43 protein-coding genes and 2 tRNA genes are annotated in these 44311 nt (G+C 64.5%); 21 read left to right on the top strand and 24 right to left on the bottom strand.

Annotated features, from left to right (window positions below):
• Positions 1-883: cyclopropane-fatty-acyl-phospholipid synthase family protein (locus VGD10_RS11330; RefSeq protein WP_331040929.1), on the top strand; the 883-nt coding region annotated here is incomplete at its 5' end.
• Between the two features lie 53 nt (positions 884-936).
• Here the strand turns inward: VGD10_RS11330 and rplT are convergent.
• The 3 genes from rplT to VGD10_RS11315 all read right to left on the bottom strand — a co-directional run bounded on the left by rplT (position 937) and on the right by VGD10_RS11315 (position 2597).
• Positions 937-1308 (bottom strand): 50S ribosomal protein L20, encoded by a 372-nt coding sequence (rplT, locus tag VGD10_RS11325; protein ID WP_331040928.1) that lies wholly within the window; start codon positions 1306-1308, stop codon positions 937-939.
• 14 nt (positions 1309-1322) lie between these two features.
• Positions 1323-1526, bottom strand: a complete 204-nt coding sequence (gene rpmI, locus VGD10_RS11320; protein ID WP_315726525.1) for a 50S ribosomal protein L35 — start codon at positions 1524-1526, stop codon at positions 1323-1325.
• A 132-nt stretch (positions 1527-1658) separates the two neighbouring features.
• On the bottom strand, positions 1659-2597 hold the full coding sequence (locus VGD10_RS11315) for a ribose-phosphate pyrophosphokinase (protein ID WP_331040927.1): 939 nt from the start codon (positions 2595-2597) through the stop codon (positions 1659-1661).
• Positions 2598-2701: 104 nt separating this feature from the next.
• On the opposite strand from VGD10_RS11315, the gene gltX reads away from it, so the two are divergent.
• The 8 genes from gltX to ribH all read left to right on the top strand — a co-directional run bounded on the left by gltX (position 2702) and on the right by ribH (position 10025).
• A complete protein-coding gene (gene gltX, locus VGD10_RS11310) occupies positions 2702-4027 on the top strand; it encodes a glutamate--tRNA ligase (protein ID WP_331040926.1) in 1326 nt (441 codons plus the stop codon).
• 62 nt (positions 4028-4089) lie between these two features.
• Entirely contained in the window at positions 4090-5730 is a 1641-nt protein-coding gene (locus VGD10_RS11305; RefSeq protein WP_331040925.1) for a M28 family metallopeptidase, read from the top strand.
• Between the two features lie 125 nt (positions 5731-5855).
• The gene (locus VGD10_RS11300) at positions 5856-6527 is read left to right on the top strand and encodes a TonB family protein (protein WP_331040924.1); all 672 of its coding nucleotides are present in this window, start codon (positions 5856-5858) and stop codon (positions 6525-6527) included.
• 47 nt (positions 6528-6574) lie between these two features.
• A complete protein-coding gene (locus VGD10_RS11295; RefSeq protein WP_331040923.1) occupies positions 6575-6895 on the top strand; it encodes a hypothetical protein in 321 nt (106 codons plus the stop codon).
• The gene (gene ribD, locus VGD10_RS11290) at positions 6892-7860 is read left to right on the top strand and encodes a bifunctional diaminohydroxyphosphoribosylaminopyrimidine deaminase/5-amino-6-(5-phosphoribosylamino)uracil reductase RibD (RefSeq protein ID WP_331040922.1); all 969 of its coding nucleotides are present in this window, start codon (positions 6892-6894) and stop codon (positions 7858-7860) included. Before VGD10_RS11295 ends, ribD begins: the two co-directional genes overlap by 4 nt.
• An 8-nt stretch (positions 7861-7868) precedes the next feature.
• A complete protein-coding gene (locus tag VGD10_RS11285; protein WP_331040921.1) occupies positions 7869-8471 on the top strand; it encodes a riboflavin synthase in 603 nt (200 codons plus the stop codon).
• Complete coding sequence (gene ribB / locus VGD10_RS11280) at positions 8468-9601, top strand: 3,4-dihydroxy-2-butanone-4-phosphate synthase (RefSeq protein WP_331040920.1); 1134 nt, start codon at positions 8468-8470, stop codon at positions 9599-9601. The genes VGD10_RS11285 and ribB overlap by 4 nt, the downstream gene beginning before the upstream one ends.
• A gap of 1 nt (position 9602) precedes the next feature.
• The gene (gene ribH, locus VGD10_RS11275; protein ID WP_331040919.1) at positions 9603-10025 is read left to right on the top strand and encodes a 6,7-dimethyl-8-ribityllumazine synthase; all 423 of its coding nucleotides are present in this window, start codon (positions 9603-9605) and stop codon (positions 10023-10025) included.
• A 1-nt stretch (position 10026) separates the two neighbouring features.
• On the opposite strand, the gene VGD10_RS11270 is transcribed toward ribH, so the two are convergent.
• The 3 genes from VGD10_RS11270 to VGD10_RS11260 all read right to left on the bottom strand — a co-directional run bounded on the left by VGD10_RS11270 (position 10027) and on the right by VGD10_RS11260 (position 12178).
• Positions 10027-10968 carry a DMT family transporter gene (locus tag VGD10_RS11270; protein ID WP_331040918.1) on the bottom strand — a complete coding sequence of 314 codons (942 nt, stop codon included), beginning with the start codon at positions 10966-10968 and terminating at the stop codon, positions 10027-10029.
• A gap of 74 nt (positions 10969-11042) precedes the next feature.
• Positions 11043-12047, bottom strand: coding sequence for a threonine aldolase family protein (locus tag VGD10_RS11265; protein ID WP_331040917.1), 1005 nt, complete (start codon positions 12045-12047; stop codon positions 11043-11045).
• A 56-nt stretch (positions 12048-12103) separates the two neighbouring features.
• Positions 12104-12178 (bottom strand) — tRNA-Thr (locus tag VGD10_RS11260).
• A gap of 92 nt (positions 12179-12270) precedes the next feature.
• On the opposite strand from VGD10_RS11260, the gene VGD10_RS11255 reads away from it, so the two are divergent.
• Complete coding sequence (locus VGD10_RS11255; RefSeq protein WP_331040916.1) at positions 12271-12405, top strand: hypothetical protein; 135 nt, start codon at positions 12271-12273, stop codon at positions 12403-12405.
• Here VGD10_RS11255 and VGD10_RS11250 read toward each other — a convergent pair.
• The 3 genes from VGD10_RS11250 to VGD10_RS11240 all read right to left on the bottom strand — a co-directional run bounded on the left by VGD10_RS11250 (position 12402) and on the right by VGD10_RS11240 (position 15853).
• Entirely contained in the window at positions 12402-13616 is a 1215-nt protein-coding gene (locus tag VGD10_RS11250; RefSeq protein WP_331040915.1) for an RNA polymerase sigma factor, read from the bottom strand. The genes VGD10_RS11255 and VGD10_RS11250 overlap by 4 nt on opposite strands.
• Positions 13600-13959, bottom strand: coding sequence for a YciI family protein (locus VGD10_RS11245; protein ID WP_331040914.1), 360 nt, complete (start codon positions 13957-13959; stop codon positions 13600-13602). The genes VGD10_RS11250 and VGD10_RS11245 overlap by 17 nt, the downstream gene beginning before the upstream one ends.
• A 100-nt stretch (positions 13960-14059) precedes the next feature.
• Positions 14060-15853, bottom strand: a complete 1794-nt coding sequence (locus tag VGD10_RS11240; RefSeq protein ID WP_331040913.1) for an aminopeptidase P family protein — start codon at positions 15851-15853, stop codon at positions 14060-14062.
• Positions 15854-16014: 161 nt separating this feature from the next.
• On the opposite strand from VGD10_RS11240, the gene VGD10_RS11235 reads away from it, so the two are divergent.
• Positions 16015-18075, top strand: a complete 2061-nt coding sequence (locus VGD10_RS11235; RefSeq protein ID WP_331040930.1) for a S9 family peptidase — start codon at positions 16015-16017, stop codon at positions 18073-18075.
• Complete coding sequence (locus VGD10_RS11230) at positions 18072-18464, top strand: acyl-CoA thioesterase (protein WP_331040912.1); 393 nt, start codon at positions 18072-18074, stop codon at positions 18462-18464. The genes VGD10_RS11235 and VGD10_RS11230 overlap by 4 nt, the downstream gene beginning before the upstream one ends.
• Here VGD10_RS11230 and VGD10_RS11225 read toward each other — a convergent pair.
• The 4 genes from VGD10_RS11225 to VGD10_RS11210 all read right to left on the bottom strand — a co-directional run bounded on the left by VGD10_RS11225 (position 18461) and on the right by VGD10_RS11210 (position 21793).
• On the bottom strand, positions 18461-19138 hold the full coding sequence (locus VGD10_RS11225) for an alpha/beta hydrolase (protein WP_331040911.1): 678 nt from the start codon (positions 19136-19138) through the stop codon (positions 18461-18463). The two genes, VGD10_RS11230 and VGD10_RS11225, sit on opposite strands and share 4 nt — an antisense overlap.
• A 26-nt stretch (positions 19139-19164) precedes the next feature.
• Positions 19165-20460, bottom strand: a complete 1296-nt coding sequence (serS, locus tag VGD10_RS11220) for a serine--tRNA ligase (RefSeq protein ID WP_331040910.1) — start codon at positions 20458-20460, stop codon at positions 19165-19167.
• Between the two features lie 178 nt (positions 20461-20638).
• Positions 20639-21499, bottom strand: coding sequence for a hypothetical protein (locus VGD10_RS11215; RefSeq protein ID WP_331040909.1), 861 nt, complete (start codon positions 21497-21499; stop codon positions 20639-20641).
• Between the two features lie 204 nt (positions 21500-21703).
• Positions 21704-21793: transfer RNA gene (locus VGD10_RS11210), tRNA-Ser, on the bottom strand.
• A 171-nt stretch (positions 21794-21964) separates the two neighbouring features.
• Here VGD10_RS11210 and VGD10_RS11205 point away from each other — a divergent pair.
• Positions 21965-22756: a DUF1134 domain-containing protein gene (locus VGD10_RS11205; protein WP_331040908.1), complete on the top strand. Its 792-nt coding sequence runs from the start codon at positions 21965-21967 to the stop codon at positions 22754-22756.
• Positions 22757-22812: 56 nt separating this feature from the next.
• Here the strand turns inward: VGD10_RS11205 and pyrC are convergent, their stop codons facing one another.
• The gene (gene pyrC / locus VGD10_RS11200) at positions 22813-23853 is read right to left on the bottom strand and encodes a dihydroorotase (RefSeq protein WP_331040907.1); all 1041 of its coding nucleotides are present in this window, start codon (positions 23851-23853) and stop codon (positions 22813-22815) included.
• Positions 23854-23888: 35 nt separating this feature from the next.
• Between pyrC and VGD10_RS11195 the strand changes: the two genes are divergently transcribed.
• On the top strand, positions 23889-24602 hold the full coding sequence (locus tag VGD10_RS11195; RefSeq protein ID WP_331040906.1) for a folate-binding protein: 714 nt from the start codon (positions 23889-23891) through the stop codon (positions 24600-24602).
• Here VGD10_RS11195 and VGD10_RS11190 read toward each other — a convergent pair.
• From VGD10_RS11190 to acnA, 3 genes are all read right to left on the bottom strand, one after another.
• Positions 24599-25000, bottom strand: a complete 402-nt coding sequence (locus tag VGD10_RS11190; RefSeq protein WP_331040905.1) for a hypothetical protein — start codon at positions 24998-25000, stop codon at positions 24599-24601. The genes VGD10_RS11195 and VGD10_RS11190 overlap by 4 nt on opposite strands.
• Positions 25001-25066: 66 nt before the next feature.
• Positions 25067-25303, bottom strand: coding sequence for a CBU_0592 family membrane protein (locus VGD10_RS11185; RefSeq protein WP_414639526.1), 237 nt, complete (start codon positions 25301-25303; stop codon positions 25067-25069).
• A gap of 23 nt (positions 25304-25326) precedes the next feature.
• Positions 25327-28011, bottom strand: coding sequence for an aconitate hydratase AcnA (gene acnA, locus VGD10_RS11180; RefSeq protein ID WP_331040903.1), 2685 nt, complete (start codon positions 28009-28011; stop codon positions 25327-25329).
• Between the two features lie 356 nt (positions 28012-28367).
• Between acnA and VGD10_RS11175 the strand changes: the two genes are divergently transcribed.
• Positions 28368-28823: an NUDIX domain-containing protein gene (locus VGD10_RS11175; protein ID WP_331040902.1), complete on the top strand. Its 456-nt coding sequence runs from the start codon at positions 28368-28370 to the stop codon at positions 28821-28823.
• Between the two features lie 10 nt (positions 28824-28833).
• Here VGD10_RS11175 and VGD10_RS11170 read toward each other — a convergent pair whose 3' ends face one another.
• Positions 28834-29028, bottom strand: a complete 195-nt coding sequence (locus tag VGD10_RS11170) for a zinc-finger domain-containing protein (protein WP_331040901.1) — start codon at positions 29026-29028, stop codon at positions 28834-28836.
• 87 nt (positions 29029-29115) lie between these two features.
• On the opposite strand from VGD10_RS11170, the gene VGD10_RS11165 reads away from it, so the two are divergent.
• Genes VGD10_RS11165 through nadB form a run of 3 tightly spaced genes read left to right on the top strand, consistent with a single transcriptional unit; the run spans position 29116 to position 32394 of the window.
• Entirely contained in the window at positions 29116-29832 is a 717-nt protein-coding gene (locus VGD10_RS11165) for a hypothetical protein (RefSeq protein ID WP_331040900.1), read from the top strand.
• A gap of 47 nt (positions 29833-29879) precedes the next feature.
• Positions 29880-30803 (top strand): ABC transporter ATP-binding protein, encoded by a 924-nt coding sequence (locus VGD10_RS11160; protein ID WP_331040899.1) that lies wholly within the window; start codon positions 29880-29882, stop codon positions 30801-30803.
• Positions 30796-32394, top strand: a complete 1599-nt coding sequence (gene nadB / locus VGD10_RS11155; RefSeq protein WP_331040898.1) for an L-aspartate oxidase — start codon at positions 30796-30798, stop codon at positions 32392-32394. The genes VGD10_RS11160 and nadB overlap by 8 nt, the downstream gene beginning before the upstream one ends.
• Here nadB and VGD10_RS11150 read toward each other — a convergent pair.
• Complete coding sequence (locus VGD10_RS11150) at positions 32391-33260, bottom strand: alpha/beta hydrolase (RefSeq protein WP_331040897.1); 870 nt, start codon at positions 33258-33260, stop codon at positions 32391-32393. The genes nadB and VGD10_RS11150 overlap by 4 nt on opposite strands.
• A gap of 86 nt (positions 33261-33346) precedes the next feature.
• Here VGD10_RS11150 and polA point away from each other — a divergent pair, with 86 nt between their 5' ends.
• Positions 33347-36118, top strand: a complete 2772-nt coding sequence (polA, locus tag VGD10_RS11145; protein WP_331040896.1) for a DNA polymerase I — start codon at positions 33347-33349, stop codon at positions 36116-36118.
• A complete protein-coding gene (locus tag VGD10_RS11140) occupies positions 36115-37704 on the top strand; it encodes a lipopolysaccharide biosynthesis protein (RefSeq protein ID WP_331040895.1) in 1590 nt (529 codons plus the stop codon). Before polA ends, VGD10_RS11140 begins: the two co-directional genes overlap by 4 nt.
• Here VGD10_RS11140 and VGD10_RS11135 read toward each other — a convergent pair.
• Genes VGD10_RS11135 through rpe form a run of 4 tightly spaced genes read right to left on the bottom strand, consistent with a single transcriptional unit; the run spans position 37661 to position 43264 of the window.
• On the bottom strand, positions 37661-39193 hold the full coding sequence (locus VGD10_RS11135; protein ID WP_331040894.1) for an FAD-dependent oxidoreductase: 1533 nt from the start codon (positions 39191-39193) through the stop codon (positions 37661-37663). The genes VGD10_RS11140 and VGD10_RS11135 overlap by 44 nt on opposite strands.
• A gap of 60 nt (positions 39194-39253) precedes the next feature.
• Positions 39254-40843 (bottom strand): bifunctional phosphoribosylaminoimidazolecarboxamide formyltransferase/IMP cyclohydrolase, encoded by a 1590-nt coding sequence (gene purH, locus VGD10_RS11130; RefSeq protein ID WP_331040893.1) that lies wholly within the window; start codon positions 40841-40843, stop codon positions 39254-39256.
• A gap of 22 nt (positions 40844-40865) precedes the next feature.
• Positions 40866-42605, bottom strand: a complete 1740-nt coding sequence (locus tag VGD10_RS11125) for a heparinase II/III family protein (protein WP_331040892.1) — start codon at positions 42603-42605, stop codon at positions 40866-40868.
• Positions 42602-43264, bottom strand: a complete 663-nt coding sequence (gene rpe, locus VGD10_RS11120; protein ID WP_331040891.1) for a ribulose-phosphate 3-epimerase — start codon at positions 43262-43264, stop codon at positions 42602-42604. Before rpe ends, VGD10_RS11125 begins: the two co-directional genes overlap by 4 nt.
• A 138-nt stretch (positions 43265-43402) precedes the next feature.
• Here rpe and VGD10_RS11115 point away from each other — a divergent pair, with 138 nt between their 5' ends.
• Positions 43403-43549 (top strand): hypothetical protein, encoded by a 147-nt coding sequence (locus tag VGD10_RS11115; protein WP_331040890.1) that lies wholly within the window; start codon positions 43403-43405, stop codon positions 43547-43549.
• A 3-nt stretch (positions 43550-43552) separates the two neighbouring features.
• On the opposite strand, the gene VGD10_RS11110 is transcribed toward VGD10_RS11115, so the two are convergent.
• Positions 43553-44311 (bottom strand): RsmB/NOP family class I SAM-dependent RNA methyltransferase (locus VGD10_RS11110; RefSeq protein ID WP_331040889.1); only part of this gene is annotated, 759 nt, incomplete at its 5' end.

Raw genomic sequence — 44311 nt, 5'->3', positions numbered from 1 at the left:
CTGGGAACGTCGCTCGAAGCGGAACGTCGCCCATCATTACGACGTGGGGAACGCGCTCTACGACCTCGTCCTCGACGAGGACCGACAATATAGTTGCGCTTATTATACCGACCCGTCGAATAGTCTCGATCAGGCGCAGTTGGACAAAAAGGCGCACATCGCTGCCAAGCTACACCTGAAGCCGGGGCAGAAGGTTCTAGACATAGGCTGCGGCTGGGGCGGAATGGCGCTGTACCTGAACCGCGTCGCCGACGTGGACGTGCTTGGCATCACGCTGTCGGACGAGCAGCTGAAGGTCGCGCGGGCGCGGGCGGAAGAGGCTGGCGTCGCCGACCGCGTGAAGTTCCAGCTGATGGATTATCGCAACGTTCGCGGCCCGTTCGACCGCATCGTGTCGGTCGGCATGTTCGAGCATGTCGGGCCGCCGCACTATCTGACCTTCTTCAGGAAGTGCCGCGAGCTTCTGGTCGAGGACGGCGTGATGCTGCTCCACACGATCGGCCGCATGGGCGGGCCGGGATCGACCGACGCCTTCACCGCCAAATATATCTTCCCGGGCGGCTACATTCCGGCGCTCTGCGAAGTGGTGAAGGCGAGCGAGCGGGCGAAGCTGATCGCATCGGACGTCGAAACGCTGCGGCTCCATTACGGCTACACGACCGCAGAATGGTATCGCCGCGTGACGGAGCGCAGGCAGGAGATCGTCGCCATGTATGACGAGCGCTTCTTCCGCATGTGGCAATTCTATCTGGCGGGCGCGACCGTCACCTTCCGCCACGGCGGCATGTTGAATTACCAGATCCAATATATCCGCGACCGCCACGCGCTCCCCATCACGCGCGACTATATGCATCAGGCGGAGGCCGCGCTCCGGGCGCAATAAAAAAGGCGGAGAGTTGCCCCTCCGCCCTTCTTACTGGTCGATCGTAAGCTAGTTCAGGCCTGCGGCTGCTGCGGCAGGGCCTGGCGCGCCTGGGCAATGATGCCCTTGAACGCTTCGCCTTCGTGCATGGCGATGTCGGCCAGGACCTTCCGGTCCAAATCGACGCCCGCGAGCTTCAGGCCGTGCATGAACTGGCCGTAGGTGAGGCCTTCCGCCCGGACCGCCGCGTTGATGCGCTGGATCCAGAGGGCGCGGAAGCTCCGCTTCTTAACCTTGCGATCGCGATAGGCGTACTGGCCGGCCTTTTCGACGGCCTGGCGCGCGATGCGGATCGTGTTCTTGCGGCGGCCGTAATAGCCCTTCGCCTGATCCAGAATCCGCTTATGCTTCGCCTTCGTGGTGGTACCACGCTTGATACGTGCCATGGCTCAAATACTCCTTAACGAAGGCCGTAGGGGGCCCAGAGCTTCACGCGCGCCGTATCGGCGTCGGCGAGCACGTCGGTGCCGCGGTTCTGGCGGATGTACTTGGCGTTGTGGCTGATGAGGCGGTGACGCTTGCCGGCGACGCCGTGCTTCACCTTCCCCGTCGCGGTGAGCTTGAAGCGCTTCTTCACACCGCTCTTGGTCTTCAACTTGGGCATTTTCGTCTCCTTGCCGCAACTGAGGCGGACGTTTGAGAACAGCCACGGCAGCCCTTACTGGCCGGGCGGTTCAGTTCTTCCAAAGATGGAAAGAAGCGGCGCCTATAATGCGGAGGCGCCGCGAAGGCAAGTTCAGTCGAATAGGCTCGAGACGGAGGTCTCGTCGGCTATGCGGCGGACGGCTTCGGCAAGCAGAGGCGCAATGGTGAGGATGCGAATCTTGCCCGCGGACGCCTCCACCGCGTCATAAGCGGCGATGGAGTCGGTGATCACCAATTCGGTAAGCTCCGATTTCTCGACGCGTGGGACCGCGCCGCCGGACAGGACACCGTGGGTACAATAAGCGACGACTTCTTCAGCGCCCGCTTCCTTGAGTGCCGCGGCGGCGTTGCAGAGCGTACCAGCCGAATCGACGATGTCGTCGACGAGGATGCAGAAGCGGCCGGCAACGTCGCCGATGATGTTCATGACTTCGGATTCGCCCGGCTTCTCGCGCCGCTTATCGACGATGGCCAGCGGCGCGTTGTCGAGGCGCTTGGCAAGGGCGCGGGCGCGGACGACGCCGCCGACGTCGGGCGAGACGACGGTGATCTGGCGGCCGGCGAAACGCGCCTGGATGTCCGCCGACATGACCGGCGCCGCATAGAGGTTGTCAGTGGGGATGTCGAAGAAGCCCTGGATCTGTCCGGCATGAAGGTCGATCGACAGCACGCGGTTGGCGCCGGCCACGGTGAGAAGGTTCGCGACCAGCTTGGCCGAGATCGGTGTCCGCGGCCCCGGCTTCCGGTCCTGACGGGCATAGCCGAAATAGGGGATGACGGCCGTGATCCGCCGCGCCGACGAGCGCTTCAGCGCGTCGATGCAGATCAGCAGCTCCATCAGATTATCGTTGGCGGGATACGCCGTGGACTGGACGACGAACACGTCCTCGCCGCGCACATTTTCGTGGATTTCCACGAAGACTTCCTCATCGGCAAATCGGCGGACGCTGGCGTCGGTGACGGGGATTTCGAGATAACCCGCAATCGCCTTCACGAGCGGAAGGTTCGAATTTCCCGACATCAGCTTCATATGAAGAATCCCCGAAGAGCCCCGCTTTTCGCCCTCTTAAGGCGGGCGGGCATGAAGGCAAGGGGCGTTGCCGGGAGCGCCTCGCTTCAATAGGGCGGGCGGCCATGAACGTCGTCACCCGCTTCGCCCCCTCGCCCACCGGCCGCCTCCATGTCGGCAATATCCGGACGGCGCTGCACAACTGGCTGTGGGCGCGGAAGAATGGGGGCACGTTCCTGCTTCGGCTCGACGATACGGATAGGGAGCGTTCGACTGAAGAGTTCGCGGAAAGGATCGGGGAGGACCTCGCCTGGCTCGGGTCCGCGCCCGACGCCGTCTATCGCCAATCGGAGCGTTTCGGCCTCTACGAAGCGGCGCTTGAGCGGCTGCGCGCCGATGGTCGCGTCTACCCGGCCTACGAGACGGCGCAGGAACTGGACCTCAAGCGCAAGATCCAGCTGTCGCGAGGGAAGCCGCCCGTCTACGACCGCGCCGCCCTCGATCTGACCGACGAAGATCATGCCCGCCTTCAGGCGGAGGGGCGACGGCCGCATTGGCGGTTCAAACTCGACCACGACAAGCCCATCCACTGGTATGACGGCATTAGGGGCGAGCAGGATTTCGATCCGCATCTGCTGTCGGACCCGGTGATCCGGCGCGAGGACGGAAGCTGGCTCTACATGCTTCCGAGCGCCGTTGACGACGTGGACATGGGCGTCACGCATGTGGTGCGCGGCGAGGATCATGTCACCAACACCGCGATCCAGATCCAGATGTTCGAGGCGATGGGCGCCGTGCCGCCGGCATTCGCCCACAGCGCCTTACTTGTAAGTTCGGAAGGCAAGCTCTCGAAGCGCCTAGGCTCGCTCGGCGTCGATGCGCTCAAGGAGGAAGGGATCGAGCCGATCGCGCTCGTCGCCAAGCTGGCGCGGATCGGCACCAGCCAACCGGTGGAGCCGGTAGCGAGCGCGGAGCCGCTAATCGAAGGCTTCCACTTCGAATGTTTCGGTCGGGCGCCGGCACGTTTCGACCTTGAGGAGCTGGCCGCGCTCAACGCCCAGATCGTCCACCGCCTCCCCTACAGCCAAGTGGCGGACCGGCTGCCGGACGGAATGGGCGAGGAAGCCTGGGAGGCAATCAGGCCGAACCTTCGGACTGTCACTGAAGCTGCCGACTGGTGGCACATCGTTGAAGGGCCAGTGACGCATCAGGCATCGCCTGAGGATTCCGATTTCCTAACCGCTGCGGCCGAGGTCGCGGAAGAGCTGGATTGGAGCGCCAATCCCTGGGGCGCGCTTACGGCGGCGCTGAAAGAGCAGACCGGCCGCGCGGGGAAGCAGCTTTTTCTGCCGCTACGGCAAGCGCTTACCGGCCGCGACAGCGGCCCGGAAATGGCGGCGCTGCTGCCGCTGATCGGCAAGGCGGAAGCGGTGAGGCGGCTCCGCGGCTAATTTCTTGCCAGCCTAGCGGCTTTGCGCATAGGCTTCGGCAAAACATATTCGGGATGCCTTTCATGCAGATCAGAACCGCAGCGGCCGCGCTTGCCGTCCTTTCGCTCACCACCGCCGCGCCGGCCCAGGCGCCAGCCACGCCGGAATTCACGCCGGAAGCGTTCAAGGCGCACGTCACCTTCCTGGCCGATGATCTGCTTGAGGGCCGCGACGCCGGAACACGCGGTTACGACATCGCCGCCCGCTATGTGGCGACGCAGTTCGAAGGGCTCGGCCTCAAGCCCGGCGCGAACGGTAGCTGGTATCAGCCGGTGCCGCTCGTCGAATTCAAGCTCGCCGAAGCACCTGCGACTGTCACGATCGGCGGCAAAGTCTTTCGCCAGGGGCAGGACGCGTTCGTCAGCGCAACGCCATTGGACACGCCGAACAGCGTAGAAGGTGAGGCGGTGTTCGTAGGCTACGGCCTCGAGGCTCCATCGCTCGGCCTCAACGACTATACCGGCCTTGATGTCAGGGGCAAGATCGTCGTTACGATAGGCGGACGGCCAAGCGGCCTGAGGAGCGATGTGGGCGCCCACCTGACGAGCTCGCTTAGCCATCACAAGCGGCTTGTTGCTGCGAAGCACGGCGCGATCGGGCTAATTTCCATCGATACGCTCGCCTCGCTGCAGCGGACGCCGTGGGAACAGAGGCGAAAAGCCACTCTCTCTCCGGATATGAGCTGGACCGCGCCGACGGGTCAGGCCTTCACCGCTGCGCCCGCGCTCACGCACGCCGCCTCGGTCAGCCCCGAAGCAGCGGCGGCGTTGTTCCAGAACGCTCCCCGGGCGTTGAGGGATGTCCTTGCGGAAGCCGCGCGCGACGGCGCTAAGCCGAAGGGCTTTCCCCTCGTACAGCGCGCTAAGATAGAGCGACAGAGCCAGCGGAGGACCATCCCCAGCTCCAACGTGCTGGCAGTGCTTCCCGGCTCCGACCCGACGCTCGCCAACGAATATGTGCTCATGATGGCGCATCTCGACCATGAGGGCGTAAAGCCCGGCAAGGGCGGCGACACGATCTACAATGGCGCGATGGACAATGCGACGGGCATCGCCACCCTCATTGAAACGGCGCGGGCCATGGCGAAATCCGATAAGCGCCCGCGCCGCCCCATCCTGTTCGCGGCCGTGACGGCGGAAGAGGACGGCCTTCTTGGCGCCCAATATCTGGCAAAGAACCCGGTGGTAGGAAACGGCCGCATCGTCAGCGTGGTCAATCTCGACATGCCGGTGCTGACCTACGACTTCGTCGACGTCATCGCGTTCGGTGCCGAACATTCGACGCTCGGCCCGGTCGTAGAGCGCGCCGGTGCGCAAATGAACGTGAAGCTGATCGCAGATCCGCTTCCGCAGGAGGGGCTCTTCGCCCGCTCAGACCATTACCGCTTCGTGCAGGAGGGCATTCCAGCCGTATTCCTGATGACCGGCTTCGGCAATGGCGGACAGGAGAAGTTCACGAACTTCCTTGCCACCCATTACCACCAGCCATCCGACGAGGTCGACCTGCCGTTCAACTGGGCAGCCGGCGCCAAGTTCGTGAGACTCAACTACCTGATTGCGCGCGAGATTGCGGACGCCAATGAGGCGCCGCGCTGGTATTCGAACAGCTTCTTCGGGAGCAGCTTCGCGCCGTCGGCGCCAAAGGCTCCCGCGCCTTCAAAGTAACCGTATTGAAGGCCTCCGCCACAGCCTCAGCTAAAACGTCCATATTTTTAGGTATAGTATATCATTACGATACATTGTAACACGCTCCTGCAGCCGAAGAATCGGCGCCTGTTAGGAGAGAGTCGATGCCTGAAGCAGGTTTTCTCGAGAAGAAGCCCATCAGCCCCACGGGGGTTGTTCTGGTCGTCGGCATGCATGCGGCGCTTATCACCGCCCTTGCCATGTCGAAGATGGACATGCCGGCCATGCCGGAGTTCATCCCGCTGCCGACGACGAACATCCCCATTCCGCCGGATCCGCAGCCCATCCCAGACCCGCCCAAGCAGACGGAAGAGGTCAGACCCAAGACGCAGATCGACTATGTGAAGCCGATCGTGCCGCCGCTTCCGAGCCCGACGCCGACCGTCATTCCGACCCCGCAGCCGAACGTCCAATATTTCGATCCGCGGCCGGCTGGCGACGCGAAATCAGACGCGAAACCGGCCATCGACCCGCCCAAGCCCGCGCCACCAGCCGTGCGCGTGGATGCCGAAATGCTCCGATCTAGCGAGCTGCAACCGCCTTATCCGGCGTCCGAAGAGCGGGCGGGGAATGAAGGTCGCGTTTCAATCCGCGTGACTATCGGCGCCAACGGCCGCGTGACCGCCGCCGAGAAGGTTTCCGCGACAAGCGACGCCTTCTATCGCGCGACCGAGCGGCACGCGCTCCGCGCCTGGCGCTTCAAGCCGGCGACGGTCGACGGAAAGCCAGTCGAGAGCAGGAAGGTGCTCACCGTCCACTTCCGCTTGCAGGACTGATAGTTGGAGGGCTGGCGCTGCGGCGGCGCCGGCCCTATCTTTCACCCATGCCGCTTCCCCGTCCCGCATCGCCGCGCGTCCTCCTGGCGGACCTTCGCGCTTTCACTAAGCAGCGCAGCCGCCACCAGTGGATCGCCGCCTTCTTCGCCGTCGCCATGCCGGTCGTGATCATCGTCGGCTTCTATCTGGACGGGCAGACCAACATCCTGCCGGGCGAGCAGATCGTCTATGTCGAGAATTGGCCCGCCAACCGCACGGATGCGGAGATCGTCGCCCAGCAGAAGATCGACCAGGCGAAGAAGGAAGCGGCGCTGAAGGAGCGGCAGGAACAGTTCAAGCGTCTGGAAAAGCGTCTCGGGATGGAATGACCGACTTGCGCTGGATGGGGGCGGCGATTGCGCTGGGCGAACGTGCCCGCGGGCAGACCGCGCCCAACCCGAATGTCGGCTGCGTCATCGTCAAGAATGGCCAAGTCGTCGGCTGCGGCTGGACCCAGCCTGGGGGGCGCCCCCATGCCGAAGCCATGGCGCTCGATGAGGCGGGCGCGGAGGCGCGGGGCGCCACCGTCTACGTCACCCTCGAGCCCTGCGCGCATCAGAGCGAACGCGGTCCCGCCTGCGCAGACCTGCTCGCGAGGGCCGGCGTGGCGCGCGTTGTGGCGGCGCTGCAGGATCCCGACCCGCGCACCAACGGCTCCGGCTTCAAACGGCTCAAGGCGGCAGGCGTCGAGGTTGTCACCGGCATCGAAGCCGACGCCGCCGAGCACTCGCTAGATGGCTTCCTCACCCGCTCTCGACTTGGCCGTCCGTACATTACTCTGAAGCTCGCCATGTCGATCGACGGCAAGATCGCACTCCCGTCCGGCGAGAGCAGATGGATCACGGGTGAGGATGCGCGGGCGCACGTTCATCACGAGCGGGCGCGAAGCGACATGATCCTGGTCGGGCGCGGCACTTACGAGGCCGACGCGCCGAAGCTGGACGTGCGGCTTCCGGGGCTGGAGGAACGCTCGCCGCGCCGGGCCCTGCTGACGCGGGGCGAGCCGGTGGAAGGCTGGACGCGGCTCGGCAGCCCGGAGGAGGTTTACGGGCTCGAAGGCGTGAACGATCTGCTCGTCGAAGGCGGATCGGAGGCCGCTACCGCCTTCTTGGCCGCCGATCTCGTTGACCGGATGCTGATCTACCGCGCCCCGATCATCATCGGTGAGGGGAAGCAGGCGCTCGGCTATATCGGCCTCACCGCGCTCGCCGACGCCCACCAGCGCTGGATGCTGACCGAGACGCGGATGCTTGGCATCGACCGGCTTGAGGTCTACGAGCGCCTGCGGAGCTGAAGGCGAACATGTTCACGGGGATCATCACCGATATCGGCCGGATCGAGGCCGTTGAGCAGCGCGGCGACATGCGCTGCCGAATCGCCTGCGCCTATGACATGGCGACAGTCGATCTCGGCGCCTCCATCGCCTGCTCCGGCGTCTGCCTGACCGTGGTCGACAAGGGCGACGACTGGTTCGACGTGGACGTCTCGGCCGAGACGCACAGCCGCACCGCATCCGACATGTGGGAAGCGGGCCGCCGCCTCAACCTCGAACGCGCGCTGAAGGTCGGCGACGAGCTTGGCGGGCACATCGTCACGGGCCATGTAGACGGCTTCGGCACGGTGGAGGGGGTGACGGAAGTCGGCGGATCGACCCGCATCGCAATCGTTGCGGACGACGCCATCGCGCCGTTCATCGCCGCCAAGGGTTCGGTCGCGCTCGACGGCGTATCGCTCACTGTCAATGAAGTGGAGCCTCTGTCGGAGGGCGTCCGCTTCGGCATCAACGTCATTCCGCATACCGCCGAGCAGACCACCTTCTCCGAAATGGTGCCGGGCCGGCAGGTCAATATCGAGATCGACATCCTGGCCCGCTATCTGGGCCGGATGATGGAGCTCCGCCGGTGAAGCACGACCTGCGCCTGGAGCGCGGCTTCCTCTCATCGCCGGAAGAGATCATCGACGAGGCGCGGAACGGCCGCATGTTCATCCTGGTCGATGACGAGGACCGGGAGAATGAGGGCGATCTCGTCATCCCCGCGCAAATGGCGACGCCGGATGCGATCAATTTCATGGCGAAGCATGGCCGCGGCCTCATCTGCCTGGCAATGTCCAAGGCGCGGGTGGACCAACTCGGCCTCGGCCTTATGTCACGGCACAACGGCACCCGGCATGAGACGGCGTTCACCACCTCAATCGAGGCGAAGGACGGCGTCACCACCGGTATTTCCGCTGCCGACCGCGCGCGTACCATTGCCGTCGCCATCGACGCCTCCAAAGGCCCTGAGCATATCGTCACCCCGGGCCATGTTTTTCCGCTAGTCGCCAAGGACGGCGGCGTCCTGATCCGCGCCGGGCATACCGAGGCGGCGGTGGACGTCTCCCGCCTCGCCGGCCTCAATCCGTCCGGCGTGATCTGCGAGATCATGCGCGAGGACGGGACGATGGCGCGGATGGACGACCTCGTCGCTTTCGCGCAGCTTCACGGCCTCAAGATCGGCACCATCCGCGATCTCATCGCCTATCGCCTGCAGAAGGACCGGCTGGTCGAGCAGACCGCCGAGGCGCAGTTCGAAAGCCGCTGGGGCGGCACCTGGACGGCGCGGACCTTCCTCAACAAGGCGCTCGGCAACGAACAGATCGCGCTCGTCAAAGGTGAGGTCGATCCGTCGAAACCCACTCTGGTCCGCATGCATGCGCTCAGCTTCTTTTCGGACGCCTTTGCGGAAGCGGGGCAGCGCGGCGGCCTCCTCGAAGGCGCGATGAAGGCGATTGCCGAGGAAGGCTCTGGCGTAATCGTCGTCATCAACCGCCCGACGCCGGACGCGCTCAGCCAAGCCCTCAACGTGCGGGCTGGCAAGGCCGAGCAGAAGGATATGGAGGCGCTCCGCGATTATGGCGTAGGCGCCCAGATACTGGCGGCGCTTGGCATTCACGAAATGGTGCTCCTCACCAACACCCATCACACACCGGTCGCGCTTGGCGGCTATGGTCTCAAGATCGTGGGCGAGCGGCCGATCCCGCCGGTGGAGAAGTAGGATGGCGAAGCTGCTCATTGTTGAAGCCCGCTTCTACGATCATCTGAACGACCTGCTGCTCGAAGGCGCCCGCGCTGCCCTCGAGGAAGAGGGGCATAGCCACGAGACGGTCACCGTCCCCGGCGCGCTCGAGGTGCCGGGCGCGATCGCGCTTGCGGCGGAAACCGGCCGCTATGACGGCTTCGTCGCGCTCGGGGTGGTGATCCGCGGCGAGACCTATCATTTCGAGATTGTTTCTAACGAAAGCGCGCGCGGCATCATGGCGCTGACGATGGACGGCATCGCCATCGGCAATGGCATCCTCACGGTCGAGAATGAGGCGCAGGCGCTTACGCGGGCGAAGCCTGATGAGAAGAATAAGGGCGGCGAAGCGGCCAAGGCGGCGCTCGCTATGATGAAGCTGCAGCAGCGCTTTCGCCGGTGACCTAAGCGACGGCGCGCGCCCGGAGTGCCATGATCATTCCCGCCATCGCCAACACGCCCCCGGCGACGGCGAGCGAAGACCAGCGATACCCTTCGAATAGAGTTGAGAGCGCCATGGCGATGATCGGGATGAGGACGCTCGTATAGGCCGCCTTTCCGGGCCCGATCGCGCGCACAACTCCGTAGTAGAGCGGGAAGGTCACCGCCGATCCGAGCAGGCCCAAATAGACGACACCCAGTATATAGCCCGTGCGCCACTCGATGACTGGAGGGCCGGAGGTGAGCAGAGCCCAGAGCGCATCGACGATCAAGCCGTAGAGCATGCCCCAGGCAAGCATCGGAAACATCGGCATCGCCTTCGCCCGCGCGCTCCCCTGCATCACGTTGGCGAAGGAAACGGCGAGCACCCCGCCTAACGTCAGCGCAACCCCGAGCAGCACCGCATCGGGATCCGTGTCGGCGGCGCGATATTCGTTGATCAGCAGCAGGGCGACGCCGGACACGGCTATCCCGGAGCCGATCAGGAAGGCACGGCTGAGCCGCTGCTTCAGCAGGATCCGGGCAAGGATGCTGTTGGGGATGATCAGCAGCGAAAAGATCAACGCCACGAGCCCCGACGTCACATATTGCTCGGCCGGGTAAACGGTGTTGAAGTTGAAAACGAACTGCAGCACGCCGAACGTGAAGGCGAAGCCGTGCTCGCGCCGCGTGAAGCGAAGCCGTTGCCCCATCAGCACCGAAATCAGGAACATCGCTCCCGACGCAAGGATGAAGCGGTAAACGACCGACCAGGCCGGCGGAACAACGCCAAGCTGGTCGCGGATGACCAGCCAGGTCGATCCCCAGATCAGGGTAACGGTCAGGAAGGGGATAAGGACCCGGGGCGTGGCGATGGTCGATGCCGCCCGCAGTTGTTCGGCGGACTTGAACGGTTGATGCAGCATTGCACCACCCTGAGCAGCGGCGGAGGCATTCGCATCCCGTTCCTTGCGGCTAAAGGGCTCCTGCGACGCCTCCGTCATAATGTTCTGATCGCGGCGGCTAATGCTTCGACATGAGCGGCGTCCGTATCCCAGCTCGTGACGAGACGGGCTTCGCCCGGACCCCAGTCGTAAAAGTCGAAGCCTTGTTCGCGAAGGCGCTGCGCTTCGTCCGCCGTCACCTTTATAAAGACTTCGTTCGCCTCCACCGGCAGCACAAGCCGCTCCGGGCCGGCTGCTACAGCGAGACGTGCAGCGGCATCGTTCGCAGCGCGGGCGTTCCGAAGCCACACGTCATCCTTCAGCATCGCTAAAATCTGCGCGGCGAGATAGCGGCCCTTGGAGAGAAGGTGGCCGGCGCGCTTGCGGCGATAATATGTCGCCTTGGCAAGCTCCGGATCGAAGAAGATCAGAACCTCAGCGGACATGCCGCCATTCTTCACGAAGCCGAAGGAGAGCGCATCGACACCGGCTTTCCAGGTGAGATCGGTGGGCGAGCAGCCGGCGCGCGCGACCGCATTGGCGAAGCGCGCTCCATCCATATGGAAGCCGAGGCCGCGCTCCTTCGCCAAGCGGCCGAGCGCTGCCACTTCGTCCGGATTATAGACGAGGCCATATTCGGTCGCGTTTGTGAGCGACAGCGCATGCGGCTGCACCTGGTGAACGTCATTGCGGATCGTCGCCAGCGCCGCCTCGACCGCTTCGGGCGTCAGCTTCGCCCCTTCGCCCTCGGCAAGCACCAGCTTCGCGCCATGCGTGTAGAATTCTGGCGCGCCGCATTCGTCATTCTGAATATGCGCGTCGCGGTGGCAGACGATGCTGCCATGTGGCGGGCAGAGCGCGGCTAGCGCAAGGCTGTTGGCCGCCGTGCCGGTCGCGACCCAGAGCGCCTCCACCTCCTTGCCGAACAGCTCCGAGAAAGCGGCGTTCAGTCGCTTGCTGTAGCTATCGCCATCATAGGCGGTATCCAGCCGGTTCGCCTCGGCGATCGCTGCCATCACTTCAGGGCAGGCGGCGGCGGCGTTGTCGGAGAAGAAGCGCATGCGGGCCGCATAAGCTGGCCCTCAAGAACGTCAATGTGAGATATTGACGGAAAGCGTGGTGCTGCCGGTGAGGATTGAACTCACGACCTCAGCCTTACCAAGGATGCGCTCTACCACTGAGCTACGGCAGCATCGCTTTCGGAGGAAGCGGGCCTATGGCCGGATGGCCTAGCCGATGTCAAGGCGGCTTGCGGCAAGGGGAGGCAAAGGCTTAGGTCGCCTTATGGGTAAAGCGGACGAGGAACGGGCGAAGCGGCTTGCCGAGGCGCTCAGGCAAAATCTGCGCCGGCGAAAGGCGCAGGCGCGCGGAGAAGCGACCCCGCCGGAGCTGGATCGAAAAGACGAGCAGCCGAACTAAGCGTCGCGCCGCTCCCGGAGCCAGGCAGCCTCCGCGGGTCCAGGCTCGAGTGCGAGCGCCACATCGTAAGCGGCGCGGGCTTCGACTGGCCGGCCGGTGCGCTTGAGGAGGTCCGCCCGAACGGCGTGATAAGGGAGAAACGCGGCCAGCGCAGCCGCATCCAGTGCCTCGATCTCCTCAAGCGCCGCCTCGGCTCCTTCCACTTCAGCGAGGGCAACGGCCCGGTTGATCCGCACGATCGGATCGTCGCGCCGGGTGAGAAGAGCATCATAAAGTGCGAGCACCCGCGGCCAGGGCGCCGGCTCCTCCAGGCTTCTGCGCGCGCACCAGGCGCCGTGGATCGCTGCCTGAAAAGCGCGGGAGCCGTACGCATCGGACGCCGCTACGCGCCTTAGATAAGTGTTGCCCTCGTCGATGAGGCGGCGGTTCCAGAGCGTTGGATCCTGCTCGGAAAGCGGGATCATCTCCCCCCTTTGTCCCATACGGGCCGGCCGCCGGGCTTCGGCGAAACGAACGATCGCCGCCAGAGCGAGGACCTCCGGCTCGTCCGGCAGAAGCTCAGCGAGCGTGCGGGTGAGGTCCAGCATCTCGCCTGCGTAACCGGCATGAGGTCCCGCTGCGGCGGCGTCCTCATGCGCCTTGGAATAAGCGACCTCCAGCGTCGACAGCACCGCATCGAGCCGCTCGGCCCATAATTGCGGCCCCGGTATTTCGAACGGCACTCCGGCCTCGGCAATCTTGCGTTTGGCGCGAACCAGACGCTGCGCCAGCGTCGGCTCTGCCAGCAGGAAGGATCGGGCGATCTCGGCGGTGGAAAGGCCGCAGATGAGCCGCAGCGTCAGCGCTGCGCGGCTCTCCGGCGCCACGGCCGGATGGCAGCAGACGAAGATGAGCCGCAGCCGCTCGTCAGGGATGAGACTGGCATCGTCCATCATCACCTCTTCTGCATTGGGCTCGGGCTCCGGCGGCTCCGGGGCGAGCCGCTCCCGCACCCGGCGCTTTCGAAGCAAATCGAGCGCACATCGCTCGGCAGCGCGGTAAAGCCATGCGTCAGGCCGCTCCGGCGGCTCCTTCTCCCATTTCTCGGCGGCCCTCGCGCAGGCTTCGGCGAAGGCCTCTTCGGCCAAATCCAGGTCACGATAGCGGGCGGCGAGCGCGGCGACGATCCGCGCCCCCGCCTCGCGAACGGCTTTGCTAAGCGGCGCCGTCATCCGCGCCGAGGAGCGGCCGGATCTCGATCGAGCCGTCCTTCGCAAGGGGGATCTTCCTCGCGATTTCCATGGCCGCATCGAGATTGGGCACGTCCACCAGATAATAGCCGCCGAGCTGCTCCTTCGTCTCGGCGAAGGGTCCGTCATGAATTGTCTGCGCGCCGCCGCTGGTCCGGACGGTCGTCGCCATGGCAGTCGGCTTGAGGCCGGCGCCGCCTTTCAGCGTGTCGCCGAGGCTTTGCGCGAACGCCATGTGCTTGCCGACGATTTCCTGCAGCGCCGGATTGTCCTTGTTGTCGCCGAAGATCGCCTCATCCTCGTAGATCAAGAGCATATATTGCATCGTCATCACTCCTCAGGCTCGGCGCCGCTCCCTTGAGCAGCGCTTCCACCCCAAAGACGCGCGGCAATCCGCCGGATCGACAGGCCGCTTAGAAAAAGTTTCAGACGGGGCGGCACTGCTCCTCAAGCCACGCCAGAACCTCCGGTTCGAGCTGCGGCCCGACCACCTCAACCACTCGTGCATGATAGGCGTTGAGCCACTCCCGCTCCTCCGGCGAAAGAAGGTTCGGCTCGATCAGGCTAGGATCGATGGGCGCGAAGGTGAGCGTTTCGAAGCCCAGCATCTTCTTCTCGGCCCCCTCGATCTGCCGCGGCTCAACCAGCACTAGGTTCTCGACGCGGATGCCATATTCGCCGGTTTTGTAATAACCGGGCTCGTTCGACAGGAACATGCCGGCGCGAAGAGGCTCGTCGCCGCCAGACTGGCTGCTGCCCACCGGCGAGATGCGTTGCGGCCCTTCATGCACCGACAGATAAGAGCCGACGCCGTGGCCGGTGCCGTGAGCGTAATCGAGGCCCGCCTGCCACAGATATTGCCGGGCGAGCGTGTCGAGTTGGCTGCCGCGCGTTCCCTCCGGAAACACCGCGCGCGCGATGGCGATATGGCCTTTCAGCACGCGGGTGAAATGGTCGCGCATCTCCGCGGTCGGCGTGCCGATCGCGACTGTGCGGGTGACGTCGGTGGTGCCGTCCGGATACTGACCGCCGGAATCGACAAGATAGAGCGAGTTTATCTCAAGAGGGCGGTTCGTCTCTTCTGTCACCCGGTAATGGACGATGGCGCCGTTCAGCCCCGCGCCCGAAATCGTGTCGAAGCTGGTGTCGCGGAGGTCACCCGACTGCTGCCGGAACTCCTGCAGTTTCGCGACAGCGAGCAGTTCATCAACATTGCCCTTGGGTGCCTCGATGGAAATCCACTGCAGAAAGCGGGTCAGTGCCGCCCCGTCGCGCGCCTGTGCCGAACGGTGACCGCCAATCTCCGCCTCGTTCTTAACAGCGCGCGGAAGCACCGAAGGATCGCGCTTCTGCACAACCTTGGCGCCGGCACCTTCCAGCGCCTCGAAGATCGCGGCTACGGCGCGCTCCGGATCGGCGATCACCGTCTTGCCCGAAAGGGAGCCGAGATAGCGTTCGAACTCGCTCCGCTCATGGACGCGGACACCGTTACCGAGATGCTGACGCACATCGTCTCCAATCTTTTCGGATTCCACGAAAAGGTCGGCGGTGCCGTCCTCATTCACCAGCGCGAAGGAAAGCGCGACCGGCGTATGTTCGACATCCTGCCCGCGCACATTGAAGGTCCAGGCTATGCTATCGAGCGCGGAAAGCACCGCCGCATCCGCCTTCTGCTCGCGGAGCCAATCGGCCATTTCCTGCCGCTTCGCCGCTGACGACTTGCCTGCATATTTGTCGGGGTGAACGATGAGCTTTGCCTTGGAAGGCTCCGGCCGCTCCGCCCAGACGGCGTCGATGGGGTTCCGCCGCACCGCCACCAGTTCCGTGCCCTTTTCGGCAAGCGCCTCGCGCGCGCGCTTCACCCAATCCTTCGTGTGAAGCCAGGGATCGTAGCCGATCCGCCCCCCTTCCGGCGCATGGTCCTTCAGCCAGTCGGCGATGCTGGTTTCCGGCACCGACTGATAGCTCCAATGCCTGCCGTCCACTTGCTCGCGCACCTGCAAAGTATACCGGCCGTCGGTGAAGATCGCCGCCTCCTCCGGAAGCACCACCGCCGAACCTGCCGAACCCTGAAACCCGGTCAGCCAGGCGAGCCGCTGCGCATAGCTTCCGACATATTCCGACATATGCTCGTCGGTGAGCGGCACGACGAAGCCGTCGAGCCTGTCGGCCTTCAGTTGCTCGCGAAGGGCGGCAAGGCGGGCTTCATGGGTGGACATCGGCAATTTCCTGCAAGAAAGTGTCGGGAGCACGTTTAGGCGAGCCGCCCCGCTTCGCCAATGCTTGAACGAAAGGCATGACCCACCACATGCGCCACGCTGTTCTTGCCGCCCTCCTCGTCACTGCCGCGCCCGCCATCGCCCAGACACAGAAAGAGCCGATGACCGACACCGCCAAGACCTTGAAGCCGCCCGTCGCCGAAAAGCGCCCCCACAGCTACAGCCGCCACGGCTACACGGTCGAAGACCCCTATTTCTGGCTGAAGGACCAGGGCTATCCCAAGGTCGATGACGCGGACGTGCTCGCTTATCTCAAGGCGGAGAACGCCTATTTCGAGCAGGAGATGAAGCCGCACGCGGCGCTCGTCGAAACGCTGTTCCAGGAGATGAAGGGCCGCATCAAAGAGGACGATGCGAGCGTTCCGGTGAAAGAGGGCGATTGGCTCTATTGGTGGGCGTTCAAGCCCGGCGCCCAGTACCGCACCTGGTATCGGAAGCCCGCGTCGGGCGGCGCGGACCAGATCGTCCTCGACGAAGTCGCCGAAGCCGAGGGCAAGGAATATTACCGCCTCGGCGCAATGCAGGTCAGCCCCGACGGCAGGCTTGCCGCGATCCTCGTCGACGACAATGGTTCCGAACGCTTCAAGCTGCGCATCCGCGACCTCGCCACCGGCAAGGACCTTGAGACGGTTACGGAAGTCGGCATCGGCTCCCCGGTCTGGACCAGCGACAGCAAGGCGGTCGTCTTCACCGAGGTGAACGACAATTGGCGGAGCTACCGCGCAAGGCTGCACCGGCTCGGCACGCCCGTTTCCTCGGACAAGACGCTCTACGAGGAAAAGGAGGATAAAGGCTTCTCCGTCGGCATCGGCAAGTCGCAGGACGAAAGCCTGATCTTCATCTCGACCGGCGACAATGCGACGAGCGAGGTGCGCTTCGTTCCGGCCGACAATCCGGAGGCGCCGCTCACCCTTGTCTCGCCGCGCAAGAAAGACCGGCAATATTCGGTCGATGCGGCGCACGGGAAGCTCTGGATCCTCACCAACGACGATCATGTGAACTTCCGCATCGCCGAAGCCGCGCCCGTCCGCCCCGGCGACTGGAAGACGGTGATCGAAGGGTCGGACCGCGTCTATCTACGCGGCATCAGCGCGTTCCGCGACCATCTTGCCATCACGCAGCGCGTCGACGGCCTCGATCAGCTGATCCTCCGCACCTATGACGGGAAGGAGGAGCGGATCCCGTTCAAGGAGGCGAGCTACAGCGCCTCGTTCGGCAGCAATCCCGAATTCGCGCCCGCCGCCTACCGGGTCAGCTATTCCTCGATGGTGACCCCCTCGACCGTCTACGACTATCACGCGGCGGACGACCGGCTGGAAGTACGGAAGGTGCAGGAAATTCCCTCCGGCTACGACCCGTCCCAATATGTGACGGAGCGGCTGATGCTGCCGACCCGCGATGGCAAGAAGGTGCCCGTGTCGGTGGTATACAAGAAGGGCTTCGAAAAGAACGGCAACGGCAAGCTCTTCCTCTACGCCTATGGCGCCTATGGCTATGCCATCCCGCCGAGTTTCGCGGCCGGCCGCCTCAGTCTCCTCGACCGCGGCTATGCCTATGCCATCGCCCACATCCGCGGCGGCGACGACCTTGGTTATCAGTGGTTCCTGGACGGCAAGCTGACCAAGCGCACCAACACCTTCAACGACTTTGTCGACGCGGCAACGGGCATGATCGCCGAAGGTTTCGCCAAGCCCGGCAACATCGCCATCCAGGGCGGCTCCGCCGGCGGCGAGCTGATGGGCGCGGTCGTCAACACCGATCCCGAGCTGTGGGGCGCGGTGGTCGCGGACGTCCCCTTCGTGGACGTGCTCAATACGATGCAGGACGAAAGCCTGCCGCTGACGCCGGGCGAATGGCCGGAATGGGGCAATCCCATCACCGACAAGGCCGCCTTCGAATATATCCGCTCCTATTCGCCCTACGATCAGGTGAAGCGGCAGGCCTATCCGCCGATGCTGATCACCGGCGGTCTCAACGATCCGCGCGTCACCTATTGGGAGCCCGCCAAATGGGCGGCCAAGCTCCGCGATATGAAGACGGACAGCAACCCGCTCTTCCTCAAGATCAACATGGGCGCGGGCCATGGCGGCAAATCCGGTCGCTGGGACAGCCTCCGCGAAGTGGCGGAAGCCTATGCCTTCGTCCTGACGCAGAACCGGTGAAGGCGTTCGAGCAGCAGATTACCGCCGCGGCCGAGGACATTGACGAGCTCGGCCACGTCAACAATGCGGCATGGGTGCGCTGGATCCAGGATGTTGCGACCGCGCACTGGTATGCGCTCGCTGATCCGGCGCATTCCGACGCCTATATCTGGGTCGTGATCCGGCACGAGATCGACTATTTGCGCTTCGTTCTTCCTGGCGAGACGGTGACGGCGCGTACCTGGGTGGGCGAAGCGCCGAAAGGTGCGCGCTTCGATCGTCACATGGAGTTCACCGGCGCGGACGGAAAGGTGCGGGTGAAGGCGAAGACTACCTGGGCGATCATCGACAAGGCAAGCGGCAGGCCAATCCGCGTGCCGCCGGATGTGGTGGCGCCCTTCCTCGCCTAGAAGTCGCGGAGCGCGGCGATGATCTTGGGGTAGGCGCGCTTGCTGACCGCGAAGCCCATATGGCTGCAGTCGATCTCCACCTGCCGGTCGCTCTGCCCGTCGCAGCCGCGCGCGCAGGCTGGCGCCACGATGCCGTCCCGGCGCGACCAGATGGCGAGCGTCGGCACAGGCGGTTTGCTTTGGAGATCGAGGTCGAGCGGCGGATTGTCTACGGGATGTCCTGCAATCATCTCATAGAGCCGCCACACGTTATTCGCCCGCGGGTCGCCGGCAAAGGGCGAGCCAAGCGTCACCACCTTGTTGACCAGCTCGGGCCGCGCCTTGGCGACCTCGCGTGCATAGAGGCCGCCGAGGCTCCAGCCGACGAGGGTGACCGGCCGCTCGCCGCAGAAGCTTTCGACCCGCTCCACCAGCCGGTCGATAGTATCAGGCCGGGCACCCTTGTTGAGGCCCATGCCCCAGCCGGTGACGCGGTAGCCCTCCGCTCCCAACGCCCGCTGAAGGCCGAGCGTGGTATGGTCGCTGGCAAGGAAGCCGGGTAGCACCATGACTGGGTGCCCACTCTCCGGGCCGAACTCCCCCAGCCGCCCAAGCGCCCGGTAGAAGCGGCTGGCAATCGCAAACCCTTCCCGCAGGAACAGGCGAAGCGGCGGCGGCTGGTCGTCGGCTCTCATCCGACCGACATAGGGAGCCGGAAGACTTAAAGGAATTCCCCGCCCATCAGCGGCTGCAAGGCCTTGGGGAGGCGGACGCGCCCGTCCTCCATCTGATGGTTCTCCAGCAAAGGCACGAGAATGCGGGGAGAGGCGAGCGCCGTATTGTTGAGCGTGTGGACGAACCGCACCTTCCGCTCGCCGTCTCGCCAGCGAAGGTTCGCCCGCCGCGCCTGCCAATCGTGCAGCGTGGAGCAGCTGTGCGTCTCACGATATTTGCCGAGCGACGGCACCCAGCTTTCGATATCGTTCATGCGATATTTGCCGAGGCCCATGTCGCCCGTCGACGCCTCGATCACCTGATAGGGGATCTCGAGGTCCTTCAGCAGCATCTCGGCATTGGCGAGCAGCTTCGCATGCCATTCCGCCGAAACGGCCTCGTCATCCTCGCAGATCACATATTGTTCGAGCTTGTAGAATTGGTGGACGCGGAGCAGCCCGCGGACATCGCGTCCGGCGCTTCCCGCCTCCCGCCGGAAGCAGGGCGAATAGCCGGCATAAAGGATCGGCAGCTTCTCCGCCTCAATGATCTCGCCCGTATGAAGGCTCGTAAGCGCGATCTCGCCGGTGCCGGCGAGGTACAGCTCATCCTGCTGGATGTGATAAGCTTCCTCCTCGTGCCCCGGAAAATGGCCAGTCGCGACGAAGGCGTGCGGACGCGCCAGCGCAGGCACCGTCATCAGCGCGAAGCCCTGCTCCGAAAGCCGCTGCTGGGCCCAGAACATCAGCGCCTGTTCGAGGAGAGCAAGCCGCCCCTTCAGGCAATAGGTGCGCGATCCCGAAACCTGCGTAATCCGGCCGAGATCGGCCCAGTCGTTCATCTCGATAAGGGCGACATGATCGCGCGGCTCAAAGTCGAAGCGCGGCGGCTCGCCTTCGGTGCGGACAACGATGTTGAAGCTTTCGTCCGGCCCCACCGGCGCGCCGTCCCAAGGGATACCGGGCAGATTCAGCATCAGCGCATCCAGGGCGGCATTCTTCTCCGCCAGCGAAGTCTCGACCTCGGCCGTCTCCGCGCCGATCGCCTTGGCGCGAGCGCCAAGCGCCGGCCGCTCCTCCGGCGAGGCCGTCCTGAACCCGTCGCTGATCTCGTTCTTCTGCCGGCGAAGCTCGTCCACCCGCGTCTTTAGCGTCCGGACCTCACCGTCGAGCTGGAGCAGCGCGTCGAGATCGAGCGCAACATTCTTGTCGGCAATCGCCTTGCGGACGACGTAGGGATTTTCGCGGATGAAGTTCAGGCTGAGCATCGGCCGCGCGTAGCGGGCGATCGGGGGGAAAGGCAAGAACGAGCGTTGATCAGGCGCGGACATGACGACGCAACGGCCACCTGTTTCAGCCGAAAATCACGCACTGCAGTTTTGACGTTTTCTTTAAGAATTTATTTTTTACCCGCGAGAATTCTCACCTTCACGCCCATTGATTTGAAGCTAGTTATCTCTTGATGTCGAGATGAGTCAAAAATCAGCTTTTGCTGAGTGTCGGCGGGGTGAAAGTTCCAGGAACGTTGTTGCCGACCCTTCGGTTGTCTCCAAAACTCTGGAGCACGCCTCCGGATGTTTGGGAGAATTCGTTCAAATTTGCCTGAAGAGTAGAATTGCTCACGGCAACCTGTGTTGTGCCGCCGTTGACCGCTATTCCCGTCGTATTGTTGAAGATGAGTGTAGCTGTAACGGTGGCAGTAATCCCTGTGGTACCAGCGGGCGAGTCCACAGAGACACCAGTCCCGCTGCCTGCAACCTGAGTATCTGTTATGCTTATCTGCGTGCTCCCCCCGGTGTTCCCAGTGGTGTTTACGCTGATGCCGAAATTTGCGTTGTTGAGAATATTCGCCTCCTCGATCAACACGCGCGCGCTGCCACTGGCTCCGGTAGGCTGGATGAGGATGCCTCCACCCGTGGCGCCACTTCCATTCTCAGCGATAGTCGTGCGCCGGACATAAAGTTTCGACGAGCCGCTTGGCTGAAACGATATTCCGAAGCTGTTCGCTGCGTTGAAACGTCTGATGACGGATTCCTCTATGTGAAGCGCACCGCCGGCGATGAACCTGACGCCGTTAGCGGGCGGGCTCACCCCGAAGATGTCGAGGCCGCGAAGATAGACCACATCGGTCGCGGCAGCATTAACTAGGATACCGTTACCGCCCGCTAGCGCGCCGCCTTCGGTGTAGAGGCAGTTAATCGTCATTGACTTGGTTATTGTGACAGCTCCGAACCCGCCGGGATCAAGGCAGTTTATCTCACCGCCGGCTGCAGTCTTTGAAATTGCCCCCGCGAAAGTCTTACAAGGCGCTGTGCGGCTGCAAGGATTCACGTCGTCCCCCACGCCAGAGACCCAAGTCCGCGTCGCTTGAGATTGCGCTGGTGTTGCCAGTCCTAAAGTTAAGAAAAGCGCACCAGAAAGTATGGTCACTCGTTTCATGATGTCCCCCCGGTCTAAAGCCAAGCAAAGTACATCGTCGAGATATAGGCCGGAACCCGGTACTTACCGGGTCTATGCTAGCCTTGAGTCACTGCTGCTGGGAACTGTTGGCGGAGACGGAGGGATTCGAACCCTCGATACGGTTACCCGTATGACGCTTTAGCAAAGCGTTGGTTTCAGCCACTCACCCACGTCTCCGAATGGCGCCGAAGGCTGGGGCTATAGCGGCGGCTTATATAAGGTTCAACAGGGCTTGGCGGTGCCGTTCGGACTCGAATCGCCGCATTATCGACTCGCCTCGCCGCCCGTTCATTGCAGCGAAAGGCGTGCCGCCTTTATCCTGGCACCTGAGGTTCCGGGGGTTATCAGATGCTGTACCGTTCTTTGATGAAGATGGTTGCCGTTGCCGGCTTCGCGCTCGCCGCGCCTGCCTCGGCACAGTCCGTCGACCCGAATGATCGCGGCGAATATGAGCCGGCAGCTTCGGCGCCCAACATGCCGGCCGCGCCCGCCCCGGAGCAGCCGCTGCCAACCACGGTCGTGACCGAACCGGCTCCGACCGAGGAATATGCGCCGATCGAGCCGGCGCAGAATACCGCGTCGGGGGTTCAGCAGGTTGCGCCAGTCCAGCCTACGGCCTCCGGAAGCGCCGAGGCGCGGGCAAGCGCCGCCGTCAGCAACACCGTCGCCAAGGACAATGTCCTGTCCGCCGCGGAAGGCGTGTTCGGCCGCGGCGCCGAGGGGCTGGCCGGGATCATCGAGAATATCCTCAAGAAGCAGGGCGAGCCGACCGCCTACATCACCGGCAGCGAGGCGGGCGGCGCCGTGGCCGTAGGCCTTCGCTACGGCAAGGGTATGCTCCATCATAAGGTGGAGGGCGACCGGAAGGTTTACTGGACCGGCCCGTCAATCGGCTTCGACTTCGGCGGCGACGCCAACAAGGTATTCGTGCTCGTCTACAACGTGTCGAAGGCGGACGATCTCTTCACCCGCTTTGGTGCGGCCGAGGGCAATGCCTATGTCGTCGGCGGTTTCAAGGCGAGCTACCTCCGCAAAGGCGACAAGGTGTTGATCCCGATCCGCACCGGCATGGGCATGCGGCTCGGCGTCAACGCGGGCTATATGAAATTCACGCCGAAGGGCACCTGGATCCCCTTCTGACCGGTTCCGCGTTCGCGGATGCGCGAGCTAGGCCCCTGTTGCTTATCGGGCCGCCTTCACTCGCCGGAGTGGCGCCAGCGCAATGTCTCGCCCGCATGGAACGGCACGATCGAAGTTCCTGCAGCGGGTAGCGACGCCGGGACTTCCACCTGCGCCCGCTCCAACACGACCCGCCCTTCGTTAAGCGGTAGCCCATAGAAAAGCGGGCCATTCTCTGACGCAAACGCCTCCAGCCGGTCCAGCGCTCCCTCCTCTTCGAACACGGTGGCGTAGCTTTCCAGCGCATAAGGGGCGTTGAAGATGCCCGCACAGCCGCAAGCCGCCTCCTTCTTCTCCACCGCATGCGGCGCGCTGTCGGTGCCGAGGAAGAATTTGGACGAGCCGGAGGTCGCGGCGCGGCGGATCGCCAGCCGGTGCCGCTCCCGCTTCGCGACAGGCAGGCAATAAGCATGCGGCCGAATGCCACCCGCGAAGATCGCGTTGCGGTTGATGATCAGATGCTGCGGCGTGATGGTCGCCGCCACATTCCGTCCGCACGCGAGCACGAACTCCGCCGCATCTTCGGTCGTGATATGCTCGAACACCATCTTCAGCGCCGGGAAGTCCCGCACCAAGTCACTGAAGATGCGGTCGATGAACACCTTCTCACGGTCGAATACGTCAACCTCCGGATCGGTGACCTCGCCGTGGATCAGCAGCGGCATGCCAATCTCCTGCATCCGTTCCAGCACCGGGTGAATGTTGCGGATGTCGGTCACACCATGCGCGCTGTTGGTGGTGGCGTTGGCGGGATAGAGCTTGCAGGCGACAAACCGGCCCTGCTCATGGCCGCGCGCAATCTCGTCCGCGTCGGCATCATCGGTCAGGTAGCAGGTGATCAGCGGCTGGAAATCGCTCCCTGTAGGAAGAGCATCCAAGATCCGCTGCCGATATGCGGCCGCCGCCGCGACCGTCGTCACCGGCGGCACGAGGTTCGGCATCACGATCGCCCGCGCGAACTGGCGGGCAGTGTAGCCGACGATCGCCTTCAGCATCTCGCCGTCGCGGAGATGCACGTGCCAGTCGTCAGGGCGGCGGAGGGTGATGCGGTCGGTCATTTGCGTTCGGGCCGAAGCCTCCCTACCTGCTTGTCATGCCTGGGACCACCCTTGCCGACCGCGCCGTCCTCCGCATTTCGGGCGAGGACGCGCGCGGCTTCCTTCAGGGCCTCGTCACAAACGACGTTTCTCTGCTCGCGCCGGAGCGGCCGCTCTGGGCCGGGCTGCTGACCGCGCAGGGCAAAACCCTGTTCGACTTCATCCTGTGGGCGGACGGGGAGGACGTGCTGGCGGACTGCGAGGCGGGCCAAGCAGACGCGCTGGCCAAGCGCCTCACTCTCTACCGGCTCCGCCGCCCGATCGTCATCGCCCGCGAGGAAGGCCTCTGCGTCCACTGGTCGCTGGAGGGAAAGGGACCGCGCGATCCGCGCCTGCCCGAACTCGGCCGCCGCTGGCTCGGCCCTTGCGGTGAAGCGGCGGAAGGCTGGCTGAAGCACCGTCTCTCGCTCGGCGTCGCCGAAGGCGTGGCGGAGCTCGGCTCCGACAAGACGCTCTGGCTGGAATGCAATGCGGCGGAGCTCGGCGGCGTCAGCTTCACCAAGGGCTGCTATGTCGGCCAGGAGAATACCGCCCGCATGAACTATCGGCAGAAGGTCAATCGGCGCCTTGTCGTTGTGCCAGCGGACGCGCCCGGTGAGCGCACCCGCATCCACTATCCGGAGCTTGGGCTGGCGGTGGAACACCGCCGCATCGACGACCTCGGCGCGGCGGTGATCCCGGACTGGATGCGCTCGGCCTTAAAGGCCTAGTTGCGCGTTGCCGACTGCACCTTCCTGTAAGGCACAAAGTCACCCAGGAAGACGAGTCCAGTCATCATCTGCGGTGTCGAACGGGAGCGAAGCTCCACCACATCGGTGCTGCACAGATGATTGCTGTGCGTACGTGTCACCAGCATATCCCAATTGCTGAGGGACTCCGCGCCGCTGCGGGGACGGTTCACATAAACCGTGCGGCCCGAATCATAGACGATGCCAACACCCGGGATGACCTGACTGGACGAGACGTTCCGGAGACTGATGCAGTCGACCGGCTCGCCGGCAACGCGGCCCTCGATGGCCCTCTCAAGCTTTCTTTCCGGTGTGGGCGCGGCCTGAGCCGAAACGGATAGAAGCACACTTCCCATCAGCAGTGTCAGAGCGCGGCGCATATGCATCTCCTTGCGAGTCGTGGGCCTCGTAACATGAGCCGCCTGAACGTCGCGTGACCGAAACGATCAGTTGGGAGAGCGGCTCCGCTGCAAAATCCGCCAGAGCGCGACGCCGCCGATCAGCATCCAAATCACGTTGAGCGCGGCAGAAGGGATGGCGCCGTGCCACCAGCCGTTGACGATGAAGCCGGCGGCACCGACGACGTTCATCGCCTGATAGGTGACGGACTGACCGGTCAGCTTGCCGAGCGTCAGCAGCAGATAGGCGAGGAGGATGAGCGATGCGCCCATCCACCCGCAAATCTCGACGAGAAGTTCGGTCCAGCTCAGGCGGCGAGGTTCCTCAGCACATAGTGGAGGATGCCGCCGTGGCGGAAATATTCCAGCTCGTTCAGCGTGTCGATACGGACGCGGGCGGTGAAGCTGGCGCTTGAGCCATCGGCGCGGGAGACCTGAACCTGTACCTCCTGTCGCGGCTGCAGGTCGGCAACGCCAGTGACAGTGAAGGTTTCATCGCCGGTGAGGCCCAGGCTTTCGCGCGTTTCGCCGTTCACGAACTGGAGCGGGAGGACGCCCATCCCGACGAGGTTGGAGCGGTGGATGCGCTCGTAGGTCTCGGCGATGACGGCGCGGACGCCGAGGAGGTTGGTGCCCTTGGCCGCCCAGTCGCGGGAGGAGCCGGTGCCATATTCCTTGCCGGCAAGGACCACCAAAGGCGTGCCTTCCGCCTTGTAGCGCATGGCCGCGTCGTAGATCGGCATGACCTCTCCAGAGCCGACGTGGCGGGTCACTCCGCCCTCGATTCCGGGGGTCATTTGGTTGCGGATCCGGATGTTGGCGAAGGTTCCGCGCATCATGACCTCGTGATTGCCGCGGCGGGCGCCGTAGCTGTTGAAGTCGGCGCGGCTAACCTGATGATCCACAAGGTATTTCCCGGCGGGTGAGTCGAGCTTGATCGCGCCGGCGGGCGAGATGTGGTCGGTGGTGATGCTGTCGCCGAAAACGGCGAGGACTCGCGCGTTAGCGATGTCCTCAAGCGGCCGCGGAGTCATCGACATGCCCTCGAAATAGGGCGGGTTCTGGATGTAGGTGGAGCCGGCGGACCAGGCGTAGGTATCGCCCCCCGTAATGTCGATCGCCCGCCACTTGTCGTCGCCCTTGTAGACGTCCGCGTAGCGCGCCTTGAACATGTCCGCGTTCACATATTGGTCGATCAGCGACCGCACTTCCTCGTTCGTCGGCCAGATGTCGCGGAGATAGACGTCGCTGCCGTCGGAGCCCTTGCCGATCGGCGTCGTCACCATGTCCTCGACCACGGTGCCCTTCACGGCATAAGCGACGACGAGCGGCGGCGAGGCGAGATAGTTGGCGCGGACGTCCGGCGACACGCGGCCTTCGAAATTGCGGTTTCCGGAGAGGACGGACGCGGCGACGAGGTCGTTCTTGTGGATCGCCGCGGAAATCGGCTCCGGCAGCGGCCCGCTATTGCCGATGCAGGTGGTGCAGCCATAGCCGACCAGGTCGAAGCCGAGGGCATTCAGATCCTCGGTCAGGCCGGCCCGCGTCAGATAATCGGTCACCACCTGGCTTCCCGGCGCAAGTGAGGTCTTCACCCACGGCTTGCTGGTCAGCCCCTTCTCTCGCGCCTTCCGCGCGACGAGACCCGCGGCGACGAGCACGGACGGGTTGGAGGTGTTGGTGCAGCTGGTGATCGCGGCGATGACGACGTCGCCATGGCCGAGATCGTGGCCGGCGCCGTCCACCGGATAGCGATCCGATGCATTGCCGTTCCGGTCATATTCGGTGGCGAGCGCCTGTTTGAATTCGTCGTCGAGGTCGGACAGCAGAACCTTGTCCTGCGGCCGCTTCGGCCCCGCAAGCGAGGGCTGGACGGTGGACATGTCGAGCTCGAGCGTGTCGGTGAAGACCGGGTCCGCCATGTCGGGCAGCAGCCACAAGCCCTGTTCCTTTGCATAGGCTTCGACGAGCGCGATCTGCTCCTCCGAACGGCCGGTGAGGCGGAGATAATCGAGCGTCTTGCCGTCGATTCCGAAGAAGCCGCAGGTCGCGCCATATTCGGGCGCCATGTTGGCGATGGTCGCACGGTCGGCGACGGGCAGAGCGGAGACGCCGGGGCCGTAGAATTCGACGAAGCGGCCGACCACGCCCTTCTTCCGAAGCATCTGCGTGACGGTGAGGACGAGGTCGGTTGCGGTGATCCCTTCGGCAAGCGCGCCGGTGAGCTTGAAGCCGACCACTTCGGGGATGAGCATGGAGACGGGCTGACCGAGCATCGCCGCCTCCGCCTCGATCCCGCCGACGCCCCAGCCGAGCACGCCGAGGCCGTTCACCATCGTCGTGTGGCTGTCCGTGCCGACGAGCGTGTCGGGATAGGCCACGGTTTCTCCGCTCGCATCGGCGGACGACCAGACGGCGCCGGCGATGTGCTCGAGGTTCACCTGGTGGCAGATGCCGGTGCCCGGCGGCACGACCTTGAAATTGTCGAACGCGGTCTGGCCCCATTTCAGGAACTGGTAGCGTTCCATGTTGCGCTCATATTCGAGCTCGACGTTGCGCTCGAACGCCTTGGGCGTGCCGAATTCGTCGACCATGACGCTGTGATCGATGACGAGGTGGACGGGGACCTGCGGATTGATCTTCTTAGGGTCGCCGCCGAGCTTCGTGATCGCATCGCGCATCGCGGCGAGATCGACGACGCAGGGGACGCCGGTGAAATCCTGCATCAGGACGCGGGCCGGCCGGTACTGGATCTCCCGGGTGGAGGAACGCTCCTTCTGCCAATCGACCAAAGCCTGGATGTCGTCGCGGACGACTGTCACCCCGTCTTCGAAGCGAAGCAGATTTTCGAGCAGCACCTTCATGGAGAAGGGGAGCCGCGACACGTCGCCAAGCGCGGCGGCGGCCTTGGCGAGACTATAATAAGCGTAGGATTTGCCGCCTACCTGCAACGTCGAGCGGGTGTTGAGGGCGTTGTTTCCTACGTTTGTCATAAATCCTCGTCTCAAAGTGTACTTTGAGCCGGGCGAGGTACGGCCCGACATTGTTGGCGCGGGCCTTAGCAAGGTGGGGGAGCGTCAGCAAACTCTGACAAAACGTCCAATGAGAAATCTTCGGTGCGCAATGGCTGGAAGAGAGATGGACGTGTGTAGCAGCTTCTCGCGGCTGGTGAGCAAGTGATCGAGCTACGGTAGCTGGTCGAAGCGCAGCAGGTCATGAAAGTCTCGTTTGCCGCATATCCAAGCCAAACGCGCCATCATCGCAGCCCCGAACTGCCTATTGTGGGGCACCGGACGATGTCGTTGCGCCACCCTGTTATCGTAGGTGGTACCCGCTATAAGGGCGACAGATGCTGATCCAGCTGCTCCACCGCATCAAGAGACAAGCATTCCGACTGCTTCGGCTACGTACGCGTGGCGTCAAAGTCATGCTGTTCAACGAGCGGGGCGAAATCCTACTCATCCGCAACAGCTACGGTGCGTCGCATCTGTTTCTTCTACCCGGCGGCGGGGTCCATAGGTGGGAGGCGCCTGAGGCCGCCGCGGTCCGGGAAGTGCAGGAAGAAGTGGGGCTGGAGGTGCTTGGAATGGTTCCGATAGCCGAGCATTTCAATACGGCTGAGGGCCTGCGCGATACGATCTACCTGTTCGAAGCGAAGGCGTCAGGGGAGCCGCGGCCGGACGGCCGGGAAGTGAAGGAAGCGTGCTTTTTCCCGATCGATGCACTGCCGACCGATGCCTCTCCCGCTACACTTCGACGGATCGAGGAGTATCGCGGCTCACGTCCGCGGGAGCGTAGGTGGTAGGCGTCGCTGCTTAGGCGTTATTAGCAGGCCCGCCCTTCAGGACGAAGCGCTTGTCGCAATAGCCGCATTCGACATAGCCCTTCTCGTCGATCTGCAGGAAGACGCGGGGATGGCCGAGCGCGGGCGAGATGTCGGCGGCGCCGTCGCAGGCGACGCGGGGCGTCGTCACATAGCTGATTTCGGGAACGAAGGGATCGTCGGTCATGGAAGGCGCCTCTAGCAACCGCCACATTGGCAGGCAATCGCCTCTGCCGCCTTGCCGTTCGGACATGCAGCGCTCAGGGGTGCGGCAATGAGAAGGCTGAAGACAATCATTTTTGGCGGCCTGTTGCTGGGGTCGCTCGTTCTCGCCCTCCTCTTATTTCCGCAGCCGCTTTTCGGTTACTCGATGAGCCACGACCAATTTCGCGTCTGGTCCGACCGGCCGATCGACCCGGCCATGACGCGCGTGCTGAACGATGCGGTCCGCAGGTTGCGCACATCCAAACTTTACGACCCGGATGAGGAATTCCGGCTGTTCATTTGCAACGATGCATGGCGGCTTTGGATCTTCGCCCGCAGCACGGCGGTCGGAGGCTCGGCCGATACGGTGCTCAGCCGGAACATCTATCTTCGCGAAGCCGATGTGGCCTCGAACCGCCTGATCCCACCGGGGGGCGTGCTCTCCGACGCAGAGGTGCGCCCACTTTCCTACTTCGTTGCGCATGAAGCGACGCACATCATTGAGTCGCGGACGTTCGGCCGCCTGATGAAATATCGCTATCCCGATTGGCTGACCGAAGGTTATGCCGACCTCATCGGCAAAGGCGGCGACTTCGATTTCGAGGAGAATAGGCGCTTGCTTCAGGCGGACGACAATCGCCTCGATCCGCGCCGAAGCGGTCTTTATCGCCGCTATCACCTGATGGTGGCCTATCTAATCGAAGGTAGGGGCCATAGTGTCGAAGAGCTGTTCGCCAATCCGCCGTCCGACGCCGTTGTCCTGGGCCGGCTCCTAACCTCTAGCTGACGACGGGCTGCTTCCGTCGCGGTTCGAAACGCACTACACGGGCGCCCATGCCTGACGCCGCCATCTCGATCCGCGACCTTGAGAAAACTTATGCGGGCGGGAAGCGCGCGCTGGACGGGGTCAGCCTCGATGTGCCGCGCGGGCAGATTTTTGGGCTTCTGGGACCGAACGGCGCCGGCAAGTCGACTTTGATCAACATCCTGGCGGGGCTGGTCAATAAATCAGGTGGGACTGCGGAAATCTGGGGCTTCGACATCGAAAAGCACCCGCGCAATGCCAAGGCCTCCATCGGCATCGTGCCGCAGGAAATCCTGTTCGATCCCTTCTTTACGCCGGCTGAAACTCTGGACCAGCAGGCGGGCCTCTACGGCGTGCCGAAGGCGCAGCGGCGAACGATGGAGCTGCTCCGCGCCGTCCATTTGGAGGATAAAGCCGGCGCCTATTCACGCACGCTTTCAGGAGGCATGAAAAGGCGGCTGCTCGTCGCCAAGGCGATGGTCCATTCGCCGCCGATCCTCGTCCTCGACGAGCCAACCGCAGGCGTCGATATCGAGCTTCGCCAGCAGCTCTGGACCTATGTGCGGCAATTGAACGACGAAGGCGTCACCATCGTCCTGACTACCCATTATCTGGAGGAGGCCGAGGAGCTCTGCGACCGCATCGCGATCATCAACCACGGCCGCCTTATCGCCAACGAGCCGACGCGGTCGCTGCTCGCCATGGCGCAGGAAAAGGCGGTCGAGGTGACGGTGGACCGTGACTTGACGCAGGCGCCGGAGAATATCTGTTTCGAGAAGATCGAGGTGAAGGGTGAGCGGACCCTCGCCATCACCTACCGCAAGGACAAGGTGAATGCCGGCGAGGTGCTCTCGGCGCTCCAGCGGGAGGGACTCGGTATTGTCGATGTCTCGACGCGGGAGGCGGACCTTGAGGACGTGTTCCTGAACCTCACCCGCGCGGCCAATGGCTGATCACGCTTATGACGTGATCGTGATCGGATCGGGCGCGGCGGGACTTACCGCGGCGCTGGAGATCGATCCGAAGCTTCGCGTCGCCGTGCTTGCCAAGGGCGAGATTTCCGGCGGCTCCACTGCCTGGGCGCAGGGCGGGATCGCCGCCGTGCTCGACGTGGGCGACACGTTCGAAAGTCATATCGAAGACACGATGGTCGCCGGTGCGGGCCTCAACGACCGCAAGGCCGTCGAATTCGTGGTCGAGAATGCTCCCGCCGCAGTCGAGCGGCTGGCCGAGCTCGGCGTCCCATTTAACCGGGGGGAAACCGACCGCTGGCATCTGACGCGCGAAGGAGGCCACAGCCACCGCCGCATCGTCCATGTCGCCGATGCGACCGGCTGGGCCGTGCAGCAGGCGTTCGAAAAGGCGGCCTCCGAGCATCCGAACATCACGCTCGTGCCAAACATGGTCGCGATAGACCTAGTCACGGGCAAGCATGCCAAGGACGGTTCGGCCGAGCGCCGGGTGTGGGGCGTCTATGCCGTCAACCGCGAGACGCACCGGGTGGAATTGTTCACCGCCCGCGCCACCATCCTCGCCACCGGGGGAGCGAGCCGGGCCTGGCTCTATTCTACCAACCCGCGCGGCTCGACCGGCGACGGCATCGCCATGGCCTGGCGCGCCGGCTGCCGCGTCTCCAATATGGAATTCAATCAGTTCCACCCGACCTGCCTCTACAACTCGGAGGTCAAGAACTTCCTCATCACGGAAGCGATGCGCGGCGAGGGCGGGAAGCTGAAGATCCCGACGACGGGGCGGCGCTTCATGAAGCGTTTCGACTCGCGCGAGGAACTGGCACCGCGCGACATCGTCGCCCGCGCGATCGACCATGAGCTGAAAAGGCTCGGCCTCGACTATGTCCATCTGGACATCAGCCACCGCGAGCCGGACTTCATCCTCTCCCACTTTCCAACCATTGCTGAGCGGCTGGCCAAGCCCGACATCGGCATCGACATCACGCGTGAGCCGATCCCGGTGGTGCCGGCTGCCCATTATACATGCGGCGGTGTCGTGGCAGACCTCGACGGCCGGACCGACCTTCGCGGTCTCTATGCGGCGGGCGAGGTGACTCAGTCGGGTCTGCACGGCGCCAACCGCCTTGCCTCGAACTCGGTGCTGGAATGCCTCGTCTTCGGGCTTGCGGCGGGGCGGCACATCAACGGCAGCTGGGCGGACCTGCCGCCTCCGCCGCCGATCCGGGCCTGGGACGAAAGCCGCGTGACCCATTCGGACGAGGAGGTCGTCGTCCACCATAATTGGCGCGAGATCCGCCGCTTCATGTGGGACTATGTCGGCATCGTCCGCACAACCAAGCGGCTCGAACGCGCCCTCAACCGCGTAAACCTGCTGCGGCAGGAAACCGAGGAATATTACGGCAATTTCCGCGTCACACCTGACCTCATTGAGCTCCGCAACCTGGTGGAAGTCTCAAGCCTGATCGTTCGCTCGGCGCTTGAGCGGAAGGAGAGCCGGGGGCTCCACTATACGCTCGACTATCCGGACATGCTGCCGGAAGCGGTGGACACGGTTCTGACGCCGGAAGGCTAGCCGCCGAGGAACTGCTTCACTTCGGCGCGGAAGCGGGCGGGCTGATCGTATATGATCATGTGACCGCTCCGCGGGATCGGCCGGAGCCTGGCCGTCCGGGCGCCAGAATAGCCATGGCGATAGTCTTCGACCGCAAGCGCATGTTCGCGGGTGTCGGCTCCGGGCGTGGCAAAGAGGACCGTCATGGGGGCGATGATACGCGGCAGTTCGGCGGTAAGGTCGGTGCGGCCGAGGTCGTGCGTCGCGCGCGCAACCACGTCGGAGTCACTTATTTTGTGGGGATCGTCGGCACCGAAACGGCCGATGAGATTGCCGAGCGCCCGCCGGCCTTCCGGAGTGGCGGCCAGCCGTTCGGCAATGCCTCCGAACAGAGACAGGCCGCCGCCGAACATGCCCGCAGGCCGGGGAAGCATGTCTACCACCATCACCTTGCCGACGGCCTGCGGCTGACGCGCCGCAACCATCATGGCGAGCGTGCCGCCCATGGAATGGCCGATGAGTGCCGGCCTCTGTAGCCGCTGTTCGGCGATGTAGCGGGCGATCTCCTTCGCCACCGGATCAACCACCGGGCCGGAGGCGTTGCCGCGCGCCGCATGTCCGGCAAAGCCGTTCACCTGCACGAGATGGTATCGGTAGCCGGGAACGGCCGCGACCGTGGACCGCCACATGTCGCGGGAGGCGGTCAGGCCTGGGATCAGGATCACGTCCCGCCCGCTCCCCTGCACGACCACGGAGATGCGGTCGGAGCTGAACGGCTTCGGCGCCGCCACCTTTACGGCAGGCGCCTGCGTCTGCTGCCGCCCGGCTATCTGCGCGGGGAGAACGGCAAGAGCGGCAGCGGCGAAGAGGATCAGCCTGTTTCTCATGACCGGACCTGTAGCCTAATCGGCTTGAACCTCAGCTTACACGCCCTGTCGCCAAGCCGAGATACGCTTGCTACAGCCCGTGAATCGTGACCGCAGCCAATCATCTCTATCTCGTCGACGGCTCGAGCTATATCTTCCGGGCCTATCACCGCCTGCCGCCGCTCACCAACCGCCACGGCCTCAATGTCGGCGCCGTCTACGGCTATACGACCATGCTCTGGAAGCTTGCGGAAAGCCTGCAGAAAGCGGACGGTCCGACCCACCTTGCGGTGATATTCGACGCGTCGGCCAAGACGTTCCGGAACGAGATGTACGGCGACTATAAGGCGCACCGCCCCCCGCCGCCGCCCGACCTCGTCCCCCAATTCCCGCTGATCCGCGACGCCACCCGAGCCTTTTCGGTGCCCTGCATCGAGGAAGACGGGCTGGAGGCGGACGACATCATCGCCTGCTATTCGAAGGCGGCGCTGAAGGAGGGGTGGAAGGTCACCATCGTCAGCAGCGACAAGGATCTGATGCAGCTGATCGAGCCCGGGCTCGACATGCTCGACACGATGAACGACCGCCGCATCGACCGCGACTATGTGGTCGAGAAGTTCGGCGTCGGTCCCGAGCAGCTCGGCGAAGTGCTGGCGCTGATGGGCGACAGCGTCGACAATGTTCCCGGTGTGCCCGGCGTCGGCCCCAAGACCGCCTCGCAGCTGATCCAGCAATATGGCAGCGTCGAAGGGGTTCTTTCGCACCTCGATGAGATCAAGAAGCCGAAGCTGAAGCAGAACCTTACCGAGCATGCGGAATCGGCGCGGCTCTCGCGAAAGCTGGTCGAACTGGTCTGCGATGCGCCGCTTCCGGAGCCGCTCGAAGGTCTGGAAATGAAGGGCATTCCGGACGCGCCGCTCCGCGAATTCCTGGAGGATCAGGGCTTCCGCTCGCTCATCAACAAGCTCAACGGCGCTTCCTCCGCCGCCGCCCCTTCGACCTCGCCGGCGCAGACGCCGATCCAGCGGGAAGTGCGGCCGGAGCCGAAGATCGACCGCTCAGCCTATGAGACGGTGACGGACGAGGCGGCGCTCGACCGCTGGATCGCGGAGGCGTTCGCGAACGGCCGGGTGGCGCTCGATACCGAAACGGACGGCCGCGACTGCGTTAATGCCAAGCTCGTCGGCATCAGCCTTGCAACGGAATGCGGCAAGGCCTGCTACATCCCGCTAGAACATGGGGGGCATGATTTGCTCTCGGAGCGACCGGAGCAAATTCCCGCCGATGTGGCGCTCGCCAAGCTGAAGCCGCTGCTGGAGGACCCGGCGACGCTCAAGATCGGCCATAATCTGAAGTTCGACTGGGTCGTGCTCGACCGGCGCGGCATCAAGATGGCGCCGATCGACGACACGTTAGTGATGAGCTTCGATCTCGATGCCGGCGGACTCAACAGTCATGCGATGGACGATCTCGCCAAGAAGCATCTCGACCATGACTGCCTCACCTACAAGGAGGTGTGCGGATCGGGGCAAAAGCAGATCAGCTTCGACAAGGTGCCGCTGGATCGCGCCACCGAATATGCCGCCGAGGATGCCGACGTCACTCTGCGCCTCTGGAACCGCTTTCGCACCCGGCTGACGCATGAGCGGGCGACGCGGGTCTATGAGATGGTGGATCGGCCGCTTGTGCCGGTCATCGCCCGCATGGAGCGGGAAGGCGTCAAGGTCGACCGGGACGAGCTTTCGCGGCTTTCCGCCGAATTCTCCGCCCAGATCACCGAACTGGAGGATCGGATCTGCGGCGAGGCCGGGTGCAAGTTCACGATCGGCAGCCCCCAGCAACTGGGCGACGTGCTGTTCAACCAGATGGGCCTGAAGGGCGGCCGCAAGGGAAAGTCCGGCACCTGGTCCACGGACGTGAACGAACTGGAGCGGCTGTCGCGGGAGGGCGTGCCGATCGCCGCTTTGGTGCTCGAATGGCGGCAGCTTACCAAGCTGAAATCCACCTATACCGACGCGCTGCAGGAGCAGATCAACAAGGAGACGGGGCGCGTCCACACCTATTACAGCCTCTCGGGCGCGCAGACCGGGCGGCTGTCCTCGACCGACCCCAACCTCCAGAACATCCCGATCCGGACCGAGATCGGCCGCCGCATCCGCGACGCCTTTGTGGCGGAGCCCGGCTATGTCATGCTCGCCGCCGACTACAGCCAGATCGAGCTTCGCCTCGCAGCCCATATGGCCGACGTGCCGCAGCTGAAGCAGGCCTTCTCCGAGGGCGCGGACATCCACAATCTGACTGCGCAGGAACTGTTCGGCGAGATCAATCGCGACACGCGGGCAAGCGCCAAGACGATCAATTTCGCGATCCTCTACGGCATCTCGCGGTGGGGGTTGGCGGGGCGGCTCAGCATCACGGCCGATGAAGCGCAGGCGATGATCGACCGTTATTTCGAGCGGTTCCCCGGCATCAGCAACTATATCGCCGACACGCTGACCCGGGCTCGCGAGGTCGGCTATACGACCACCTTGTTCGGGCGGAAGACCCATTTCCCCGGCCTCAAGTCCAAGGTGCAGCATGAGCGGCAGGGGGCGGAACGCGCCGCCGTCAACGCGCCGATCCAGGGCACCAGCGCCGACATCATCAAGCGCGCGATGGCGCGCATGTGCCCTGCGCTGGAGCGGGAAGCGCTGGGCGCCGTCCGCATGCTGATGCAGGTTCACGACGAGCTGGTGTTCGAAGTCCCGGAGGCCGATGTGGAGCAGGCAAGCGCCGTCATCCGGAACGTCATGGAGCGGGCGGCGGAGCCCTATGTAAAGCTCACGGTTCCGCTCGGCGTCGATATCGGCACCGGCCCCAATTGGGGCGCTGCGCATTGAGCGATGCCGCCCGACCCGGCGAGGCCGGCGGCGACGATATCGCTGCGCTCGCACGCGGCGGACGGACCAACTTCCTCGGCTTCCTGCTGCGGCTCGCGGCGCGGCTTCCCTTCCTGTTCATCGCCGGGCGCATCTATGGTGCGGAGGCGCTTGGGCGGTTCGCCTACGCGATCCTGATCGTCGAATTCGCGGCGCAGATCGCGACCCTCGGCCTCAAGCGCGGGCTCGCCCAGCAGCTTTCGCAGACGGATAAGCCGCATGTTTGCGTGATCTGGGACGGCATGCTGGTCGCCTTCGCCGCGTCGGCGGTGGCCACGATCCTCCTCGCCATCTTCCCGCAGGCGATGTTCCCGAACAGCAATGTGCGCGGCCTCGAATGGCTGCTGCCGTTGATCGTCTTTGCCATCGCCGGCACCGAAATCGCGCTGGCCGCGCTCGCCTACCGGCACAATATCAAGGCGACCGTCACCTCTCGCGCGATCGTCGAGCCTTGGACGATCAGCATCGCCGCCTTTCTGCTCTCCTTTGTATCGTCACGCGACGGCCTGATCATCTCCTATGTCATCGCAATGCTGGCTGCCTTCGCCGCGGCGCTTTGGCCGCTCTACCGGACCTACGGCATTCCGCACGGCTGGAAGCCGCAGCCTGTGGCGCTCTGGGCGCTTGCCCGGCGCAACACGCCGCTTGCCGCGGCGGATGCGATCGAATGGGCGTCGCGCCGGATCGACATCGCCATCCTCGGCTTGTTCTTCTCGCCCGCGATCGTCGGCATCTATTATGTCGCGCAGCAGGTCGCCTCGCTGCCACAGAAATTGAAGACCAGCTTCGATCCGATCCTAAGCCCCGTCATCACACAGAAGCTTGCCGAAGGCGACAAGAAGGCCGTGGCGAACCAGGTGCGGCAGGTGGGCTTCTGGATCATCGCGGCGCAGGCGGCGATCGGCCTTGCGCTCGGCATTCCGGGGGAGGCGGTGATGGGCCTGGTCGGCGCCGCCTTCATTGGCGGCACGGCGGCGCTCGCCTTTCTGCTTTTCGCCGAAGTGGTTGCCGCCACCGCCGCGGTCTCCGAAGGCGCCTTGGTCTATGTCGCCCGGCACCGGAACCTGATGATCTCCGCCTTCACCATCTGCGTTCAGGCTTTGCTGAGCGTCATCCTGATCTACGCCCTCCGCGGCATTCGGGTGCCGCCCGACTTGGTCGCCTTTCTTGGCCTTCGTACCGATCGCCTGCCGGAAACCTTCGCCGCCGCCGGCCCGGCAATCGCGCTGGTGCTGGCGCTTGGCCTGTCGTCCGTGCTGAAGGCGCGGCTCCTCTGCAAATTGCTCGGCGCGCCGGTGCAAGGCTGGCGCTGGCCACTCATTTGGGCCGGCGCCGCGGCCGGCATCGTCGGCTATATGACGATGCTGCTTCCGCCGCGCCTCGAATTCCTGGAGCTGATCGTCGGCATCCCGCTCATCCTCGTCACTTTCGGCATCTTCGTCTGGAAGTGGGGCTTCACTGACGAGGACCGGGTGCTGTTCAAGATGAAGAAGCCGAAAGAGGCTACTCTTCCACCTCCGCCAGGGGCTTTACCGCCGGGCCGTTGAGAACCTCGCCATCGGGCGCGAATTGCGATCCGTGGCAGGGGCAATCCCAGCATTTCTCGAAGCCATTCCAATGCACGATGCAGCCCATATGGGTGCAGGCGGCGGAGCGCTGGGTCACGACTCCGGCTTCGTCCTTGTAGACTGCGATCTTGTGCAGCCCCTTCCGCATCAGCGCACCTTGGCCCGGCTGAAGCTCGTCCACCGAAGAGATTTCGCCGCCGCCGAGATGCTCCGCGAGGTTCTTCACCGCCCCGGCCTGCCCACGGACGAACTCGCCGACCGAGGTGGTGGAGGTTGCGGACTTGCGGCTCGGGTCGAGCACCGGCGCCCAGCGGCTGTCCTCACCCAGGATAAGCGGCGCGATGGTCAGGCTCCCGGCAACGCCGTTGGTGATGCCCTGCCCGGAATCGCCGGTATGGACATAGATGTTGGTGGAGCCGGGGTTGCGGCCCGAGAAAGGCATGAAGTCGATCGGCTCCAGCACCTGTCCCGACCAGCGGTAGTCCGCTCGGGTGAAGCTCGGATAACGGTTGCGGGTCCAGTCCTCGAGGTCGGTGAGCCTTTTCTCGATCTCCGGCTCCTCGCCTGAACGGTGATCCTCGCCGCCGACGATCAGCAGATCCTCGGTGCCGCTGAGTGGCTGGATGCGAATGTAGTGATAGGCCTCAAGCGTATCCCAGACGAGTGCGTCCGGCACCGATCCCTTCGGCACCCGGCCGGCCACCACATAGGTGCGATCGGGAAGCTGCTTGGTGTGAATCGCGACCTTGTCGTTGGTCGGCGAATTGGTGGCGAAGACCGCCACCTTTGCGCGGATCACCGGCCCGCGCTCGGTGGTGATCTCAACGCCGCCGTCTACTTCCTTGTCGGAGACATGGACAGTGTTGGCATAGAGCCGCCCGCCATTCTTCTCGATCGCCCGGGCGAGGCCGGCCAAATATTTGGTCGGGTGGAACCGCCCTTGGTTCGGGAAACGGAGCGCCATGCCGGTGTCGAGCCCGGGGACAGGCGCGCGTTCCGCCCATTCGACATCGACTCCGATGGCGCGGCAGGCCTGATATTCCTCCTCAAGGTCCTTCTTGTGATCCTCCTCGGCGGGGAAGAGAAACCCGTCGACGCGGGCGAAATCGGCATCGATACCTTCGTCGCGGCAGATCGCCTCGATCCGGTTCACGGCGGCGACCTGGCTGTCATAGTAAAGCCGCGCCTCGTCCTCGCCGCGGACCCGGATCAGCTCGGAATAGAAATCGTCCAGCTCGGTCGCGAGATGCGCGGTCGTCCGGGCGGTCATGCCGTTGCCGATGCCGCCGCGGTCGATGACGATCACCGACCGGCCGAAGCGGGACAGCTCGTAAGCCGTGGAAAGCCCGGCAATGCCGGAGCCGATGACGACGACGTCGCAGGTTTCATCCTGTTCGAGCGCGGGTGCGTCGATGACCGGCGCCATCTCCATCCAGTAAGACACGCTTCGTTCGTCGCCGACGTTCATCTTCGCCTCTCCATTTGCTGATGGAGCGGCAACCGACGTTCGGCGGCGGCGGTTCCGCGCCTAGTGGCGGAAGTGGCGCATTCCGGTGAAGACCATGGCGAGGCCCGCTTCGTCGGCCGCGGCGATGACTTCGTCGTCCCGGATCGACCCGCCGGGCTGGATCACCGCGGTCGCGCCCGCCTCGACTGCCGCGAGAAGGCCATCGGCGAACGGGAAGAAGGCATCCGATGCCACGGCGGAGCCGATCGTGCGCGGCTCATTCCAGCCGGCTTTCTCCGCCGCATCCTTTGCCTTCCAGGCGGCGATGCGGGCGCTTTCAAGCCGGTTCATCTGCCCGGCGCCTACGCCTGCGGTCGAGCCGTCCCTGGCATAGACGATGGCGTTCGACTTCACATGCTTCGCGACGGTCCAGGCGAAGAGGCAGTCGGCAAGCTCCCGCTCGGTCGGCTGCCGCTTCGTCACCACCTTGAGGTCGCCGCGCCCGATGCGGCGATTGTCCGGCGACTGCACGAGATAGCCGCCGGCGATCGACTTCAGCGTGAGGCCGCCGCGCGCTGGGTCCGGGAGGTCGCCGGTCAGGAGCAGGCGGAGGTTCTTCTTCTTTGCGAAGACGGCAAGCGCGTCCTCGTCCGCATCGGGCGCGATCACCACCTCGGTGAAGATCTGGGTCATCGCTTCCGCCGCATCGCGGGACAGCGGCCGGTTCACGGCGATGATGCCGCCAAAGGCCGACACCGTGTCGCAGGCGAACGCCGCCTCATAGGCTTCGAGCAAGCCGGAGCCGACCGCGACGCCGCAGGGATTGGCATGCTTTACGATGACGCAGGCGGCGTCTTCGTCCCTGAACTCCGACACCAGCTCCAGCGCCGCGTCGGCATCGTTGTAATTGTTGTAGCTGAGTTCCTTCCCCTGCACCTGCCGCGCCTGCGCGATGCCGCGGCTGTGCGGGCCAGCGGGGAGGTAGAGCGCCGCCTTCTGGTGCGGGTTTTCGCCATAGCGGAGCTCTTCCCCCCGGTTCATGATCACCGGCAGCATGTCGGGGAAAAGCTGCTGCTGGTCCGCAAAGGCGAACCAGGAGGCGATCATGCTGTCATAGGCGGCCGTCGCGGCGAACGCCTTCGCGGCCAGGCGCTTGCGGAAATCGAGGCTGGTCGCGCCGCCATTCTCATCGAGCGCTGCAATCAGCTCGGCATAGTCGCCGGGATCGGTGACGATGGCGACAAAGGCGTGGTTCTTCGCGGCCGAGCGGACCATCGACGGGCCGCCGATGTCGATATTCTCGATAATCTCGTCCCGGTCCGCCCCTTTGGCGACGGTCTGGGCGAAGGGGTAGAGGTTGACCACGACGAGATCGATCGCACCGATGCCATGCGCCTCCATCGCGCTGGCATGCTCTTCATTGTCACGGACGGCGAGGAGGCCGCCATGAACCTTCGGATGAAGCGTCTTCACCCGCCCGTCCATCATCTCCGGAAAGCCTGTAAGGTCGGAAATGTCGCTAACCTGGAGCCCGGCATCGCGCAGCGCCTTGGCGGTGCCACCCGTCGACACAAGTTCCACACCGTGCCGAGCGAGCGCCTGGCCCAGCTCCGTCAGCCCTGTCTTGTCGGAAACGGACAACAATGCGCGGGCGATCTTCACCTGATCCATCTTCAATCCTGTTGCTTTCGTTTCAGCCGGCCCGCTTCAGCGACCATTGCGCCGACGCGCCGTCGGCCCCTGCCTCGCCGGAAATGACGAGCTGGTGCGTCCGGTGCGGCTGTCCCTCCCCGTCGATCCAGAGGCTCTCCTCGATCGAGAAGATCCCGCCGCGGCAGCGGAAACGCCAGCCCGCACCGCCCCTAATGCGAAGCAGCGCCCCCTGTCCATCAGCGGTGCTGGTGACCTCGACCCCGGGCGCCAGATGGAAGCGGATCACGAAAACCGGCGCTTCGCCGCGTCGCCTGCGACCCTTCGGCTCCAGCAAATCCTCGCCCGTCACCTCCAGTCCGTCGGCGCTGAGCTGCAGCTTCCGCCGGTGAACGAGCCCGAAGCGGCGAACATAGCCGTCATGGCTCCCCTCGACGCGCGAAACCCCGGCCGTGTCGTCGCGGAAAAGCTCCACTTCCGACACGCCCTTGCCGAGCGTTCCGTCCTCATGAACGGCGGTGGAATTGCGGTCGGCCAACGTGAGGGTCGAATGGGCGGCGGTGCTGCGGAGCGCCTCGGCGATCTGGGCGGGAAGCGCGCCCGCCGCCTCGCCCGCGCCGCCGCAATTGACGATCAGGCGATGCGCGCCGTCGCTCATCTCGAAAGCCAGCGTCGAGGCGCAGCCGCCCCGTATCGCACGCGCAGGCGGAGGCGGCGCGGCGTCGAACAGCAGAACGGTTTTGCGTGCGGCGAGCTGCTGATAGCCCCAGCCTTGCGCGCCGCGCAGCGGGCGCACATTGAGCCCCGTTCCTTCGACCGCCGCCGAAACACGCCGGGCGGAAAGCATGTTGCCGCCCTGCCAGTTCCCCAGCGCACCGTCGCCAAGCGTCGCTCCAAGCAGGGCCGCAGTGCCGCGTTCCAGTGCACCCATGATCGCTTCGGGCACCTCCGCACGGGCAGCGTAATAGACGGCGCGAAGCTGCCCCAAAAGCTCGACGAGCGCGAGCTGCTCGGCAGGCGAGCGGCTGATCAGGCCGCCATCTTCGTGACAAGTCTCGGCAAGAGCCCGCGCGATGCCCGCCTCGCCTTTCGAAAGCCGGGCCGGGCCACCCTGGATGACGAGCGCCGAGGCGATGACGCCCGACCAGGCGGTGATGCGCTTCAGGCCCGGCGGCGCCTTGTCCGCACCCCGATCGATGTGACGCGAGCCCCGGGCAAGGCCGTTCAGCACTCGCGAGCGGTAGACGAGATCGCGCGTCGACAGGATGTAGGGCGCGTAGGCCGTCCAGAAGAAGATGCGGCGGCCCCAGAGGTCGCCGCGCCAGCTCCGTTCCGCCACCGCCTCGCCGCACTGGTCGAGCCATTTGCGTACCATCTTCTCGGCAACCGGCGCGCCCCGCTCCCGCGTCGCGGCGGCGGCAAGATCGCGGAGCCAGGCGAAGCTCTGCAGATAGTCGGAAAGGGCAGGCGGTAGGCTGCCCGCCGCGAAGTCGATGCTGTCGATAGCGATGCTGCGGCCGCCGTGCAGGATCTGCCCCTTGAGGATCGCTTCGCCCGCGGCCTTGTCGCCCGCAATCGGATCCTTCGGCACGGTGAGAAGCTTCAGCGGATGCCGCCCCCGCAGCCGCAGCGCGTGGAGCGGCGTGCCCCAGCTGAGTCGATGAAGCCGATAGGACAGGCGCTCGGAGAGGGAGAGGCCGCGGTCGCCGCCGCGGATCAGCCGCTTGCCCGGTTCGATCTCCGCCTCAGCATGCGGGGCATCGATCCGCTCGAGGAGGCTCATTGCCCGCGCAAGGCCCGGATATTCTCGGCATAGCGCTCCGGTCCGCCTCGGAAGGTCGCGGTGCCCGCCACCAGCACATCCGCGCCCGCATCGATTGCGCGCTGGCACGTGGAGGCGTCGATGCCGCCGTCCACTTCCAGGTCAATCGGCTTGCCAACCTTGTCGATCTGCTTCCTGACCGCCTCTATCTTGCGAAGCTGGCTGTCGATGAAGCTCTGGCCGCCGAAACCGGGATTGACGCTCATGATGAGGACGAGGTCGATCTCCTCGAGCACATAATCGAGCATTTTTGCGGGCGTGGCGGGGTTCAGCGACACGCCGGCCTTCTTGCCCAGCGCCTTTATCGCCTGGATCGTGCGGTGGAGATGCGGCCCCGCCTCGGGGTGAACGGTGATGATATCCGCTCCCGCCTCGGCAAAGGCCTGCAGGAAATTATCGACCGGAGAGATCATCAGGTGGACGTCGAAAGGCTTCGACGTATGCGGCCGAAGCGCATTCACGACCCCTGGCCCGATGGTCAGGTTGGGCACGAAATGACCGTCCATCACATCGATGTGGATCCAGTCCGCACCCGCTTCGTCCACCGCCCGCACTTCCTCGCCCAGCCGCGCAAAATCGGCGGAGAGGATGGAAGGGGCGATGCGGACGGGCTGCTGCACGCGGAAAGCCTACAGAAGCGCGAGTCGCGCGACAAGGAAGGGGCGGAGTTATCCCCCGCTAATTCGACTCGCTCCGCCGCGTCTCAGGGGATGACAAACAGGTGTGATACCTATATAATACAGCTGAGGAGAGAAAACATGCTGGAAGACCCTGTCGCGAAGCGCACCGCCATCGCAGCCGCCATCGGCGCTGTGATCGCCATTCCGGTCCCGTTCGTCGGGCCGCTGATCGGCGGCCTAGTCGGCGCCGGTTTCGGCTATTTCACCGCCAAGCGGCGCAGCTGATCTTCAGTTTGCGCGGCGCACGAGCCGCGCGATGAAGAAACCGTCGGCGCCGCCTTCCTCTGCAAAGGCGCCGGGAAGGACGCGAACTCGGCCCTCCACGTCGGGCGCAATCCCAGCCGGAAGCTCGTCCGCCCGGATTACGTCGAGCGCATAGTCGCTGCGGCTGGACAGGAAGGCGTCCAGAACCTGCTCGCCTTCCTCCGGCTCGAGCGAGCAGACGGAGTAGACGAAAGTGCCGCCCGGCTTCAGCCAGTCGGCCGCGCGGGCAAGCATCGCCTTTTGCCCTTCCGCCAGCTCCTTGATAGCCTTGGGGCGGACGCGGTGAAGCACGTCTGGGTGACGGCGGAAAATGCCGGTGGCCGAGCAGGGCGCGTCGAGTAGGATGGCGTCCACCGGCTCCTCCGGCTGCCACTTCATGACGTCGGCGGCGACAACCTCCGCCTTCAGTCCCGTGCGGGCGAGATTTTCGGACAGGCGCGCAAGGCGCGCCTCCGACACATCCACGGCGGTGACGTCATAACCCACCGACGCCAGCTGCATGGTCTTGCCGCCGGGCGCGGCGCAAAGGTCGAGCGCCGTCTTTCCCTCGCCGCTGCCCAGCATCCGCGCGGCGAGCGAGGCGGAGATGTCCTGCACCCACCAGCAGCCTTCGCCATAGCCGGTGAGGCCGGCAATCGCCTGCCCGCGTGCGAGGCGGAGGTGGCGCGGCATCAGGCTGACGCCATCCATATCGGCGGGTGGGGGATCGTCGTCGGCGAAGAT

Origin of the sequence: Allosphingosinicella sp. (genome assembly GCF_036402135.1) — a bacterium.
GTDB lineage: Bacteria > Pseudomonadota > Alphaproteobacteria > Sphingomonadales > Sphingomonadaceae > Allosphingosinicella.
Note: the sequence above shows the minus strand (reverse complement) of the source record. Positions and strands in the feature narration are given on the sequence as shown.

Coding starts and splice junctions, on each gene's coding strand:
- rplT (WP_331040928.1), bottom strand. CDS start 1,308: ATGGCACGTATCAAGCGTGGTACCACCACGAAGGCGAAGCATAAGCGG.
- rpmI (WP_315726525.1), bottom strand. CDS start 1,526: ATGCCCAAGTTGAAGACCAAGAGCGGTGTGAAGAAGCGCTTCAAGCTC.
- VGD10_RS11315 (WP_331040927.1), bottom strand. CDS start 2,597: ATGAAGCTGATGTCGGGAAATTCGAACCTTCCGCTCGTGAAGGCGATT.
- gltX (WP_331040926.1), top strand. CDS start 2,702: ATGAACGTCGTCACCCGCTTCGCCCCCTCGCCCACCGGCCGCCTCCAT.
- VGD10_RS11305 (WP_331040925.1), top strand. CDS start 4,090: ATGCAGATCAGAACCGCAGCGGCCGCGCTTGCCGTCCTTTCGCTCACC.
- VGD10_RS11300 (WP_331040924.1), top strand. CDS start 5,856: ATGCCTGAAGCAGGTTTTCTCGAGAAGAAGCCCATCAGCCCCACGGGG.
- VGD10_RS11295 (WP_331040923.1), top strand. CDS start 6,575: ATGCCGCTTCCCCGTCCCGCATCGCCGCGCGTCCTCCTGGCGGACCTT.
- ribD (WP_331040922.1), top strand. CDS start 6,892: ATGACCGACTTGCGCTGGATGGGGGCGGCGATTGCGCTGGGCGAACGT.
- VGD10_RS11285 (WP_331040921.1), top strand. CDS start 7,869: ATGTTCACGGGGATCATCACCGATATCGGCCGGATCGAGGCCGTTGAG.
- ribH (WP_331040919.1), top strand. CDS start 9,603: ATGGCGAAGCTGCTCATTGTTGAAGCCCGCTTCTACGATCATCTGAAC.
- VGD10_RS11270 (WP_331040918.1), bottom strand. CDS start 10,968: ATGCTGCATCAACCGTTCAAGTCCGCCGAACAACTGCGGGCGGCATCG.
- VGD10_RS11265 (WP_331040917.1), bottom strand. CDS start 12,047: ATGCGCTTCTTCTCCGACAACGCCGCCGCCGCCTGCCCTGAAGTGATG.
- VGD10_RS11255 (WP_331040916.1), top strand. CDS start 12,271: ATGGGTAAAGCGGACGAGGAACGGGCGAAGCGGCTTGCCGAGGCGCTC.
- VGD10_RS11250 (WP_331040915.1), bottom strand. CDS start 13,616: ATGACGGCGCCGCTTAGCAAAGCCGTTCGCGAGGCGGGGGCGCGGATC.
- VGD10_RS11245 (WP_331040914.1), bottom strand. CDS start 13,959: ATGCAATATATGCTCTTGATCTACGAGGATGAGGCGATCTTCGGCGAC.
- VGD10_RS11240 (WP_331040913.1), bottom strand. CDS start 15,853: ATGTCCACCCATGAAGCCCGCCTTGCCGCCCTTCGCGAGCAACTGAAG.
- VGD10_RS11235 (WP_331040930.1), top strand. CDS start 16,015: ATGACCGACACCGCCAAGACCTTGAAGCCGCCCGTCGCCGAAAAGCGC.
- VGD10_RS11225 (WP_331040911.1), bottom strand. CDS start 19,138: ATGAGAGCCGACGACCAGCCGCCGCCGCTTCGCCTGTTCCTGCGGGAA.
- VGD10_RS11205 (WP_331040908.1), top strand. CDS start 21,965: ATGCTGTACCGTTCTTTGATGAAGATGGTTGCCGTTGCCGGCTTCGCG.
- pyrC (WP_331040907.1), bottom strand. CDS start 23,853: ATGACCGACCGCATCACCCTCCGCCGCCCTGACGACTGGCACGTGCAT.
- VGD10_RS11195 (WP_331040906.1), top strand. CDS start 23,889: ATGCCTGGGACCACCCTTGCCGACCGCGCCGTCCTCCGCATTTCGGGC.
- VGD10_RS11190 (WP_331040905.1), bottom strand. CDS start 25,000: ATGCGCCGCGCTCTGACACTGCTGATGGGAAGTGTGCTTCTATCCGTT.
- acnA (WP_331040903.1), bottom strand. CDS start 28,011: ATGACAAACGTAGGAAACAACGCCCTCAACACCCGCTCGACGTTGCAG.
- VGD10_RS11175 (WP_331040902.1), top strand. CDS start 28,368: ATGCTGATCCAGCTGCTCCACCGCATCAAGAGACAAGCATTCCGACTG.
- VGD10_RS11170 (WP_331040901.1), bottom strand. CDS start 29,028: ATGACCGACGATCCCTTCGTTCCCGAAATCAGCTATGTGACGACGCCC.
- VGD10_RS11165 (WP_331040900.1), top strand. CDS start 29,116: ATGAGAAGGCTGAAGACAATCATTTTTGGCGGCCTGTTGCTGGGGTCG.
- VGD10_RS11160 (WP_331040899.1), top strand. CDS start 29,880: ATGCCTGACGCCGCCATCTCGATCCGCGACCTTGAGAAAACTTATGCG.
- nadB (WP_331040898.1), top strand. CDS start 30,796: ATGGCTGATCACGCTTATGACGTGATCGTGATCGGATCGGGCGCGGCG.
- VGD10_RS11150 (WP_331040897.1), bottom strand. CDS start 33,260: ATGAGAAACAGGCTGATCCTCTTCGCCGCTGCCGCTCTTGCCGTTCTC.
- VGD10_RS11135 (WP_331040894.1), bottom strand. CDS start 39,193: ATGAACGTCGGCGACGAACGAAGCGTGTCTTACTGGATGGAGATGGCG.
- purH (WP_331040893.1), bottom strand. CDS start 40,843: ATGGATCAGGTGAAGATCGCCCGCGCATTGTTGTCCGTTTCCGACAAG.
- VGD10_RS11125 (WP_331040892.1), bottom strand. CDS start 42,605: ATGAGCCTCCTCGAGCGGATCGATGCCCCGCATGCTGAGGCGGAGATC.
- VGD10_RS11115 (WP_331040890.1), top strand. CDS start 43,403: ATGCTGGAAGACCCTGTCGCGAAGCGCACCGCCATCGCAGCCGCCATC.